Source organism: Pseudoruminococcus sp., assembly GCF_047012705.1.
GTDB lineage: Bacteria > Bacillota > Clostridia > Oscillospirales > Acutalibacteraceae > Pseudoruminococcus.
The window spans coordinates 9,666-59,772 of the sequence record NZ_JBKXNW010000006.1; the positions used below are offsets into that span (position 1 = coordinate 9,666).

The 50,107-nt window shown below is 33.5% G+C and carries 45 protein-coding genes and 1 tRNA gene; 14 read left to right on the forward strand and 32 right to left on the reverse strand.

What is annotated here, in order from left to right:
• The 5 genes from ACLU24_RS06950 to ACLU24_RS06970 form a co-directional block, all read right to left on the reverse strand.
• Window positions 1-1,132: hypothetical protein (locus tag ACLU24_RS06950; RefSeq protein ID WP_412611351.1), on the reverse strand; the 1,132-nt coding region annotated here is incomplete at its 3' end.
• Window positions 1,133-1,144: 12 nt separating this feature from the next.
• Window positions 1,145-1,912: a 23S rRNA (guanosine(2251)-2'-O)-methyltransferase RlmB gene (gene rlmB, locus ACLU24_RS06955; RefSeq protein WP_412611354.1), complete on the reverse strand. Its 768-nt coding sequence runs from the start codon at window positions 1,910-1,912 to the stop codon at window positions 1,145-1,147.
• Between the two features lie 460 nt (window positions 1,913-2,372).
• Window positions 2,373-3,566, reverse strand: a complete 1,194-nt coding sequence (locus ACLU24_RS06960) for a ComEC/Rec2 family competence protein (RefSeq protein WP_412611357.1) — start codon at window positions 3,564-3,566, stop codon at window positions 2,373-2,375.
• A gap of 4 nt (window positions 3,567-3,570) precedes the next feature.
• Window positions 3,571-5,100, reverse strand: coding sequence for a phosphohexomutase domain-containing protein (locus tag ACLU24_RS06965; RefSeq protein ID WP_412611358.1), 1,530 nt, complete (start codon window positions 5,098-5,100; stop codon window positions 3,571-3,573).
• A gap of 22 nt (window positions 5,101-5,122) precedes the next feature.
• Entirely contained in the window at window positions 5,123-6,088 is a 966-nt protein-coding gene (locus tag ACLU24_RS06970; protein WP_412611360.1) for a hypothetical protein, read from the reverse strand.
• 189 nt (window positions 6,089-6,277) lie between these two features.
• Here ACLU24_RS06970 and ACLU24_RS06975 point away from each other — a divergent pair, with 189 nt between their 5' ends.
• Window positions 6,278-6,754: a DUF4830 domain-containing protein gene (locus ACLU24_RS06975; RefSeq protein WP_412611362.1), complete on the forward strand. Its 477-nt coding sequence runs from the start codon at window positions 6,278-6,280 to the stop codon at window positions 6,752-6,754.
• 52 nt (window positions 6,755-6,806) lie between these two features.
• Here ACLU24_RS06975 and gatB read toward each other — a convergent pair whose 3' ends face one another.
• The 12 genes from gatB to ACLU24_RS07035 form a co-directional block, all read right to left on the reverse strand.
• Window positions 6,807-8,225 carry an Asp-tRNA(Asn)/Glu-tRNA(Gln) amidotransferase subunit GatB gene (gene gatB / locus ACLU24_RS06980; protein WP_412611364.1) on the reverse strand — a complete coding sequence of 473 codons (1,419 nt, stop codon included), beginning with the start codon at window positions 8,223-8,225 and terminating at the stop codon, window positions 6,807-6,809.
• Window positions 8,226-8,240: 15 nt separating this feature from the next.
• Window positions 8,241-9,671 (reverse strand): Asp-tRNA(Asn)/Glu-tRNA(Gln) amidotransferase subunit GatA, encoded by a 1,431-nt coding sequence (gene gatA, locus ACLU24_RS06985; protein ID WP_412611630.1) that lies wholly within the window; start codon window positions 9,669-9,671, stop codon window positions 8,241-8,243.
• 56 nt (window positions 9,672-9,727) lie between these two features.
• A complete protein-coding gene (gene gatC / locus ACLU24_RS06990) occupies window positions 9,728-10,012 on the reverse strand; it encodes an Asp-tRNA(Asn)/Glu-tRNA(Gln) amidotransferase subunit GatC (protein WP_242972097.1) in 285 nt (94 codons plus the stop codon).
• Between the two features lie 32 nt (window positions 10,013-10,044).
• Window positions 10,045-11,793: an aspartate--tRNA ligase gene (gene aspS / locus ACLU24_RS06995; RefSeq protein WP_412611367.1), complete on the reverse strand. Its 1,749-nt coding sequence runs from the start codon at window positions 11,791-11,793 to the stop codon at window positions 10,045-10,047.
• A gap of 287 nt (window positions 11,794-12,080) precedes the next feature.
• Window positions 12,081-13,742 (reverse strand): hypothetical protein, encoded by a 1,662-nt coding sequence (locus tag ACLU24_RS07000; RefSeq protein WP_412611370.1) that lies wholly within the window; start codon window positions 13,740-13,742, stop codon window positions 12,081-12,083.
• A gap of 23 nt (window positions 13,743-13,765) precedes the next feature.
• Entirely contained in the window at window positions 13,766-14,485 is a 720-nt protein-coding gene (locus ACLU24_RS07005) for an ABC transporter ATP-binding protein (protein WP_412611373.1), read from the reverse strand.
• A gap of 401 nt (window positions 14,486-14,886) precedes the next feature.
• On the reverse strand, window positions 14,887-16,209 hold the full coding sequence (locus ACLU24_RS07010; protein ID WP_412611375.1) for a CdaR family protein: 1,323 nt from the start codon (window positions 16,207-16,209) through the stop codon (window positions 14,887-14,889).
• Window positions 16,175-17,086 carry a diadenylate cyclase CdaA gene (gene cdaA / locus ACLU24_RS07015; RefSeq protein WP_412611377.1) on the reverse strand — a complete coding sequence of 304 codons (912 nt, stop codon included), beginning with the start codon at window positions 17,084-17,086 and terminating at the stop codon, window positions 16,175-16,177. Before cdaA ends, ACLU24_RS07010 begins: the two co-directional genes overlap by 35 nt.
• Before the next feature lie 95 nt (window positions 17,087-17,181).
• A complete protein-coding gene (locus ACLU24_RS07020) occupies window positions 17,182-18,336 on the reverse strand; it encodes an aminotransferase class V-fold PLP-dependent enzyme (protein ID WP_412611379.1) in 1,155 nt (384 codons plus the stop codon).
• Entirely contained in the window at window positions 18,333-18,563 is a 231-nt protein-coding gene (locus tag ACLU24_RS07025; protein WP_412611381.1) for a putative Se/S carrier protein, read from the reverse strand. Before ACLU24_RS07025 ends, ACLU24_RS07020 begins: the two co-directional genes overlap by 4 nt.
• 95 nt (window positions 18,564-18,658) lie before the next feature.
• A complete protein-coding gene (locus ACLU24_RS07030) occupies window positions 18,659-19,069 on the reverse strand; it encodes a PH domain-containing protein (RefSeq protein WP_412611382.1) in 411 nt (136 codons plus the stop codon).
• Window positions 19,070-19,399: 330 nt separating this feature from the next.
• Complete coding sequence (locus tag ACLU24_RS07035; RefSeq protein ID WP_412611385.1) at window positions 19,400-20,482, reverse strand: 6-phosphofructokinase; 1,083 nt, start codon at window positions 20,480-20,482, stop codon at window positions 19,400-19,402.
• 296 nt (window positions 20,483-20,778) lie between these two features.
• On the opposite strand from ACLU24_RS07035, the gene ACLU24_RS07040 reads away from it, so the two are divergent.
• Both ACLU24_RS07040 and ACLU24_RS07045 read left to right on the forward strand, forming a co-directional pair.
• Complete coding sequence (locus ACLU24_RS07040; protein ID WP_412611388.1) at window positions 20,779-21,117, forward strand: hypothetical protein; 339 nt, start codon at window positions 20,779-20,781, stop codon at window positions 21,115-21,117.
• A 322-nt stretch (window positions 21,118-21,439) separates the two neighbouring features.
• Window positions 21,440-22,159, forward strand: a complete 720-nt coding sequence (locus tag ACLU24_RS07045) for a YdcF family protein (protein ID WP_412611390.1) — start codon at window positions 21,440-21,442, stop codon at window positions 22,157-22,159.
• Between the two features lie 114 nt (window positions 22,160-22,273).
• Here the strand turns inward: ACLU24_RS07045 and prfB are convergent, their stop codons facing one another.
• The gene (gene prfB / locus ACLU24_RS07050) at window positions 22,274-23,395 is read right to left on the reverse strand and encodes a peptide chain release factor 2 (RefSeq protein WP_412611391.1); all 1,122 of its coding nucleotides are present in this window, start codon (window positions 23,393-23,395) and stop codon (window positions 22,274-22,276) included.
• A gap of 165 nt (window positions 23,396-23,560) precedes the next feature.
• On the opposite strand from prfB, the gene ACLU24_RS07055 reads away from it, so the two are divergent.
• From ACLU24_RS07055 to ACLU24_RS07070, 4 genes are all read left to right on the forward strand, one after another.
• Window positions 23,561-24,112, forward strand: coding sequence for a prolyl-tRNA synthetase associated domain-containing protein (locus ACLU24_RS07055; protein WP_412611393.1), 552 nt, complete (start codon window positions 23,561-23,563; stop codon window positions 24,110-24,112).
• 71 nt (window positions 24,113-24,183) lie between these two features.
• A complete protein-coding gene (locus tag ACLU24_RS07060; RefSeq protein ID WP_412611394.1) occupies window positions 24,184-24,624 on the forward strand; it encodes an Rrf2 family transcriptional regulator in 441 nt (146 codons plus the stop codon).
• Window positions 24,625-24,766: 142 nt separating this feature from the next.
• Window positions 24,767-25,567, forward strand: a complete 801-nt coding sequence (locus ACLU24_RS07065; protein ID WP_412611396.1) for a hypothetical protein — start codon at window positions 24,767-24,769, stop codon at window positions 25,565-25,567.
• A gap of 308 nt (window positions 25,568-25,875) precedes the next feature.
• Complete coding sequence (locus ACLU24_RS07070) at window positions 25,876-26,163, forward strand: hypothetical protein (RefSeq protein WP_412611399.1); 288 nt, start codon at window positions 25,876-25,878, stop codon at window positions 26,161-26,163.
• Between the two features lie 147 nt (window positions 26,164-26,310).
• Here ACLU24_RS07070 and ACLU24_RS07075 read toward each other — a convergent pair whose 3' ends face one another.
• From ACLU24_RS07075 to ACLU24_RS07110, 8 genes are all read right to left on the reverse strand, one after another.
• Window positions 26,311-26,829, reverse strand: a complete 519-nt coding sequence (locus ACLU24_RS07075) for a peptidylprolyl isomerase (protein ID WP_412611401.1) — start codon at window positions 26,827-26,829, stop codon at window positions 26,311-26,313.
• 323 nt (window positions 26,830-27,152) lie between these two features.
• A complete protein-coding gene (locus ACLU24_RS07080) occupies window positions 27,153-28,373 on the reverse strand; it encodes a tyrosine-type recombinase/integrase (RefSeq protein ID WP_412611404.1) in 1,221 nt (406 codons plus the stop codon).
• 128 nt (window positions 28,374-28,501) lie between these two features.
• Window positions 28,502-29,158, reverse strand: a complete 657-nt coding sequence (locus ACLU24_RS07085; RefSeq protein WP_412611406.1) for a hypothetical protein — start codon at window positions 29,156-29,158, stop codon at window positions 28,502-28,504.
• A 132-nt stretch (window positions 29,159-29,290) separates the two neighbouring features.
• Window positions 29,291-29,605, reverse strand: coding sequence for a MerR family transcriptional regulator (locus tag ACLU24_RS07090; protein ID WP_412611409.1), 315 nt, complete (start codon window positions 29,603-29,605; stop codon window positions 29,291-29,293).
• Between the two features lie 940 nt (window positions 29,606-30,545).
• Entirely contained in the window at window positions 30,546-31,751 is a 1,206-nt protein-coding gene (locus ACLU24_RS07095; RefSeq protein ID WP_412611411.1) for a deoxyguanosinetriphosphate triphosphohydrolase family protein, read from the reverse strand.
• Window positions 31,752-31,761: 10 nt separating this feature from the next.
• On the reverse strand, window positions 31,762-33,216 hold the full coding sequence (locus ACLU24_RS07100; protein WP_412611414.1) for an AlwI family type II restriction endonuclease: 1,455 nt from the start codon (window positions 33,214-33,216) through the stop codon (window positions 31,762-31,764).
• A 91-nt stretch (window positions 33,217-33,307) separates the two neighbouring features.
• Window positions 33,308-34,216 carry a Dam family site-specific DNA-(adenine-N6)-methyltransferase gene (locus tag ACLU24_RS07105; RefSeq protein WP_412611416.1) on the reverse strand — a complete coding sequence of 303 codons (909 nt, stop codon included), beginning with the start codon at window positions 34,214-34,216 and terminating at the stop codon, window positions 33,308-33,310.
• Window positions 34,216-35,232 (reverse strand): DNA adenine methylase, encoded by a 1,017-nt coding sequence (locus ACLU24_RS07110; protein ID WP_412611419.1) that lies wholly within the window; start codon window positions 35,230-35,232, stop codon window positions 34,216-34,218. The genes ACLU24_RS07105 and ACLU24_RS07110 overlap by 1 nt, the downstream gene beginning before the upstream one ends.
• A gap of 1,004 nt (window positions 35,233-36,236) precedes the next feature.
• On the opposite strand from ACLU24_RS07110, the gene ACLU24_RS07115 reads away from it, so the two are divergent.
• The 4 genes from ACLU24_RS07115 (at window position 36,237) to ACLU24_RS07130 (ending at window position 39,709) form a co-directional block, all read left to right on the forward strand.
• A complete protein-coding gene (locus ACLU24_RS07115; RefSeq protein ID WP_412611421.1) occupies window positions 36,237-36,440 on the forward strand; it encodes a hypothetical protein in 204 nt (67 codons plus the stop codon).
• A gap of 32 nt (window positions 36,441-36,472) precedes the next feature.
• The gene (locus ACLU24_RS07120; protein ID WP_412611423.1) at window positions 36,473-37,018 is read left to right on the forward strand and encodes a Uma2 family endonuclease; all 546 of its coding nucleotides are present in this window, start codon (window positions 36,473-36,475) and stop codon (window positions 37,016-37,018) included.
• Window positions 37,019-37,057: 39 nt separating this feature from the next.
• A complete protein-coding gene (locus ACLU24_RS07125; RefSeq protein ID WP_412611424.1) occupies window positions 37,058-37,621 on the forward strand; it encodes a hypothetical protein in 564 nt (187 codons plus the stop codon).
• A gap of 1,452 nt (window positions 37,622-39,073) precedes the next feature.
• Complete coding sequence (locus ACLU24_RS07130) at window positions 39,074-39,709, forward strand: recombinase family protein (protein ID WP_412611425.1); 636 nt, start codon at window positions 39,074-39,076, stop codon at window positions 39,707-39,709.
• Window positions 39,710-40,342: 633 nt separating this feature from the next.
• On the opposite strand, the gene ACLU24_RS07135 is transcribed toward ACLU24_RS07130, so the two are convergent.
• From ACLU24_RS07135 to ACLU24_RS07145, 3 genes are all read right to left on the reverse strand, one after another.
• The gene (locus ACLU24_RS07135) at window positions 40,343-41,746 is read right to left on the reverse strand and encodes a spore germination protein (RefSeq protein ID WP_412611427.1); all 1,404 of its coding nucleotides are present in this window, start codon (window positions 41,744-41,746) and stop codon (window positions 40,343-40,345) included.
• A gap of 135 nt (window positions 41,747-41,881) precedes the next feature.
• Window positions 41,882-42,304, reverse strand: coding sequence for a CBS domain-containing protein (locus ACLU24_RS07140; protein WP_412611429.1), 423 nt, complete (start codon window positions 42,302-42,304; stop codon window positions 41,882-41,884).
• A gap of 880 nt (window positions 42,305-43,184) precedes the next feature.
• A tRNA-Pro gene (locus ACLU24_RS07145) sits at window positions 43,185-43,261 on the reverse strand.
• Between the two features lie 200 nt (window positions 43,262-43,461).
• Between ACLU24_RS07145 and ACLU24_RS07150 the strand changes: the two genes are divergently transcribed.
• A complete protein-coding gene (locus tag ACLU24_RS07150) occupies window positions 43,462-44,004 on the forward strand; it encodes a stage V sporulation T C-terminal domain-containing protein (protein WP_412611430.1) in 543 nt (180 codons plus the stop codon).
• A 296-nt stretch (window positions 44,005-44,300) separates the two neighbouring features.
• On the opposite strand, the gene ACLU24_RS07155 is transcribed toward ACLU24_RS07150, so the two are convergent.
• Together ACLU24_RS07155 and ACLU24_RS07160 are read right to left on the reverse strand one after the other, a co-directional pair.
• Complete coding sequence (locus ACLU24_RS07155) at window positions 44,301-44,822, reverse strand: spore maturation protein (protein ID WP_412611432.1); 522 nt, start codon at window positions 44,820-44,822, stop codon at window positions 44,301-44,303.
• The gene (locus ACLU24_RS07160; RefSeq protein WP_412611433.1) at window positions 44,806-45,432 is read right to left on the reverse strand and encodes a nucleoside recognition domain-containing protein; all 627 of its coding nucleotides are present in this window, start codon (window positions 45,430-45,432) and stop codon (window positions 44,806-44,808) included. Before ACLU24_RS07160 ends, ACLU24_RS07155 begins: the two co-directional genes overlap by 17 nt.
• Before the next feature lie 176 nt (window positions 45,433-45,608).
• Between ACLU24_RS07160 and ACLU24_RS07165 the strand changes: the two genes are divergently transcribed.
• Both ACLU24_RS07165 and ACLU24_RS07170 read left to right on the forward strand, forming a co-directional pair.
• A complete protein-coding gene (locus tag ACLU24_RS07165) occupies window positions 45,609-45,872 on the forward strand; it encodes an AbrB/MazE/SpoVT family DNA-binding domain-containing protein (protein ID WP_412611435.1) in 264 nt (87 codons plus the stop codon).
• A gap of 75 nt (window positions 45,873-45,947) precedes the next feature.
• Window positions 45,948-47,729 carry a bifunctional homocysteine S-methyltransferase/methylenetetrahydrofolate reductase gene (locus ACLU24_RS07170; protein WP_412611436.1) on the forward strand — a complete coding sequence of 594 codons (1,782 nt, stop codon included), beginning with the start codon at window positions 45,948-45,950 and terminating at the stop codon, window positions 47,727-47,729.
• A gap of 513 nt (window positions 47,730-48,242) precedes the next feature.
• Here the strand turns inward: ACLU24_RS07170 and ACLU24_RS07175 are convergent.
• Entirely contained in the window at window positions 48,243-49,883 is a 1,641-nt protein-coding gene (locus ACLU24_RS07175; RefSeq protein WP_412611437.1) for an alanine/glycine:cation symporter family protein, read from the reverse strand.
• Window positions 49,884-50,107: the final 224 nt, after the last annotated feature.

The following is a 50,107-nucleotide window of genomic DNA, read 5'->3' on the forward strand; positions in this document are numbered from 1 at the left end:
GCTTTTCATCAGATTCTGTTTTAATTTCCACTACAACAGACTTTTCATCAGATTCTGTTTTATTTTCCGCTGCAACAGGCTTCTCATCAGATTCTGTTTTAGTTTCCGCTACAACAGGCTTTTCATCAGATTCTGTTTTAATTTCCACTACAACAGACTTTTCATCAGATTCCGTTTTAGTTTCCGCTACAATAGACTTTTTATCAGCTTCCGCATTATCCTGACTATTATTTTCTTTTGTCTTATCTTCCGTCAAAGCAAAATCTGTATTTATAGTTGTATTCTGTGCAGCAACTTTTAATAAATCTGGTTTGTCATCTTTTTTCTCATCATCTGATGCTTGATAAACAATATTTTCCTTATATTCCTCATCAAAATCAAGCGGATTAGCATTTTTTGAACGCTCTACTCCACTACTTGTACTGAATATAACATCGTCATCATAATTCTCATCATCTTCAAACCCGAGATAATATAACGCTTTTTCTTTTGCAGTAGAAAGGAACTTAGAGAATTTTGACTTAAAGCTTGGTTTTTCATCTATATCTTGAGAAAAATCTTCTGAAATTTTTTCTTCCTGTTCGTCAGATTCGTTTTTTTCAATTTTCTGTTCAGTTTGCTTTTGGATATCAGCAGTATTATCTACTTCATTATTGGAATCTTGATTTTTAATTTCAGACTTTTTTTCCTCATTTTGGGATTTTTTTTCTGGTATATCAGCTTGATTTTTTTCTTCTGTAATTTCAGCAAGTTTTTCATCAGTAAGCTTAGGAATTTTCATAGTAATAGTTGTAACACCCTTTGATTCTTCTTCAGCCTTAACTATAACTACTGCTTCTTTTTTAGCACTCTCTGTAACTTTTTTGCTAAGGTCAAGAATTTCCTGGCTATCGCTAAGCTTCATAGAGGAAGTTTTCTTTTCAGTTTCAGATACGGAATTTTGCTGATTACTGTTTTTCTTTTTTATGCGTCCGAAAATTCCACGAATTGCAGATTCTTCCTCCAACTGATTTTCTTTCGATTCAACATCGCTTTTATCTTTAATTTCACTAAAAACATCACCGAAATCATCAGTCATATCATTAAGAGCTTTATCTTCCAATTTGTCTGGAGTTCTTTTTTCCTCTGACATTGAAATTCCCCCTTATTTAGCTTTTATTTCAAGTCGCTGGCGCGTAAATTCATACATAAGAACACCAGCAGCAACAGATGCATTAAGAGAATTAATTTTTCCGAGCATAGGTAAGGATAATATCACATCACATTTTTCCTTAACAAGCCGCTGCAAGCCCTTACCTTCAGAACCTATTACCAAAGCACACGCACCTCTGAGGTCGCTAGTGCAATAGGTTTCACCGTCCATATCAGCACCGTATACCCAGAGTCCTTTTTCCTTAAGTTCATCAATAGTTGCAGGAATATTTGTAACTCTTGCAACCGGCATATATTCATATGCGCCTGCAGATGCCTTACCAACAGAAAATGTCAGGCCTGCGGCTCTGCGCTTTGGTATTATAACACCATGAGCGCCTGCACATTCAGCAGTACGGATAATAGCACCGAGATTATGTGGGTCTTCTATATTATCAAGTATAATTATAAAAGGTTTCTCACCTTTTTCTTCTGCTATTTTAAGAATTTCATCGACACTAACATACTCTTTTACCGCTGCCACAGCAATTATTCCCTGATGATTAGCATTACCACACATAAAATCGAGCTTTCTGCTATCAACCTCTTTAATCGGAATACCCTTTTCCTTAGCTTTAGCAACAATAACTTTAACCGAACCGCTCATTTCACCATGAGCAACAAGTAGTCTTTCGATAGAACGCCCGGATTTAAGTGCTTCTGAAACAGGATTTCTGCCCGCTATAATATCCTCGCCTTTTTCAAAATTATCATTTTTCAAACTACATTCACCCTTCTATATGAAAAATATCTCGAAAAAATAAAAAATACACCATTAAAAGTCATTCCATAAAATTATATCATAAATAAACTCAAATTTAAAGTAACTTTGCAAATACTTTTACATTTTCTTGCAAATAAATACATAGTACATATCTGTTTTAAAATGCTATAAATAATTTTTTGAATCATACCAAATAAGCTTTTCTAATCAAATAACACTCATTGTCAATAAAGGCTTGAAAATTTTGGAACTTATGCTATACTATAATTATTAAATGAAAGGATAATTACTATGAATAACAATAAAAAACGAAAGCTTATCATAAGAATTGTTGCACTTGTTCTTGCAGGGCTTATGGTTGTAAGTATCTTCAGTATACTCCTTTCAACCATACATTTCTAAAATAAGCACAAAATCAAAACCGAGGTCAGCACCTTTGCTAACCTCGGTTTTTTACTTAAGCTGCACTTGCAATTGATTCTTCTGTTGTTTCCTTGGAAGTCTCATTTTCTGTGTTGCTTTCTGTTTTACTATCTGATGATTCAGACTCTGTACTTGACTTAGTTACAGATTCATCAGTCGCTGAACTTTCTATTGATGAAGCAGTTTCCTTATTAACTTGTTTTTCAGGCGTCAATTTAAGCTCATTCATACCATCAGATTTAAGAGTAATTGTACCATTTAAATCTGTACGGAAAACTTTAGTTTCATTTTGCTCAAGAGTTTTAAGTGTTTCCTGATGAGGATAACCCTCACTATTATTCGCACCACAAGAGATAACCGCATATTTCGGAGCAACAGCCTTTATAAATGATTTTCCAGAGGCTGCCGAACTTCCATGATTGCCAATCATAATAACATCTGAAGTTATATCAATACCATTATCAATGATTTCCTGCTCAGAATAATTTTCTGCATCACTCATAAATATAAATTTCTGCTGACCATATTTTAAAAGTACGGCTGTTGAATAGTTATTCAAGTCGCTATATGCACTATCGTTCGGTGAAATTATATCTACTGTAAGAGAGAGAGAAAAATAAACATGTGTTCCGCTACTTGCATCAAGCTTAACCAGCTTTTTGGCTGAAAGTGCTTCTGTGAAGCTTTTATATACTTCTGATACATTTTTCTCTGTTTCATATGCATCAATAATATCCTCTATATTTGGTGCATAAACCCTGCCTATATCAAAATTTTCTATGACACTTGGCATACCGCCTATATCGTTAACATCAGCATTAGTTGCAATAAGATAATCTATTTTTTCAATTTTCTCATTTTTCAGATAGCTCACAAGCTTATCGCCATTTTCCTTAGAACCTGCGTCAATAAGAAGATTTTTACCATCAGGAAGCATAACCAAAGTAGAATTACCTTGCCCAACATCAATATACTTTATCTCAAGACCGTTTCTCTTGACAGCTTCCACTTTTTTTTCAGAATCTTCGCTTGATTCTACTTTTGAAACTGTGCTAACAACTGATGAATCCTGAGATGAAGTTTGTGCAACAGGTTTCTGTTCCTGATTTCTATTTGTTTGTGATGATACTATCAACGCAATAACCGCAGCAATAACTGCAAGAGATAAACCTACAATAAGTGATGGAGTACCTGCTCTTCGGTTATAGTTCTTATTACTGCTACTCAATTAATCAACCCCTTCCTAAAGCTTTAGAAATGCCTGAAGAATCAAGCTCGGTAAATTCCTTAAAGAAACCCTCTAATTTTTTAAGAATTGTTTCAACGCCACCAACGCTGTTACTTTCAATATTCATAGGCATAATTGGGTCATGTACACTCAATCTAAGTAAGAACCAACCATCTCCATTATTTTTATCAAATGATACTCGAATACCTTCATGATTATCAGGTGCTATAATAAATTCAGGCTGTTTCTCAGCATATTTTGTAAGGTTTTCAATAACATTTTCTCCATACGCTCTGAAATCATCTGTAAGAATATTCATTCTTATTTCCTTGCTTTCTACTGGTTCAGCAAGATTTTCAAGAAGCGATTCAAGAGTTTTTCCTTCTTTTCTGAGCTGTGCAAGCTTAATAATAATTTTTGTGCAAAGATACGCACCGTCATCGAGGAAATAATTTTCTCTCATAGCTGCATGACCTGAAGTTTCAATCGCAAGTGGGCAGTTTACACCCATTTCGTTTTGTCTGAGAGCCTCATTGATTACATTTTTATATCCACGCTTAAAGCGGAGATGCTTTCCACCAAGCTCATTCTCAATAAAGTCTTTAAGTCCGCTTGAAGTAATGGAATCTGTTACAATAAGACCGCCCTCGTTGCCCTCAAGTGCTATAGCTGCTGCGATTGCAACAAGTCTGTTTCTGTTGATTTCATTTCCGCTTGAATCAACAGCACCGCCTCTGTCAACATCTGTATCAAATATAACGCCCAAATCAGCGTTAGCCTTCTTAACCGCCAAACAGATTGAAGCCATAGCCTCTTCGTTTTCAGGGTTAGGTATATGATTAGGGAACATACCGTCCGGTTCAAGGTAAACACTACCTTCTGTGTCTGCGCCAAGTGGCTCTAAAACATCAGAAGCATAGAATCCGCCTGCGCCATTTCCAGCGTCAACGACAATCTTAAAGCCCTTAAGGGGCTTGTCATAATCTTCCGCATTAACAGCTTTTTTGATTATGTCACGAAGTCCGGCGGCATAATCTTTCATATAATTATATTTAGTAATAGTTCCGCCTGAAACTCTTTCAGATGTTTTGCCGTCTTGTGCGAATTGAAGAATTTCTTCTATATCTTCAGCCTCAAGACCACCATCTCTCGTAAAGAATTTAAGTCCGTTGCGGTAGAACGGGTGGTGGCTTGCTGTAATCTGCAAAGCACCGTCACAAGCTAAATCAACTGTAGTCATAAACATAGCCGGCGTACTTGAAAGACCGCAGTCGATAACCTCTGCACCACTTTCCTTCATAACATCAGCACAAAGACCAAGTATATGTTCACCGGAAATTCTTGAATCTCGTCCAACAGAGATTTTAAGTTCAGTTGGCTTTTTATTGACCTTATTACTAAGCCAAAGCACAAAACCACCTGCCATAGCACGAACAGCTTCATCTGTCAAATTGACCTTATTTTCTTTATATTCAACTGCAACTCCTCTTATGTCTGTACCACTTTTAAATTGCTTCCATTCACGATTAAGCATTATATTTTCCCCCGATAAATTATTATTCAGCCTTTTTAGTAAGGTCAACCTCATAGCCATTGAAAGTTAAGGTCATCTTATCGCCCTTTAAAAGATAGGGAATAGTAACTGTATTAACCTCTCCGTTATACATATACTTAACTATTATAGCATCGTAACCGTCATCGCTTTCTCCGAAATTATAAGTACCCTCGATTTTTGAATCTCCAGTATCTTCAGAGAATCTTCCGTCCTTAGTAAATGTATAAATTATACCATTCGCATCCCACTTACCAACAACGCCAGTATTAGGTTTAAAATCATCATCAGGATTTAAGGCATAACTATTATCGGATTGTGTAAATTCCATAACCTCATCGCCATTAGTAAGCTTTAGTGTCCTGCCATTAAATATATTACCGGAAACCTCGTAATTATAAGAATAAACACTTTGATATGCGGAGAAATAAAGTTGTAAGATATTTTCATTAGCCTCAGAAGTTGTCTTATTATACCAACCGGACCAACTTCTTCCACCATTTATCATTTTTGCAGACGGAGAGTTAGATTCTTTATCAGAAAAATAAGACTTTTCATTTTCAAAAAAGCTCATTCTTTCTGTATTTTCAAAATCAAATTTCATAGTTGCAGTTTTGGTTTTACCTTCACTGTCAGTAATCTTAACATCTGTTGCCCAAACGCCAGAAATATCTTTATTAAAAAAAGTATACCAAGCACCAAAAGATAATGCTGTCACCACAAAAATAGACGCTGCAACCACAAGCGTTCTATTTTTGTGTTTTTTAGCTTTTGGACTTTCTTCATCAATATCTGCATTGCTATCTTCAATATCTTCAAGTTCAGTAGCTGTTTCATCAGCTGAAATTATTTCAGAATTATCCTGACTATCCTCTATATTGTTTTCAGCTTCAGACGATACTGTGTTTTCATTAACTTCTTGAGTTTCTTCGCTTTCAAATTGATTTTCTATATTATCATTTAGACTCATAATCTACCTCCGACTATTCGTGAGTATATTTATCTCTATTATATTTATATAGATTATATTTTACATTAAAATCGTACTAAATACAATAGCTACACAGAAAATTATAAAAAATGTAACCATTAGTGATATTTTTAGAAATATTTTCGTTTGGAATTTCATATTATTTTATAAATAAAGGAGCGTGTTTTTATGTTCATAGTTTCAGTAAAGCCTAAGAAAAAAACGGTAATAATCGTAAGTGCTATTGTCGCAGCAGTAATTATGCTTATAATCGGAATCACCATATTGTCAACCGCTCCCTCAAGTGCTAATGGAGAAAAAGGTTCATACAGCCTTGAGGCTGATGGGAATGCCGGAAGAATCGAATTTTTAGAACAATTCGGCTGGAAAACTTCAGGCAAAGCAACTAAAACCGAAAAAATTACAATCCCATCAGAATTTAATGAAGTTTACACAAGCTATAATGAACTTCAAAAACAACAGGGCTTAGACCTTACGAAATATAGTGGCGAGGAATGTACTAAATATACATATAAAATTCTTAACTACGATAGTAAGAGTAAAATCGTTGCAAATCTTCTTGTGCTTGATAATAAAGTTATCGGCGGTGACATAAGCGAAACAAAAAAAGATGGTTTTATGCAAACCTTCTATAAAAACAAATAGCAACAAAAATACCGTCACAGGCTTATCTTTCTGTGACGGTATTTTTAAGGCTTTAAGCCTTAGCAATAAGCTCTTTTATTTTAGCCTCAGCGGCAACAGCGTCTGCCTTGCCTCTTGAATTTTTCATAACAAAACCAACAAGTGATTTAATTGCCTTTTCTTTGCCGTTTTTATAATCGTTGACAGCATTAGGATTAGATTCAACAGCCTGTTCGCAAAGCGAAATCATAGTTGCCTCATCAAGACCACCCATATCGCTTTCTGAAATAAATTCAGTTGCCTTTTTGCCTGTATCAAGCATTTTTTCGAGTGTACTCTTAGCGAGGTTCATCTTAATCTTGCCATCATCAATAAGCTTAATAAGCTCACGCAAATCCTCTGCACTAACTTTAATATCAAAAGCTTCCTTATCACTTTCTGTATCAAGTCTGCGGAAAATCTGACCGATAATGAAATTTGCGGCAGTTTTCGGATTTTTTGTACCCTTACTTGCTTCCTCGTAAAATTCAGCAATCTTGCGATACTTTGTAAGAAGTGCTGCATCTGTTTCGGAAAGTCCAAGCTCGCTGACATATCTTTCAGCTTTCTGTACAGGAAGTTCAGGAAGAAGATTTCTAAGTTCCTCAACTTCTTCTCTTGAAACACTTATAGTAACAAGGTCAGGGTCACGGAAGTAGCGATAATCGTTAGCGTCTTCCTTGCCACGCATACTTGAAGTAGTATTTGTAACATCATCATAGCGAAGTGTTTCCTGAATAACCTTACCACCATTTTCAAGAATATCAACCTGACGCTCAAACTCATATTCCATAGCTTTTGCAATAAAGTTGATTGAGTTCATATTCTTAATTTCTGTTCTTGTGCCAAGCTTATCACTGCCAACCTCACGAACAGAAATATTAACATCGCATCTCATAGAGCCTTCCTGCATCTTGCAGTCAGAAACTCCGATATATCTCATAATAAGCTGAAGCTTTTCAACATATTCTCTTGCTTCCTCAATAGACCTTATATCAGGCTCGGAAACAATCTCAATAAGTGGAACTCCACCTCTGTTATAGTCAACAAGAGTATCTCCGTGACGATGAATAAGCTTACCTGCGTCCTCTTCAATATGGATTCTTGTAAGACGAATCTTTCTGCCGTTTGAGAGCGGAATATATCCGCCTACGCACAATGGCATATCAAACTGTGAAATCTGATAAGCCTTTGGGAGGTCAGGATAGCAGTAGTTCTTTCTGTCCATCTTTGCAATTTCAGGAATAGTGCAGTTTGTTGCAAGACCTGCCATAACTGCATAACGGACAACCTGACGATTAAGCTTAGGAAGTGTACCTGGTAAGCCTATACAAATCGGACAGCAGTGAGTATTAGGGTCACCGCCGAATTGAGTTGTACAACCACAGAAAATTTTTGTCTTTGTTGAAAGCTCAACATGGGTTTCAAAACCCGCAACCATCTCATATTTCATTATTTGCAAACCTCCTTATAGCTTTACGCCAAAATCAGAAGCCCTAAATGCCTCTGGAACAGCTGTTTCATACTGATGTGCCACATTAAGTATAGTAGCCTCGGAGAAGCTGTCACCGATAAGCTGCATACCGATAGGCATACCCTTTGCGTTAAATCCGCATGGAACAGAAACAGCAGGAAGTCCGCAAATATTTACAGGAACTGTGCAAATATCAGTAAGATAGGTTTCGACAGGGTCGCTTATAGCATTACCATTCTCAAAAGCTGTCATAGGAACAGTTGGTGCAAGAATTACATTGCACTTTGTAAATGCCTCTTTGAAAGCATTTACAATAGTACCTCTGAGGTTCTGAGCCTTTTTATAGTAAGCGTCATAATAGCCTGAACTCAAAACATATGTGCCAAGAAGTATTCTGCGTTTAACTTCATCGCCGAAACCTTCACTTCTTGTTTTCTTAACCATATCGTTTACATCGTCATAATGCTCTGCCTTAAATCCATAACGAATACCGTCATATCTGCCAAGGTTAGAAGATGCCTCTGCACAAGCAAGAATATAGTAAACCGGAAGTGCATACTTCAAAACCGGTAAATCAAAGTAAACAATCTCCGCACCAAGTGACTCATAAACCTTTGCTGCATTCATAACAGCTTCACTAACATCGTCACGAACGCCTTCAATATACTCCTTTGCGATACCAATTTTCATACCCTTGATAGAATTGTTAAGAGTATCAACAGTAGCTGCACCCTGTCTGCCACGAGAAGTTGAGTCCATTTTGTCATATGCAGAAATTGCATCAAAAACAATAGCTGCGTCCTCAACAGAAGTTGTTATAGGTCCAATCTGGTCAAGACTTGAAGCATAAGCAATCAAGCCATATCTTGAAACCGCACCATAGGTTGGCTTTAAACCTACAACACCGCAAAAGCTTGCAGGCTGACGGATAGAACCACCTGTATCAGAACCCAAGCCATATACAGCAATATTTCCACCAACAGCAGAAGCTGCACCGCCTGAACTTCCTCCGGCAACATGATTTATGTTGTGAGGGTTCTTAGCTCCGCCAAAGCAAGAAGTTTCGCAAGATGAACCCATTGCAAATTCGTCCATATTGGTTTTGCCAAGGAGAACTGCGTTTTGCTTTTTAAGAATATTCCAGACTGTTGCATCGTAAATCGGAACATAGCCCTTGAGGATTTTTGAACAACAGGTTGTTTCAATTCCGTCTGTTGAAATATTATCCTTGAGAGTCATAGGAATACCCTCAAGTGGGGAAAGCTTTTCGCCCTTAGAGATTTTCTCGTCGACCTTTTTCGCAGTGTCCAAAGCAATCTCAGGAGTTTTCTTAACATAGGCGTTAAGTTCGCCGTTGCTCTTTTCTATTTCGTCAATATATGATTGTGTAAGCTCTGTGCAAGAAATTTTCTTGCTCTCTAACATATCAGCTAATTTTTTTATGTTTCCTCTTGAACTCAATTACTTCACCACCTAAAAATTTATGCACGCTTTTTAACAAGGAAATGACCATCATCAATATCCTTAGCGTTTCCGAGAATTTTATCTCTATCAAGAGACGGAACAACCTCATCTTCTCTGAGCACATTGCAAAGATTGTTGATATTATCAAAATCCGTACTTGCGTCCTCTGCATTATTGATAGTATCCGCAAATGCTATCATCTGTTCCATATCGGTTGTAAGCTTTGGTAATTCTTCCTCAGAAACAAAAAGCTTACTTAGTGTAGCAATCTTCAAAATTTCCTCGCGGTCAACCATTTTCATTCTCCCTTCTTATGAACTCATAATCTCCAATATTATCTAATCTTTATATGAATTTCTCTGAGTTGCTGTTCTGTAACCTCGTTTGGTGCTCCGAGAAGTACATCTTGTGCATTGCTGTTCATAGGGAACGCAATAACCTCTCTAATGTTTTCTTCATCAGTAAGAAGCATAAGCATTCTGTCGATTCCAGGTGCCATACCAGCGTGTGGTGGTGCGCCATACTTGAATGCTCTGTAAAGTGAGGAGAATTTCTGTTGTAAATCTTCTTCTGTATATCCTGCAATTTCAAATGCCTTAACCATAATATCGAGGTCGTGGTTTCTTACAGCACCAGATGAAAGCTCTATACCGTTGCAAACTATATCATACTGATATGCAAGAACATCGCAAGGGTCTTTTGTAAGAAGTGCTTCCATACCGCCCTGTGGCATTGAGAATGGGTTATGTGTAAAGATAACTGCTCCAGTATCCTCGTCATGCTCATACATTGGGAAGTCTGTTATGAAGCAAAGGTCAAAACGGCTCTTGTCGATAAGTGAAAGACGCTCTGCAACCTCTGTTCTGATTTGTCCTGCAAGCTTTGGTGCAAGCTCTTTGCTGTCAGCAATAAAGTAGATTACATCTCCAGCCTTAGAGCCATTGATTTCGATAAGCTTTTCTCTGTCGCCTTCTTTGAGGAACTTATCAATAGGACCATCAAATGTAAAATCTTCACGAACCTTAACATAGCCAAGTCCCTTCATACCAATAGAAAGTGCAAACTCTTCCATTTTCTTGAACCAGCTCTTTGACTGTGAAGCCGCGTTAGGAACATTTATACTGCGAACAGTCTTGCCTCTGAATGGTGCAAAATCTGTTTCAACAAACATATCGCTTATATCTTTAATGAGAAGTGGGTTTCTGAGGTCAGGCTTATCTGTACCGTAAGTTACCATAGCCTCTGCATATGGAATTCTGCGGAAAGGTGGCTTAGAAACCTCTTTATCTGAAAACTTAGAGAATGTTTCATAAAGAACTTCTTCTGCTACTGCAAAAACATCGTCCTGTTCTGCAAAAGCCATTTCAAAATCGAGCTGGTAGAATTCACCTGGTGAACGATCTGCTCTTGCGTCCTCATCTCTGAAGCAAGGTGCAACCTGGAAATACTTATCAAAGCCAGAAACCATCAAAAGCTGCTTGAAAATCTGAGGAGCTTGTGGAAGTGCATAGAACATTCCCTTGTGCTTACGGCTTGGAATGAGATAATCTCTTGCACCCTCTGGTGAAGATGCAGAAAGAATAGGTGTCTGCAGCTCAAGGAAGCCAAGCTCTGTCATCTTATTTCTAAGGAATGAAATAACCTGTGAACGAAGTACGATATTATCGTGAACCTTCTTATTTCTAAGGTCAAGGAAACGATACTTCAAACGAACTTCTTCCTTTGTTTCCTTAGATGTAGCAATTTCAAAAGGAAGTGCAACAGGAGCTTTTCCAAGAACAGTCAATGTGTCTGCGACTATTTCAACAGTACCCGTTGCAATTTTTGGATTATAGGTTTCCTCATCACGCTTAACAACTGAACCGCTTACTGTAAGCGAGCATTCCTTATTAAGTCCCTTGAGCATACTCTCATCGTGAATAACAACCTGAACAACACCATATTGGTCACGGATATCAAGGAACATAACGCCGCCGTGGTCACGAATATTTTCAAGCCAGCCGGCAACACGGACAGTTTGCCCTATATGACTCTCTCTCAGGTCACCGCAGTATAAAGTTCTGTAACAGTTCTCTCTTAACATAGATAAAAATTCCTTTCGTACTCATAAATACCGTCAAGAAAAATCTTAACAGTTCAATCACAAAATTAGGTTAGATTAAACAAATATAATATATTATATCATTATTGGCAGATTCTTTCAATATATTTTTTGCGTTGACTTTTTATTTATTAATAAAAAAGAAAAAAGTCTGTAAAACCAAATTTTAAAAGGTTTACAGACTTTTCAAATAATCATATTACTATATTTTAGAAAGCTTAACGCAAGCTTTTTAACTTTTATCGAACTTACGCTAAATAAAAATTCAATTACGCAGCAGTTTCATAGATATTCTTAGTTGCTCTTGTTTTACAAAGCAAATAGCTTATTCCACAAAATACAACCAAAGCAATCATTAAACCAATCTCTAACACAATTTCGCTTACTCCGACAAAGCTAAAAAGCAAATACGCAATAACACATAAAACCGCTACAAGTAATATTGAAAGTGCCATATTATAGAAAATATTATAATTTCCTCTCAAGGCATTAACTTCATCGTCCCATACAAGCTTAGGGTTAATAGAATCCATATAAACTCCGAAATATGATGCAAATATAACTGAAAATAAGCTTATAAGACAAGTGAAAAGTACAAACATACCATTCAATGAAAATAGTATTCCTGCAATTATAACATATATAATCATTCCTAAACCACTGATTAAAATTGCTACACTCGCCTTAATATTTATCTGCGTCATAAAATCTATGGGAATATATTTCATAAACGCAAAGTGACTTCCCTCTCTTGTAATTGAGCTTGAGGCTATGCTGTTTGCAGAGGTTATAAGCACTGAAATTCCTGATGCACAGAAAATAAATATAAGCCCGGCAGTAGCATTTCCGTTACTTAAATCTTTAAAGAATTTCCCCAAGAAATTATCAGGACCTTGTAATGCATAAACAAGATAAAGCAAAATCGGCCATACAAGATTTATCACAACGCAATTCATAAAATATGCTGGGGTTCTTACAAGAATAAGAATTTCTTTTTTGAAGTAACTTAATGAAACCGCCCTTGTTTTCAAGCCCTTTACAGTTTTACTGAAATCAACAGAGCGTTGCTTTTTAGAACCTGCACCGCTAATCCCTATAACGCCTTTAAAATACATAAGTTCTGCAAGAAGTAAAAATACAACAACTGCAACAATATTTATTGCAAGATAGATAACTATACCAAGAATATCTCCCGAAACACCTGAAACTATAAATCTTATATGTGGCAAAATAATATTCATAACATTCAAAAGTGAATTATCACTTGCAATAGCCTGTGTAATTGAATCTGTGCTGAAATCGCTCATATTTCCGCAAAAAAGCACAATTCCAAGAATTATAAACAATGTCAATACACCGGTTAGCTTGTTTACTCTGTCCTTGTTTTTAATAAAGTGAGTAAAGTACATAGTAACAAGAGCTATTATACCGCAATAAACCATAGGTATTATTGGAAGCGTCAGCATACATAATACAGCCACAAGCCACGACCATATCGGCAATCCCATAGCAAAAATATATCCCGCCATAGCCGCAAGAACTATCATAAACTGCATCATGTTTTCGCTTATCAATGCTGCTGTAAATTTTGCAGAAACTATCTGATAAGGTTTTAACGGCAACGGTAATATAGATTCCACATCAGCAGAAAAATAAAAAACATTATAAATTACATTCAGTCCAAATACAAATGAAAAAGCCGAAATCAAATGTAAAAATAGTGCTATTCCCTCTTCTTGACCTCCAAGCTGTGTAAGACCGCCAGTTATTGCATAAACAACAATTCCCACAAAAAATGATACAGGAAGCATTATGCCCAATAAGACTATAAGTGCCATAGCTGTATTAAAAATTTTCTTTCGCTTTTTCTCATCGTCGCTGAATTCCACCGATTTAATAAGTATATGTACAAATTTAAGATATAGTCGCATATAAATTCATTCCTTTCGATAATTTAATTTTCCGTCATCTCTAAGAAAATATTTTCGAGAGTTTGATTAAGATGCTGACTTTCAAGATTTTCAAGAGTACCATCATATAACAGATTACCCTTTTTAATAATGATAACCTTATCACAAAGCTTTTCCGCAACTTCAAGGACATGAGTTGAAAAGAAAACCGCATTACCCTTTTTAGCGTGTTCTCTCATCATTTCTTTAAGCTCATATGAAGACTTAGGGTCTAAGCCTGTCATAGGCTCATCAAGAATCCAAACAGGAGGATTATGCACCAAAGCCGCAATAACCATAAGCTTCTGACGCATACCATGAGAATAAGACATCATAGGCGAAGATAAAGCGTCAGTAAGCTCAAAGCGTTCCGCCAACTCACTTACACGCTTTTTTCTGTCATCGTCAGAAACTTTATAAACATCTGCAATAAAATTAAGAAATTCAATTCCCTTTAATCTTAAAAACATATCCGGACTATCAGCGATATATCCAATAGAACTTTTCGCCTGAATCATATTTTTCTTAATATCGAAACCGTTTATTTTTATTTTTCCGCTATCAGGCGGCAAAATTCCTGTAAGCATTTTTATAGTTGTAGTCTTACCAGAACCATTTGGACCGGTAAAACCAACTATTTCACCGCCACGAACCTCAAAACTAACATTATTAACCGCTTTTATAGTCTTATTATAAACCTTTGTAACATTTTTAAATTTTATCATACCCACATCACCTTATTTGTAAATTTGCACTATTTTAATAGCTTTTACAAATAAATTATATACTACTTAAACATACAAGTCAATGATAAATGAAAGCATATGCTTTATACTAGCAAGCCATATTTTTAAAATTAAAAGTTTCGCTCAAGGCGGAGTGACTCCGCAGTCAAAACGCAGAATCGCTCGGCTTTGCCTCGCTCGTAGTGAATTAGGGAAGATAGTTGACGCGGTCGAGGAAATTCCCAATTAACTACTGATTAGCTAACAAATTTTCCTAAGACCCTTAACATTCCTTTGTTACTAAAGAGGTGGACTTATCCACCTCTTAATTTTCTTGTGTTAGCAACATTAAAAAGAAGCCACAGCAGTTTATAATTCTGCTGTGGCTTCTAAAATTAGCCTTAATGATTTGAAGCTGACGAACTTGTATTTGATTTATTCGTAAGTGTAAAGGTTGCGTGATTTTCACCATCGGAATAATTCCACCAACAAGATTTATAGCCTTCTATACTGATTTGCAAAGGTTTGGTAATAAACGCCGCTGTAGATTCTGATTCCGTCAAGGTTGCGTAAAGTGTAATATCGCTCGCCTTCATAGCATTAACCTCGCTCTCAGGTCCTACTATCGTCACATTAAAGCTATCTCCCGAAAGCTTGCCCGTAACCCCCGAAACATTAGATCTAAGCTCCACATTACTTACAGTAAAGTTTTTAGAGGTAAATTTATCTGTATTAAATTTAAGTGTAACCTTTTCAATTCTATCAACATTCGTACACGATGTCGGAATCTCAATAGAAACGCTCATTGTTTTCCTTGTTGCCGAAATCTGCGAAAGGTCAACCGGTTCAGTTTTTATCTCAGTAATACTATCAATAACCTCGTCAGAAGCCGCAAGTTGAATATATCCGCTTTCAGGACTTGTAACAGAAACCCAATTATCAGGCATCTCCCAAGAGTCGGGAATATTTGTAAATTCAATCTTAATTGGAACTCGCTTAACTTTAAGAACAGGAACAGTAACCTGAACACTATTAAATTCAGCAGTTACATAATCGCTGGATACCTCCGCCCCATCTTCATCATAAAATCTCAGCGGAACATCAAAAGTCTTAGTTTCTGTAAGAGTTTCATTTGAAGTATACTCAGCTTTTACTGTTGCAATCCTTTTTATATCAGTTTCAGCACCAGAAAGTTTGACCGAATCAACCGAAAGCTGATTTTGCTGTTTAAGATATTCACTTCCCGCCTGAACCTGAACTTTCTCCTCTATCTTTAGAGTTTTTTCTGCTTTCCTATCAACATAAGCTGTAATTGTCGATGGAGTAACTGTTGAATCAAATTCATAGTCGCTAAGTATGCCCTGTTTTTTTGCACTAAGCTTCAATTTATATTCACCGGGCTTATTGACCTCTGAAACATCTGCCGAAACAAGAATATCACTGCTCTGAACAGAACCAATAACGAGCTTATTTCCCTTTATTCTAATTTCAGCTTTTATATCTTCAGCCTTCATAACCTCAAGCCCGTCTGAAAGATTTGGGATACTTATTGAAATATCTGTTATAGTCTTAACATCAGGGTCTGATGAGGTTGACGAAACAATTATCCAGATAACAAAAGCCATACAGATTGAAAAAATCAATATGTATTTATCATTATATAGGAAGTTATGAAAACTAAAATTTCTTTTAATCGTCCTCAGACTTCTTTTCCGATTTTTCATTTTTTCGTCCCCTTCTTAAACCCGAAATAATCGGAATTTTTTCTTCTGTGCTCTTAGGCTGTGGAAGTAATAAAGCTTCCAATTCGCCTTTTAGGGTTTCCTTAGTATAATCTCTTGTAAGTACACCATTAACGGCTATAGATATTGTACCAGTTTCTTCTGAAACTATAACAATAACCGCATCAGAATATTCACTTATACCAAGAGCCGCTCTGTGTCTTGTGCCAAGGTCTATACTAACTTGGTCATTTTGGGTCAACGGCAGAATACAGCCTGCAGCATAAACCATGCCGTCCCTTACAACCATAGCACCATCGTGAAGCGGAGCTTTATTAAAGAAAATATTTCCTATAATCGGCGTAGACGGTATCGCATTAAGAACTGTACCTGTATTTACAATTTCGCCCAATTTGGTCTGCCGCTCAAAAACAATCAAAGCACCTGTCTTTGTCTTATGAAACATATCGCATACATCTACAACACTATCTATGCAAGCTCTTGTATGCTGTACTGCTTCTTCTTCCGCAGGAGTTGATGCAAGACTTGTCCAATACTTTCCAAGCTTACTTCTTCCCATCTGCTCTAAAGCTCTTCTTAATTCGGGCTGAAATAAAATAAGAACCGCAAGAACTGAAAATTGGAAAAAGCTGCTGAAAAGTGAGCTTAACATTTTAAGATTAAATTGGAATGAAAGCGCAAACGCAATAATCAGAATAATTATACCCTTAACAAGCTGTTCCGCTCTCGTTTCACGAACCAGTTTTATCACGCTGTAAATTATAAATGAAACTGCGGCAATGTCAAGTACATCAGTAAGTCTAAAGGTATTCATAAGAGCAATAAAGCCGTTGAATGCCGACTGAACCCATTCCCACATATATTTCACTTCCTTAAAAAATAGACTGTATAATCCCGCAGGCAAATCGTCTGCGGGTATACTAACACTATCATATAATCTTTGGTAGGCATTTGTCAATGCTTTCTTAAATTATGAATAATTTTTAAAATAGCATTAACAAGATAATTCATATCGTTTCTTGTTGTAAACATAGATGGAGATACCCTTACAGCACCACCATCAATAGTTCCGAAAAACTCGTGTGCAAATGGCGCGCAATGCAAACCTGCCCTTACTGCAATTCCATATTTATCAAGCATAGCCGAAACAGTTTCACTATCCATACCCTCTATATTAAAAGACAAAAGCGGAACATAATGTTCGCTTTCAGGTCTATCAGTATAGAGCTTAACTTCCTTTATCTTAGAAAGCCTGTCATATAGATATTGTATAAGACGCATTTCGGAATTTGCTATATTAGTAATTCCACGCCTCATAATAAATTCTGTTGATGCCTTTAGCCCAACAATCCCTGGCAAATTCTGCGTTCCGCTCTCAAATCTATCCGGCAATATTTCCGGCTGTTCAAGAGAATATGAGTTACTTCCTGTACCCCCCTCAATAATTGTATCAAGGGTAATATCAGTATTAAATATAAGCATACCTGTTCCCATAGGACCATATAAACCTTTATGGCCGGCACAGCATAGGAAATCAATACCACTTTCTTTTAAATCTATTGGAACGATACCAGCCGCCTGAGCCGCATCAACTGCTATCGGAATACCGTAAAGATGTGCAAGAGCTGTAATCCTCTCAACAGGCAATTTTATTCCCCATACATTAGATGCATATATGCAAAATATCAGCTTAGTATCTTGATTTATTGCCTTACGGAATGAATCAAGCGTTTTATCATTATCATTAGGATAAACTCTTGCAACTGTATAGCTTATACCATTTTCAGAAAGCTTTTGCAAAGGACGCATAACGGCGTTATGCTCAAGACATGAAACAACAACATGATCTCCCGATTTCAAAAGACCTTTCAGAACCATATTACAAGCTATTGTACAACTGCCGGTAAAAACAATACTATTCTCATCAGGTGCATTAAAAAAACGCATAAGCGTATTTCTTGAATCAAACATTATCTGCGAAGATTTAATCGCAAGTTTATGTCCTCCTCTGCCCGGATTTGCACCATAGTTCGTAAATGAATTATTAACTGAGTTTATAACTACTCTCGGCTTTGGGAAAGTTGTCGCAGAATTATCAAGATAAATCACGGCACATTCTCCCTCTCCATTCTTCCGGCAACCCTTATGCCTGCCGCTTCAAGAATCTTTTGTGCCTCATCAGTCTTTTTAGGAACATATAAACTATATCCGCATGAGCTTCCACGAATGTGGCTCGGAGTACGCACTATATCGCTTCGTATACCATATCTCGAAAGAAGCTGTCGCCCTTTCATAGCATAGGTAACAGATGATACCATAATTAAAGGCTTGCCCACAAAATCACCTCACTGTTCTTTTATAACAGTTTATGCGGCAAGCCTTTATATTGCAACCTGATAAACAGATTTTCGCAAATATTATTCAATATGGATTAAAAACCGTCATCAAAATTATCATCAGGTTCAGCAACGCTCTGAGGGTCATATACCTCACCTTGACGAACTTTCATTCTGAGTCTTTCATTTTCAACAGCCTCTGCAAGACTATCTCTGAACGCTCTCGAATTTTTAATATTCTTAATCTCAAGAATAGGGTGAGAAGCGTCCTTAGATTTCACTGTAACAGTACCAAGCTTAAACATCTTCTGAAAAAGTGTCCTCGAAAGCTCCATATCTATAATACGATATAACAAAATCTCATTTTCTGTTGAACGCAAAAGTCCTTCATTAAGTATAATTCTCTTTGGAGTAAGTGTATATTTAGTAAATGTCCAAGGTATTCCAAAGAATAACCAACGCTTTCTTTCTTGCATTATTACATCTTTTGCATATTCTTCTGCCACGATACTTCTCCTCTTCTAAAAAATATAAAGCGGCGAGCCGCCGCTCCCAAGACGCGTAATCGGTTTTGCGAGCAAAACCTCGACATTCTTAATCACCTTATATTGCCGCGATTTAAAGTAATTACCAATGAACTACCGTAGCGGCGAGCCGCCGCTCCCAAGACGTGTAATCGGTTTTGCAAGCAAAAAACTCGACATTCTTAATCAACTTATATTGCCGCGGTTAAAGTAATTACCAATTAGCTATCATAAGGGACGGTGTCCCTCGAACCTGCAAGCTTTTAAAAAAGCTTGAGCAAAACTTTTCAGTGTCTTAAGAAAGTTTGTCAACTAATCACCAAAGCTTATGCCTGTGAGTCTTGCTGTTTTGATAATTTCACAATCAGTAGGTACAGTCTTTAACTTTCCTGCAATATCAGCAAGCGGAACAGGAACAACTCTTCCATTTATAAGCGAAACCATACAGCCATAATGCTCATTTATAATACATTCTCCGGCAGCCGCACCAAAACGAGTTGCAATAAGCTTATCATAAGGCACAGGACTTCCACCTCTCTGAAAATGTCCCGGAACAGTAACTCTGGTTTCTTGACCTGTTGCCTTCTCTATCTGAGCGGCAATCTCATAAGAAATTGACGGATACATAAGGTTTGCAAGAGCTTCTTTCTTTTGCTTTTTAGGAAGTGCAGCTCTCTCCTTTGATATAGCGCCCTCAGCAACAGCGAGAATTGAGAAATTCTTTCCGGATTTAGTTCTTTGTTTGATACATTTAATAACCTTATTTATATCATATGGAATTTCAGGAATCAAAATTACATCAGCGCCACCAGCAATGCCTGCATAAAGTGTAAGCCAACCGGCCTTGTGTCCCATAAGTTCAACTATAAATACACGGCTGTGCGAAGTAGCTGTTGTGTGTATGCAGTCAATAACCTGTGTTGCAATATCAACAGCACTCTGAAAACCAAAAGTCATATCAGTTCCCCAAAGGTCATTATCTATCGTTTTAGGCAAGGAAACAACATTTAATCCCTCTTGAGAAAGCATATTTGCAGATTTTTGGGTACCATTTCCGCCGAGAATAACAAGGCAATCAAGCTTCATCTTCTTATAATTTGCCTTCATAGCAGCAACCTTATCTACATTATTTTCTTCATCAATAACACGCATAAGCTTAAATGGCTGACGAGAAGTTCCGAGAATAGTTCCTCCACGAGTAAGGATACCAGAAAAATCTTCAGGCTTCATAAGTCGATATTCACCCGTAATCAAGCCTCTGTATCCATCTATAATACCATAAATCTCTATTTCATCTTTCTTATAGTGATTATAAAGAGTCTTGCAAACTCCACGAATTGCGGCATTAAGACCTTGACAATCTCCTCCACTTGTTAAAATACCGATTCTTTTCATAAATAAACGCCCCTTTACCTTTATATAGTAGAGTGAATTTTTGTACAATTCTGCTACTCATTATAATACACCAAAGTATATGTGTATAGCAAGAGTTTTTTATGATATATATGCAAAAATGAGGTAAAAAGTTTATAATATTATTTCTAAAAATAAAATCTTTTCTCTATAGTAGTTTTACAAAAACACACAATAATTTCATTGAATTAATAAAAACTGAATGTTATAATATAGCATACTTATTTTAGGGAGATTTTTTAATAAAAAAGACATTTGCTCTTGTTGCAGTATTATTTGTGTTGTTTTTGACAGCTTCTGCTATAACACCATTTTTTACAGGTCATACATATACTGTTATATTATATGATTTTTATAATATATCAGATATTAAGGTTAATATTGATGATGAAAGTGTAGTTAAATTAAAAGAGATTGATAATAAAAATGACTTTTTTAAGATTACCTTTGAGGCATTAAAAGAAGGTGATACAGATATTGAAATAAAATATCATCCAGATGATGTTGTAGAATCATCTATTCCTGAATACTTTTATTTACCATTATCATTTCATGTAAATCAATTCAATATACTTTTTGCTAATTACAATGTCTATAATTATTTTCAGCTTAGTTAAATCAATGAAAAAGACAATCTATAATTATAGAAACATTATTTGCTTTGGATTATTACTCTTTTTCATAAATATTTTATATAGTTCTTTCCAAGTTTTATTACATTATTTCACTTATCAAGAAAGTGGACTTTTAATAAATTTATGGATTAATATACTATATAGTACTCAATATCTTAGGACATACCTTATTATACCACTTACATTGGTATTCTTGTTAATCTCCATAAGTAATGTTTCACTAATTATTCACGAAGGAAAAACATGGAAAAATCTGCTTGGCGTAATACTTGGCATTGTATTTTTTATAGGTTCTATAATTTTTATGCCATTTTCAATGTCAACAGATGAAAGCCTTGAAACAATCAGGTTAAGACTTTTCAGCACAGATTCTATTAACTATTGTCTATCCGCTGTTATAAGCTATTTTGATTGTATGTTACTTGGTGCAATAATTTGTGCATTGATAGCTGTATTTAAGAAGCCAAAGTATGATAAAGATTTCGTTATTATACTTTGCTGTGGAATAAAAAAAGATGGCACTCTACTTCCTCTCTTAAAAGGTCGAGTAGATAGAGCAATTACTTTTGCAAGAAAACAAAAAGAAGCTACTGGCAAAGATATATACTTTGTTCCATCAGGCGGTCAAGGCAGCGATGAAATAATCTCCGAATCGCAGGCAATGAAAAATTACCTTTTAAGTCAAGAAATTGCCGAAGACCATATTATTATGGAAGATAAATCATCAACAACTCTCGAAAATATGAAATTCTCGAAAAAAATCATACACAAAATCAATCCAGATGCAAAAATAATTTTTTCAACCACCAACTATCATATTTTCCGAAGTGGTATGCTTTCGCAAGCCGCAGAACTCAATGCAGAAGGAATTGGAAGTAAAACAAAATGGTACTTCTGGCCTAATGCATTTTTAAGAGAGTTTGTAGGAATAATCTGTGCCAAAATTAAATTTTATATTTTTGCAATAAGCGTAATACTACTTTCAGTTTTATCCATGCTTACACTATATTATTTTGTATTCTAATAAATAAGCATAAAATAAAATCTCCTATGAAAAATGTACCGACTTTTCAATAGTTAGTTTTCAATCTAACTTTATTAAAGTCATTACAAAATAATAGGAGATTTTTTATTCATATTATTGATTATCAAGCTCACCAAGACTTGATGCCTTGAGATATGCGTTAATAAAGCCATCAAGGTCGCCGTCCATAACACCGTTGATGTTACCTGTTTCAAAATTCGTGCGATGGTCTTTAACCATTGTATAAGGCATAAAGACATATGAACGAATCTGAGAACCCCAAGCTATTTCTTTCTGAACGCCCTTAATATCTTCAATCTTATCAAGATGTTCACGCTCTTTGATTTCAATAAGCTTAGATTTAAGCATTGTCATACAAACTTCTCTGTTCTGGTGCTGGCTTCTTTCAACCTGACAAGAAACAACAATGCCCGTCGGAATATGAGTAAGACGAACAGCCGAAGAAGTCTTATTAACTTTCTGACCACCCGCACCACTTGCTCTGTAAACATCCATCTTAATATCTTCAGGACTAATTTCGATGTCGATAGTATCGTCTATTTCAGGCATAACTTCAAGTGATGCAAAAGAAGTATGGCGTCTGCCAGAACTATCAAAAGGAGAAACTCTGACAAGACGATGAACGCCAGCCTCACTTTTGAGATAGCCATAAGCGTTCTCGCCCTCTATCATAATAACTGCACTCTTTAAGCCCGCCTCATCACCATCAAGATAATCAACAGTTTTAACCTTAAAGTTATGGCGTTCCGCCCAACGATTATACATTCTATAAAGCATTTCTGCCCAGTCTTGAGCCTCTGTTCCGCCTGCACCTGCGTGGAAAGTAAGAATTGCATTATTCTTATCATATTCACCGGTAAGAAGAGTAGAAAGACGCTGCTCCTCAAGACTGCTCTTTACTTTCTCATATTCAGCAGTTGCTTCATCAAGTAGAGATAAATCCTCTTCCTCATTAGCAAGCTCTATCAATGCGTGAGTATCTTCATAGCTTGCAACAAGTCTGTCATACTGCTCAACCTTATTTTTAAGGGAACCTGTCTTTTGCAAAATCTTCTGTGAATTTTCCATATCGTCCCAGAAACCGGGTTCGGCGGCTCTGCGTTCAAGCTGTTCGATTTCTGACTTTATAGCACCCATTCCAAGCGCTTCAGATAAATCCTTAATATCAGGCCAAAGCTCCTCTAAAGCAAGCCTTAGTTCATCAAACTGTACCATAAATTATCTCCGTTCTGCTGTTATTTTTCTTATTAATTATAGCTTAAATTTTTCTAAATGTAAAGTATATTATAATACGGTATTATTATAGGTAAAATAGCTTATTTGACATATAAAGTCTCAAGTAGTATCATTCATTATAGATTTTAAATGGAGGTTTAAAATATGCTTATACTTCAAAACGGACGACCTAACGACGAAATGAACCGTTTATCAAAAGAAATCCGAACCTATGATTTTCTTGATAAGCTAAATATTGAATATCAGAGAATAGACCACGAACCAGCAATGACTATGGAAGTTTGTGCTGAAATAGATAAAACTCTCAAAGCTATGATTTGTAAGAATTTATTTCTTTGCAATCGTCAGGAAACAAACTTCTATTTGCTTATGATTCCTGCAGATAAAAAGTTCAAAACTAAAGATTTATCCGCACAGCTTGGTGTATCAAGACTTTCCTTTGGCAAAGAGAAATATATGGAAAACTTCCTTGATATTACACCAGGTTCTGTCAGCGTTATGGGACTTATGAACGATACAGAAAATAATGTCCGCCTTATAATTGATGAAGATGTTTTTAAAGACGAATATTTCGGTTGTCACCCTTGCATAAATACTTCAAGTATACGCCTTCGTATGAGTGACCTGACAGATACCATACTCCCTGCTATGAATCATACTCCAACAATAGTACATCTTCCAACACCAATTGATTAAGTTTGTTTAAATTGACACCTTTGTTTTTGAGTGATATAATTACTTCAAAAAATTTGACAAGGAGATTTTTTATGCAAATTTCAAGCAGACTTACAATAGCTGTACATATTTTAGATTGTATAGATACATTTAAAGACAGCTATAAACTAACAAGTGATTTCCTTGCAGGGAGTGTTAATGTAAATCCTGTTATAATAAGAAGAATATTACAACAGCTTAAAGCCGCAGGAATTGTTAATGTCGCTCGTGGAAGTGGTGGTGCAGAAATTGCAAAGCCTCTTGATAAAATAACTTTGCTTGATATTTATAATGCTGTTGAATGTATAGATAATGGTGAGCTTTTTCATTTTCACGAAAATCCGAATCCGAACTGCCCTGTTGGAAGAAATATTCATAACGCTCTTGATAAAAAGCTTGAACTAGTACAGAAAGCTATGGAAGAAGAAATGAAAAGTATCACCTTAGCTGAAATAATTTCTGATACACAAAAACTTATAAGAGAAGAAAATTAAATGATTTCCGTATCCAAGAAGATACGGAAATTTTTTTGAAAGAATTCAGTTGTAACTATTGACATTACAACTATAATATGATATATTCTAATTGTAACAAAGATAGTTACAACACAAATAACTATTACGGAGGTAATTTAATATGAAAAAGGAAAATTGTAAAACAACTGCTTTAAACAAAGGTGTCATTAGCGAATATGATTTTGATGCAGTTAAACTTTATGCATATAAAACAAACGACTTTATAGATGATGAAGTCTTTATTCTTGTTAAAAATGAAAAGGGCGTTTGTATAGAACTTCCTTGCTTCTATGATAACATTGAGGAGCTTACTGCTTTTATCAAAGAAAATAACATTGAGCTTGTCGGAAAGATGGTTGCTTATCACGCCGCCGGTGCAAGCTTTATGCCTGAAGTCACTGCTTATGGTACTAAGTCATCATTAGAGTATAATAGTGTTGGTGGCGGAGCAGGCCTTATCAAAAACTTTACAAATACCTTTGGTGAGATATTTGATTCATCTGTTTGCAAAGCAGAACTTATCCAAGATGGAGAATTTGAGATTGCTGATATTAATCTAAATGTTAAATCTAATGCCGAGGCATATGATATAGAGATTCCTGAAATTAACTGTGTTTATACTCATATGCTTGGCCATGACTGCCACTCTATTGTAGCAGGTTGCCCACACGCAGACGGAATCATATCTCAGCTTAATTACTACATTTGCAAGGGTTTCGACCTTGTCCTAACTTCTCACTATACGCCAGAAGATTTGAAAGATGTCAGAACTAAGGTTGATTACCTTAATACCATAAAGGAAATTGCTCTTACATGTGATAATGCTGATGAAATGAAGAAAAAGATTAACGAGAAATATCCTGAATATAGCGGCCTCAACTATCTCGATATGACTGTAAATTTCTTTTTCCCAACAAAATAATTTGCTTTGTAATTTAAAATAAATCTATAAAATTTATAGGCTTTTAAAAATTTCGGCATAGAAAACAAAAATAACTTCCTTCAATTAACTAAATCACTGAAAAAATTTATCTTTATACAAATTAGCAATTATAATTTTGTACAAACTCAATAAATTCATATTATCTCTGAATTTGAAATATTAAACAAAAGAATATTATGTATGATGCTTTGTGATTGACAAGTATAATTTTTATGCTATAATATATTTGTAACAGAAAAAGTGTTACATTTAAATTAAGCTAATAATTTTAGAGGAGGAATTCTATTATGGCACCTATGCTCGAATTACACAATATTGATGTTCAGTCCTTCCTTTCGGTTCTCGATACTTGTGAGGGAGATGTTTTCCTCGTAACTCGTGATGGAGACCACCTTAACTTGAAGAGTAAGCTTTGCCAACTCGTTGGTCTTACTAAGCTTATTGAAGGTGGAAAAATAAGCGATGCTTACATCATCTGCTCTAAGCCGGAAGATGAAACAAGACTTTTCCGCTTTAACCTTCTTGGCGATATGGGCGATGCAAAGAAGCCTGAAGATAAAAAAGAAGAAAAGTAATAAGTTTTTAATAACTTATTATCATACTGAATTATCATAAAATGATAGCAAGAGTTTTTATAACTCTTGCTATTTTTATATATCATCAAAAAAACTCCTTTTGCTAACTAATATCAGCAAGAGGAGTTTTAAGTTATAAATTTAGAATTAGCAAATTTCAGGTTCAGCGTAGTCGACACCCATTGTATCAACTGTTACGCTCTTCATAACCTGTGGAACAAGTGGCTTATCAGTAAAATCTGTATCACATTCAGCAATTTTATTTACTATATCCATTCCCTCAATTACCTTGCCAAATGATGCGTACTGACCGTCAAGATGAGGAGCATTCTTGTGCATAATAAAGAACTGTGAACCGGCAGAATTAGGGTTGTTTGAACGAGCCATAGATAGAACTCCCTCAGTATGTTTTAGATTGTTATTAAATCCATTCATAGTAAATTCGCCCTTGATTCCGTATCCAGGACCGCCAAAGCCTGTTCCCTCTGGACAACCTCCCTGAATCATAAAGCCATTGATTACACGATGAAATATAAGTCCGTTATAATATCCCTTTTTGACAAGAGAGATAAAGTTATTTACTGTATTTGGTGCGATTTCAGGATAAAGTTCTGCCTTAATAACATCACCGTTTTCCATAGTAAAAGTAATAATAGGATTGCTCATAAAAATATCCTTTCTGATTTTTAAAAAATTCACAAGATGTATAATTGAATAATCTTGAGTTACCATATGATTTTATATTATTTTTTCTAAAAAAGCAACCCCCTAATTTTATAACTTATTAAATCCCTTTAAACGCTGATAAATACTGTACTTATATTTTTTAATATACTAATCTGTTAGTATAAATTTTTATATTTTTTCGGAAATTTGGTGTCAAATAGGTGTCAAAATGCAAAATAACCATATACATTGGATATATAATATTTATTTGCACAATTTATGTCACATAACATTAGGTGAATATAATTATAATAATACTTAGTTTATGATATTTTTATTTTGCCTTGAATTTCTTTTATAGCTTCTTGTTTTTTGTCAATAGAAACATCTGTGTAAATATTCATAGTTGTTGATATGTTGCTATGTCCTAAAAGTTCAGATATAGTTTTTATATTAGTTTCGTTCTCAAATAAACGAGTAGCGAATGAGTGCCTTGCTATATGACAAGAAAAATGTGGTAGTAATTCAGGTTCTCTATTCTCTGATTTTGCTATTTCAGTTTCACGCTTATTATAAGAATTAACTATGTTGTTTATTGCATTGTTAATATTATTCTTATAATATAAATTGCCATTTTTATTTGTGAAAATAAAACCTGTATATCCATCAACTTTTAAAGTATTCAATGTTGTGTTAAGCTGAAATTCTCTTATATTCAGTAAAGCCTTTCTAACTTCATCAAGCATTGGTATAAGTCTAACACTTGTTTTAGTTTTTGGTGTGTTTATACTTATCTTATATTTTTCATTTGGAACTCTTATGTATTCTAATGTATGATTGATAGATATAAGATTATTTTTAAAATCTATATCATTCCAAGTTAAGCCTAATATTTCACCTATACGGCAACCTGTACCAAATAAAACTGTAAATAATGGCAACCAACCTCGATACCTTGAAGATTTTATATATTCAAAGAATATTGATTGTTGCTTAATGGTTAAAGCTTGTTTTTTCTCTGTTGGTTTAGCGAACTTTTTAACTCCATCTAAAGCACCATCACAAGGGTTTTTATCTATTAAATTATCTTTAACTGCTAAATCAATTATAGAATGAAGTAAGTTATGTATATCTCTAACACTACCTAATTTTAAACCATTAGATAACAAATTCTTATAAATAATAGCTATCAAGGAATATCTTATATCTTTAATTTTTAAGTCACCTAAAGTATTCCTGATATGCTTATTATACATAGCAATATAATTTGACATTGTAGAAGGCTTGACTTGATGAATTTCAGACCAACACTCAAACACATAATTTAAATTAACATCATTAGCTTCCAAGCCTTTCATAAGAGATTTTTGTAATTGATTTTCTTTTTCTCTTAATTCATTTAAGATATTAGCATAAATATAATTTGTTTTGCTTCTATAATCTTTATATTTATAGCAATATCTACCATCCTTTCTTTGAAACTCACCATCTTTTAAAACAGTGCCTTTATTATCTTTTCTCTTAATAGCTTTCTTTGCTGTCATAGTATCAATTCCTTTCATAACAAGAAAAGAAAGCCTTTAATGTGACAAATAAATAATAGCACTAAAGGCTTTACAATTCAACTTAGTACCTTAATAAATTTATTATTTTTATATACTATCTTCTTTCATTAGAATTGATTGCACTTATCTTCTATATAATCATTGATAATAGAATATTTATACTCAATATCTTCAGCATAGTTACATATATAATCTTGTATATCTTCAATACTTACTCTTTTATTAAGTGGTGCAGTATCTTCTTTTACCATTCCTAAATTAAATAACTCATCTATATAGTTCTTGTTATCATATATGTTGTTAAATTCAGGTATAATATTACCGCTCTCATCAACTACAAGAGTACCACCATATTCAAGAGCTAACTTATTAGCTACATTTTCGTTATAGGTTTCTTTAACTATACAATATGTAGGAGAAAAACCTAAATTTCTTATAAACTCTCTAAATGCCTTATTAGGTAACTTAGGCATTTCTGATAGAATGAATAAGCATACAAAGGCTAAACTAAGGTTTTCAATCTCATCTTCAATAAGCATTGGGAAATTCTCTGATATTATAATTTCAAAATCATCATAAATTTGGTCTAAAAAATTACTGCTTAGTTTATTCTCTTGTAGGTTATGATTGTAAAGGTACATATTCTTAAAATCAACCATTTCATTTATATAGTCATAGTAGAGATTGTAAATATCTTCTGCGTTCACTTTGGTTTCCTCGATTCTTACATACTTAATGCCATTAACAGTAATAATATTTTTCATTATTTTAAATCCTTTCTTTGTTAAGAGAGAGGTGCATTGATGAACTTGCTTTCTTTTCAATTTATTGCATAGCTACAAGCATATTTTTTGTTCAATGCACCTTTCGATTTACACTAAGAACAAATGTTTTTGTTATATAGAATGTTTATTGTCTAAAAAAACTTCAAATTTCTTTCGGCTTATTAAACACTTATTGCCATTAAATAACACAAAGGGGCAATTTTTCTCTTGTGTAAGATTTCTTATTTTGGTTATTCCTATATTAAACAGTAGAGAAGTTTCTTTTATGGTTAAGTACACTTTTTTGTCAATAGATATTGTGTTGCTTTCTATATTACTTTCTGTGTTATTGTGTTTGGATATTTCTTTTAATTCTGTATTTTTTGCCTTATTGCCTGATATATTCAAGTAGTTTTCAATTTCGTTAATCTCATAGCGGTTATTCATATAAATACCTTACCTTTCTAAGTCCTATAATTTCAATCTGCGATACTAAGCTATGCCACTTCATAGGTTTAACTACAAAGCAAGCATAATAACATATGTAAAATAGCCCTGTTTACTGTGAGTTTATGATGTTCAATAATATCAAATATAATCACTTCTTTCTATTGTATCGTTATAATTGACCAAATAGCAAGCCTGCCCCTGCCGAGGTTCAAAATTACGGTATTCTCCCCGAACGAGAGAATCATTAACTTTTTGCACGAAAAAAATCGTACACTATATATATCTGTTTTTTGATACCTAAATTATTACTCAAATATAAAAATATAATAAAAAAATTCATATTATATTGAATTTAGAATATTCACAAGCATTTATGTATCCGCTCTCAGTGACTACTGTCATTGTTTTGCCTGCATTCTTGCCTGCACCAAACTGGCGACGAATTTCGTCGTTAGTTAATTTTGTTCGACATTTTTGTCGGATAGGATTTTGAAGCTATGAATACTATATCTTCTCTAACATTAGGAGATATATTCATTATGTTGGGGGTTAGACCGTTTTTCGGACAAACCTCTTTTGCTAATAATAGCCACTGTAAGCCTACACTGAATTTAGCATTAAAAAAATTATCTTGATTATTATATAAAACCGCTCTCAAGCCAATTATGAGTGAAATAAGGCTATTCTGTAAGTTAATAGAATAATTTGTCGCTTTCCAAATTTGGAGAGTAAGATTATACCAAGCGAGTGTTTTTTCGGACGGCTGGTTGATTATTAGTGTTGAGAGAATGCGTTGTAAAGGTATCACTGTTTTAATGACTCCTACAAGATGTTATTAAGCGACAATTAAAGACACTTTCCAAAACAGCTATATTCAATAAACGAAAAAATCGCAAGCAAACCACTTGATATAGTGAGTTCACTTGCGATTTTGTATTTAATATTTTATTAGTTCGTTAAACGTTGATACAGCATATCTATCTGTCATTCCAGAAATATAGTCGATTATTGCCTGAACATAAATATCTTTTGTCTCTAATTGCCCATATATCTTGGTGTTATAGTATTTATCTTCTGATGCAATCAAGTACTGTTTGAGATAATTCGAAAAATCCTTGGCTAATTTAGGATAAAACTTTGATAAGTGTTTCAACTTTTTAAGAGTATTCATTCCTGAATATACTTGCAGAAGCGTTTCATAAATACTCCTAATAATCAATCCCGCATATTTGCGATATGTATCGAATTTCTTATTCGTATAGATATAGTCATAATTGAAATTCTTGATTTCTTTCAACATCTCATTATGCTTATCATCTAATCTAATTCCGTCTTTCGGAGAACTATTTTCACAGATATTTATGATAAAATTATGCATAATTACTGTTGTGTTCATTGTAGATTCACCATATTTTTTAGATATGTTTCTTAATTTTACTAAATCTCTTTGCTCAATAAAATTCATCCTTATGGCATATTCAATATCTCTGCCTAAATATGCGATTTTGTCCGCAATTTTTACAACGCAGCCTTCCCAAGTATATGATTGATATTGTCCTGATGTTTTAAATTCAGCCAAATCTATAGCTTCTTCTCTTGGATGTATGCCATTATCATCTACTTCACCACAATGCGAAATTATGCCATCTCTAACAGCATACGTTAAATCCAAGTTTCTGTAATGCCCTTGTGTATCTGCGAGCAGTTCTACATTGTCTATGATGCGTAAGCTATTTCTTTCGTGCCAAAATTTATCAAGACCATTTTCTTCTCTTATTTTCGTAAGTTCTACTTCACCTTCGTGACCGAATGGAGCGTGACCTAAATCGTGTCCCATAGCTATCGCACGAGTTAAATCTAAATTTAATCCAAGAAATTTTGCTATGGTACAGCTTACAGATTCAACATGTTGAACATGTTCCATTCTTGTACATATATGGTCATTATCAATATTGAAGAAAACTTGTGTTTTATGTTTTAATCTACGATAAGCCAATGAGTGCAGTATACGAGTATAGTCACGTTCATAAGGAGAACGGATGTCGTTTTCTCTTGAATACAGCACATCTTTTCTTGAAATATGTTTTTCCCAATTTGGATTGTTTTCATTTGAAGATACTTCTAAAAACAAATTTTTTTTCATATTCTTACTCCTATACATTAAGTAGTTCGGATGCTTTTGACTTTTGGCAGATAGCATTGATAAATTCTTCAATTGAGAATGTGAGTATATCTATCTTGTATTTAAACTTCTGCCAATCAGCTGCTTCCTTAGTATCTTCGTGTATTATCGGAGCAATGAATACCGAGAAAGAATCTTCCCTACGGCTTTTTTTTACCTCTCGTAGGTGTCTGCTTATGGGAATTATTTCGTTATTGACTTGGTCTTGACGACCACGCATTAACGTAACTTCAAAATAACTATCATAGTCATTGTCAAAACATTCAATATCAGCTATTCCACCTGATGCCGTAAATGTAGGCAATCCCTCATCATCTACAGCATAGTTAGGTTTGACATCTAATCCCTTGAAATGCTGAACTAATGCGATACTTGTAAGAAACTCTAATCTTGTAGGGGCAGAGATATACTTTAAAACGTCATCTTTACTCTCTTTCTTGTTACAAACTGTCCTAAGTTCTTGTATAACGTTGTCTTTTGACATTGTTTCTGCGTATTTGTAAAGTGTATTTTTTCTAACATCAGAGAAATCAACTTCAACAGCGTTTTCTAATTGTAGTATATTAGTATCTATCTCACCCATATAATCAATATATGAGTTTTCATCATCAAATTTAGGATATTTCATATACTGTTGCATTACATACAAAGCAGTATCACTTTCAAAGCTGTTAATATCCAAAAATCTGCCATTTCCTCTTAAAGACAGTAAACCAGACATTCTCATTTTTCTAATGTACTCATCAACTGATTCACCACATATTTTTTCAATTTTCAGATATTTCTTGTTTGTACTTTCAAGTAATTCCAAACATTTCGTGTAAATAACTTCATCTGAACAAGTGAATCCGTATTGCTTTCTGATGCCCTTAATGAATTTATATGCTTGTAATGAATCATTGTTTCTCCAACAAATCAAAATGGGTAATTCGTGACGTGCCAATCCTGCATCGTTCTCTTCTTTGTCTTCGTGAAAATGCTTTATTACATTCAAAAGAAGTGGTAAAGGTGCATTTTCATTTAAATTCTTACGCAACGGATTATTGGTCTGATACTTCATAAGTGCATTTAAGAAAATCTGCTGAATCTTTTTTTCATTGCTTGGAGTTTCCATATAAGCATCTACAATCATATGCCCTGTTTTGGTTATTTCTATCGGATTGTTCATTGAATACTTGATAAATCCGAATTCTTTTATCATCTTATACCAAGTATCAAATCTTGAATCCCAGCCATAATCAAATCCTGCCTCTTTATGCTGTTGTGGAGAGTTTAAAATTATATCCTCTAATTGTGTATCTGTGAACGTTGAATCCTCACTTTTGGATATTGCTTTTAACTTAGGAATGCGTGAAACATAAGTAGGTGTATACTCTTTTTCTCTAATTACATTTTTTATAACTTTGTGTATTATTTTTGATGTCAATAACATTCCCTCATAAGGTAGTATGCAATGCAAAAAAGCAGGAATTCTTGCAGGATTTCTTATTGTTGTCGAAAATGACAACGGTTTCGCTTTACTTACCATAATTAGTTACAAAAACCTCCTTTGAGTTTTCTTTTATAGTGTTATCGTTGAAACTTATGTAGTTACTGTCAATAGCATATACTCTGTACTTTTTTGACCACTGCATAAATATATTGTTGTGTTTTCCTTTGTGATTTACTAAATTTGTAATTCCAAAATGTATGCCCATTTTATCTAACTTATCTATACAATCACAAAGTTCAATTTCTTTACTTTCGTTCCACAGTTTATTATATTCGGAATCTGATATAAGGTAAGGTGGGTCAAAATAAACATAGTCTGTTTCTAAAATATCAAGTTGATTAAGGAAATCAATATAGTCCATATTATAAAAATCAACACTTGATTTTTTCATAAAAGCCATATAATTACATATAGCGTTATAAACGTTCTTATTGAAATCTACATTGCCTACAGGCAAATTAAAGATACCTGATGTGTTGAATCTTATCATATGATTGAATCCATAAATCAGCAATAGATAAAGTTTTAGCAAATCGCCATCTTTGTTGTAATCATTGCGAAGATTTATGTAAGCATCTTTGTTGTAATGCGAATAATATGTTTTGATATATTTCTTTTTTAATTCTTCCGATACTGTTATTCCACGATAAGAACAGGATAAGCCATATTCATCAATTAACTTGTATAAAAAATTGATAAATGAATCTGTATCGTTGGAAAATGATGATAGTTTCTTGTGCAATTTAATTACATAAGAATCGATATCATTTACGATGTATTTTTTCGCTTTAGTGTTCAAAAAAGAACTACCACCACCTGCAAAAGGTTCAATATATGATTCAATATCATCAGGAAACAGTTTTTGAAGTTGCGGCATAAGTTTATATTTATCTCCAACGTAGAAAAATGGAGAACGGATTGCATTGTTTTTCATTAGTTATTTTTCACCTCAGTAATAAATAAAAGTTCCTTATGTTCAGCCACATCCGTCTTTCCTGCATTAAATCTATGATACTCTTTTTCAAAGATTTGTGTATGACCTTTACTATCAAGTATAGCTTTTATTTGTTCTAGGGAAATCTTATTTCTTGAAGAAGAACTCTTTGAATCGTAAGTATTGTTGTAAGTTACAACAATATACTTTACATCTAAATCATCTATGAGCTTTTTTAAAACTGTAGCAGCTTTGGAACGACAATAGTCCGACATATTTTCTTCTGGTGGTTTCATTGCTACACCTTTTAAAACAGGTTTGTCCCATTTAGTAATAGTTTCAAGTACATGATAAAAGCGAGAATACTGTCTGCTATTATACGGTGGGTCTATAAATGCAACATCAGCGGATATTCTTTTAGCTAATTCATTAGCATCTTCTCTATGAATTTCAATTACTGTATCGGTCTTTATTGGTCTGATTAATTCGAATCTAAATGTAGACATAATATCTTTTCTTTTGATATAAGCCTCATAATGTCCGACAGTATTGGCACATCTATCGAAAGAATAAATTAACGAGGCAATCAAAATATCGTATTCTTGCTCAGATATATTTCCATTTAAAAATTCGCTTTCAATGACTTCTCTAATATAACCAATTAGTTTTGCATCATCATAATTAAAATATTTACCACCATAATTAATTGAAACATAATTATCACTCAAGGTAGCTTTGTCAACAGAGTTAAGTTTACTACAAATATTTTTAAGCTTATCTGAATTATCTACGCTTTGTGCAAAAAAAGCTTTGTATATGATTTCATTGGAGAAAAGAAAATCATTTATTATTATTTTTTTTGATATATCTAACAGTGATGCTGTTACTACTCCTGTTCCTCCAAAGACATCAAAAAAAGTTGAGCGTTCATTGCAATGTTCTATAATCAATTGCTTTATCCAAGGCATAAGTTTATACTTACTACCTGTATATCTTCTATTCCATATATCAAACATAAATTTTTCCTTTTCTCAAATGCTTAATTATAATATTATAGCATAAACAAACAAAAAAAATCAATTCGCAATAAATACAAACATCTTGAAATATTGTATAATCACAAAATAAAAAATATATGAAAATTCAACAAAGCTTTTTAAAAAATAAGTGTGTCTCACCGTCATATAAGGTGAGCAAAGAAATAAGCATCTAATGTATATCGAAGAGTGTGGATAAAGTATAATAGAATCAGAAATAGTAGTAATAGTAATTGTGAGTGCAAATGTGAAATTTGCACCCATAATCAAAAGGGTTAGTTTGTTAGGGAAAAATCTCCTAAGACCTCTGAATATCTTTGAAAACGGAAAACCGTAATCAAGAATAGAAAAACAAAATGAAAAACAAGAACAGAAACAGAATCATCAAGTTTCGAGTCAATGAGGAGGAATATTCCGTCGTAAAAAATAGAATAATTTGCAGGGAGTTGTGGTAATGATTCGTTACTCCAGCGGAATACAAAAGACACTTTATCATCGAGAGCGGTCTTTAAGTCTTATTCTTTTAAATACGCTAACTAATAAGCCAATTTCAAAGAAAAGTAGAGCAAAAAAATAAAAGCTATAACTTGAAAGTTATAGCCCTTGAGTTAAGATATTAAGTTTTTCGTCACTCATTTTTGAGTAGGTTAGATTAAATATCTCTAACGAATATACGATTAACTATTATACATTCTCTTTAAAATTTCATCATCTTCTATCTTATCAAGTAACATCATTATCCACTTTTTGTATTCCATTATGTTCACTTCCTTTCAATTTCTGAAAAAAGTTAGGTAATAGCTTGCGTTGGTTTTCTTAACTGTCTATATTATACTACACTGTTTAATTGTATGCAATGAGCATATTATACAATGTTTAAGTACATATCTTGTACATATTTACACTTGTTAAGTGTACAGATTTATGATAAAATAATAGTAAAATAGGATAGGTATTTCTAAAAATAAAAAGGTGGTTATAATATGCCAAATAACAGTAAAGCACGCATTGAAGCAAATAACAGATATAACGCAAAGGCTTATGACCGTATAAATATAGCTATTAAAAAAGGCTCTAAAGCAAAAATTCAAGCCCACGCTGAAAGCAAAGGTGAAAGTTTAAACGGTTTTATCAAGAGAGCCATAAAAGAAACTATAAGCCGAGATAAGGAAATGATGGGAAAGTAAGAAATAAAATAAATGAAAGTGAGGCAAACAGTATGCAGGCAAAGGATATTAAATACACAATAAAAGATTTTTATGCACTTCCCGAAGGAACTCGTGCAGAACTGATTGAAGGTGTTATTTACGATATGGCACCGTCACCACTTAGAATACATCAAAAAATATCAATGGAATTGTCAGCTACAATATTCAACTATATCAAAAAGAACAAGGGTAAATGCGAAGTATATACCGCTCCTTTTGATGTAAAGCTATCTGAAAATACCGTTGTTATTCCTGATATATCCGTAATATGTGATTCAAGTAAACTAACCGATAAGGGCTGTTCAGGTGCTCCTGATTGGATAATTGAAATTGTTTCAAGTAATGCTATACACGATTATTTAGTAAAATTAAATCTCTATCAATCTTATGGTGTAAAAGAATATTGGATAGTAGATCCTAAAAAGCAAAGTGTAACCGTTTACCACTTTGATGAAGATTTTGATATGGAAAAGTATGATTTTACCGAAATAATTCCTGTTTGGATTTATAAAGATAAAGCTACACCACTTGAAATAAATATATCTGAGTTACTTTAAAAGCAATAAACATATTGACAAATGAATGAGGTGTTAATTATGTTAGATTTTTTACTTGGACTTGTTATAGGAAGAAGTAATCCTAATCAATGTTTTACCGATAAAAAATATAATAAATATCTGGAAAATCAAAGACGAATTAAAGAGGAAGCTTTTAGACAGCGTGAAGAAAAAGAGCGAAAAGAAAGGGAGGAAGCTCTTAAAAGAACTTGTAAAGTACCTTCTTTTTATCGTGATGAAAATATATATACAATTATTGACTCATTAGCTTTTAATCCTAATCTTGTATATACATTAAAAAATTCTATAAAAAAGGGTTATGGATATATGTTTTTTATTGAGGTTGGAGAAAGTGATGAAAGTGGGCGTTATTTACGCAATGAAAAGAGGGTTTTTGAAAGTCGTTCACTTGATAAAACTGTGGAAAAATTCACTGAATTATGTAATAGTAATGAACATTATTTTAAAGTTAAAATAAGTTTTGAATTAAAGTATAAAGGAATAAAAACAAGCACTTGGGTTATAGTTTGGAATGAAAAAGATAGGAAAGTTGTATTAAATTATACACCAACTTTGCTTTATGCTTTAAACACTGACGAATAATTGAAGGAGGAAATGAAAATGATGGCTGTAGTTGATAATAATAAGATAAGTAAATAGAGATTTAGCAATATAGCTTGTAGACCAAATATCAAATAATAAATTTTATAAAGGTCTTTCAGATTTTATAAATAATTTATCAGTGGGAGCGGAATTATACCGCTCTCATTTTTTGTTTATAGACATTCAATTTCTACTCAAGCTTCACCTTTTAATCCCCAATTCAAACTCATCAACTTTTTCCCATATATATAAGTAAATGAATATACTTTCCTCACAAATTTATGCACGCTTTTAATACCCTATTTCGTGCATAGACTATATTCCTTAAATATATAAAATAAGATTATATAAATATTATAACGGTTTGAAAATGAAAAATTGAGATTGGAGGGTGAAATTGAGGGGTAAAATAAGAAGATTTTTAACGAATAAATAGAGCTGATTTAGATTGAAATTTAAGTATTTAATTTAAATTGAATATCTGGTATTTATTTAAATTCTCTTACTAAGAAGATTAACTATTCCTAAAAAGAATAAACTCTTTATAGAGATTAAACCCTTTCTTGAGGATTGATATTATCTTTGGTTAGATTCTTTTCTGTGGTTAGATTAAATTCTTAATTAGGTCTGTTATTCTTGAGTGATTATTTATGCTTATTTAGGTTTCTGATTAGATAATATTTAAAATCGTTTCTTTTCTAAAAAACCCTATGCTACGCTATATATTTTTTGATTGTAGCACTTAGGTAGTATAACTATACTGTTTAGGTTTAAATCGTTTAAAAATGCTTAGATAGCTTAGTAATAAATATAAAATTCATATTTTATTTTTTATAATAAGAATTAAGATATATTATTACCGCTCTCAAAGATTTAATAGTGTTTCAAGATAAGAGAGATTAGATATACTTGTTAAGCTATGAGAGCGGTATTAAGTTAGTATATTTAAGCATTGCAAAGAGGGTGACAGTATAGTTTGTACCATCATTTAATAGCTTTATAGTATAAGCTTAGCTAATATTGATTAGATTGGGTAATTACTTGTTACTGCATAAGAAAATTAAAGATGAGGTACGCCAAGCGTCTATCATAATAATTTAAAACTAAATTCTAAATTAAGATTGAGATAGATATATTGAATATTGAGTGTCCTCCAGGTGGATTTCCAATGACAATTAAAACTCGATAACAAATTGTTATTGATATAAGATATTTTGATTTACTATTCAAAAGTACGAAATTCGTTCTTTTGAAATTTAAATTATCATTTTAAAAGCTGAAATTATTATAAGTGTTTATAAAAGTATACTTTATTAAATATCAAAAAAGAGGTGTATTTTATGTTTATAAAACTTTATGTGCTAATATTTATAAATGTTTGTAAATCTCATTAACTTATACAAACACTCTTGATATAATTATTTCAAATGAATTTTAGGAGTGTTATTTGTTATGAGTAAAATTGTAGGTTATGCAAGAGTATCAACTAAAGAGCAAAGTCTTGCAAGGCAAATTCAAGCTTTAAGTGAATATGTTTCGGAAGATATGATTATCGTAGATAAGGCGAGTGGTAAAGATTTTAACCGAGATGGCTACAAATCATTAAAATGTGGAATTGGTAAACTTATAAAAGGCGATACATTATATGTAACTTCACTTGATAGATTAGGGAGAAATAAAGAACAGTTAAAAGAGGAATTAAGATATTTTCAATCAATAGGTGTAAAGGTAAAAATATTAGATATACCAAGTACATTAAATAATGTAGAAGGTAATGAGTGGATTTTTGATATGGTTAATAATATCATCATTGAAGTTCTCACATCAATAGCTGAAGATGAGCGAAAACGCATTAAAAAAAGACAATCTGAAGGGATTGCTTCAATGAAAATTATTGACGGAAAAAGAGTAGGCAAAAAAGGAAATGCAATAGGCAGACCACCTAAAACATTTCCTGAAAATTGGGTAGAAATATATAACCAATGGAAGAGTAAGAAAATCACTGCAACTTATGCAATGGAAATATTAAATTTAAAAAGAAATACATTTTATAATCTGGTTAAAAAATATGAAAACAAGTTGCAATAACTATAAGGTATGGCTTTATGCTGTACCTTTTTTACATATAAGAACATATTACCACATATTTACATTTTAAAGATAGATGTTGCTTAATAGTGTAATATTAAGTGGTTAATCTACACATCACACTTTAAATCTTTTAGCTCTAAAAAATTATTATATTTTTAAGATAAAATCACTATTAAAGGCTTTCTTAAACTTTGGTGTCAAATAGGTGTCAAAATTAAAATTCTTAGAACTCAAAGTGTTTATAAATAGCTTGGTTATGCGGTTTTTATGAATTCAAGTTGTTGAAAAGGTAGTTTTTTCTAAAAAGCAACCCCTAATTTTATAACTTATTAAATCCCTTTAAACGCTGATAAATACTGTACTTATATTTTTTAATATACTAATCTGTTAGTATAAATTTTTATATTTTTTAGATTTTAACATAAATTCGGTGTAGAATAAAAAACACACTTATATTGGATTAATATGACGGAATTAGTTTATCAATTTTCCCTAAAATAATTAAAAGCTTCAGTAACGACCTCCACTGTCAATAGTTGTAATTAGTTCAACTAAGGAAACAGCATTGCCTCACTCACTATGAGCGAGACATACTTAGTGGCTTTGCGTTTTGACTGCATAGAATAGCTGCTATTTTTTTGTTCTACCATTGGCTGCAGCTCTTGTTCTTACTACCTTTCTATAAAACTCCTTTCTGTTAAATGGTATCAATGGATATAAATAGCTTTTCCCAGAAATAGTCTTAGTACATACCATTATGACAAATGTAAGAACTATTCCTGCAATAAAACCGTATATTCCGAGAATCTCCGTTAAAACAAGTATCATTATTCGCATAAACTTTACTGCATAGCCTAATTCGTAGCTTGGCTGCGAATAGTTAGCAATAGCTACAAAAGCCATATAAAGCATAGCTTCGCTGATAAACCAACCCGATTGTACAGCAAAATCACTTAGAACTATTGCACCAATTATACTTAAAGGTGTTGAAAGCATATTTGGTGTATTTATTGCTGCAAGCCTTAAACCATCTATTGCAAGTTCAAGCATCATAAGTTGCCAAAATACCGGAATATTTACAGGGTCTGATGGAACTATAAAAGCAAATACCGATGGAATATAGCTTGGATATTTTAGAGCAAGCAGCCATATAGGCGTTATAAAAAGAGAGGCAATAGTCACGATATAGCGAGAAAGTCTTATATAAGTTCCTGTGAGCGGTGGAAAATAATAGTCGTCCGCCTCCTCTAAAATATCAAAAATAGAAGTTGGAATAATCAGAGCAGATGGAGCATTGTCAATTAGTATAGCTATATTGCCATCAAGTACAGCTGATGCAGTTACATCAGGACGCTCTGTATTTTTTACTTTAGGGAAAGGCGAATACCATTTGTGTCTGTAAACAGCTTCCGAAAGACTTTGTATAGTCATTGTTAATGCTTCAACAGAAGCATTTTCAATTTTTCGTGTGATTTCTGCAAGAAGTTTTTTATCAACTTTATTATTCATATAGCAAATAACAATATCTGTTTTTGTTTCACTTCCTGCGGAAAGATATTTCATACGTAGATTTCTGTCTCTTATTCTTCGGCGTACAAGTGCTGTATTTGCCACTAAAGTTTCTACAAATCCGTCACGAGAACCACGCAATACTTTATCTTTCTCTGGTTCGGAAGAATCCCTTTGTGGATATAAGCGTACATCGAGCATAATAGCTCCGTCCAAACCATCAATAGCAAGAGCCATAATTCCGGAAAGAATACCAGTATAAATTCTATCCAAATCTGTTTCAGCGGACACCTCAACATAAGGTACACTTTTTTTGCAAAAAGTTTTTAAATCAGAAAGCTGACTTTCGTCATTTATAGAATAGAAAAATTCCATAATTTTTTCCATTACTTCATCTTTAATGAGTCCATCAACAAAAAACAGACAAGAATCCCTATTGCAAATAATAATTTTTCTTTCTATAATATCAAAACTTTCTTTTGCAAAAATTCCATTGCTGATTTTATCTATAATATTCTTGCTCAAAGTATAACGCCCCTTTGTTCGCAGATATATTGTTATTATCTGCAAAAAAGGGGGCGTATATTCATTAACTTGGAATATCAAAATTACACAAATAGAATTTTTATATTTAGATTAGTTTTTTCAAAACCATAATTTTTAGTTTTCTGAGATTTTCTTTTCTTTATCATAAAAATATTTTATAATATCTTTTCTTGTAATAATACCTATAAACATCCCCCTATCATCAACTACAGGTACAAAATTTTGTTCCATAACCATATTAAGAAGGTTATCCATAGTTTCGCTTACCCTTACAGCCTTATCACGCTTATTTCTGATAATATCTTTTATATGATATTCCTCTAATGATTTGAGATTTTGTTCTTGAGTTTTTTTCAGAATAATATACCAAAGAAAATCACCCTCGCTTACTGTGCCTATATATTTACCATCACGAGTTATAACAGGAATTGCTGTGTAACCGTGGGCATGCATTTTCTCAAGCCCTTGTCTGATAGAGTAATCGTCATAAAGATAGGCAACAGTTGCTTTATGCTTAAGAAAGAATAAGATATTCATATATAATCTCCTTATTATGCAAAATACATACAATTTAAATTTAAAGTTTATAGTTTAGTCATTCATAAATATTTAAATTGGATATAATTTCATTTAATTCTTTATAGTAATAAAAATTTGGTTGATATTTATATCTTCAAGTTTATAATAAGAAGATTCTATTATATAATTTAGTTTAATAAACATAATTCTTATCATTTAACTATATATAGTTGTTATCATATAATGAAGTTATAAAAATTACAAAATGATAATCATTATCAATGAAGTAATTTTCAAGATATGCTAAGTTATATATTTCAGAAATGCAGTTTCTTTTAGTAAATCAAATAAATTATTATTAATACTCATTAAATTTCAGATATTTTAATTTTAGTGTTGAATTAATAATTTTATCAGGAAACAGTTTGATATAAGTAGAAAAATTAAAAATATTGTTATTAATTTCATTATATATGTCTGATTCTTTTATTGTTTGAGTGAATATTAAAAATTGTTTATATTTCCTATAATTATAACTTACTCTTTATAAAATAATATCCAAGTACAAAAATATTGTGTTTATAACAAATGCCTTTGTATAAAACATTTGTTATTTACGAACTAAACTATTTTATTATCATAATATCATATTAAATTATATAAAGCAATACATTTTGAATAAAAAGTATAAATTTGTCATTTTAACTAAGTTTTTATTGTTTATTTTTAAGAATAAGTTTATATAAGTTTTGTTAAAAGCCATTTAAGTAAAATAATATCTACACATACAATGGAGAAAAATGATATAAAATTTTCCCTTACTCTATTAAACATAAAATTGCTCTTGAATAAAAAAACACATTGTATGCTTTTATTCAAGAGCAAAAAATTTCATAATTGGTCCGAGTGACTGGAGTCGAACCAGCGGCCTCTTGAACCCCATTCAAGCGCGCTACCAAACTGCGCCACACCCGGAAATATCACAGCGATTATTATATCATAGCAAAAAGTGTTTTGCAAGCCATTTTTTAAAATATGTTAATAAAATAACAAACCTCCAAAAACAATGCTTTTTTGTTAATAAATGTGAATAGCAAAAAAACTATGGTGAATAATAACTAATAAGTTCACAAAACTTACTAAAATAAATATAAAATTACTCGGAGGTTAAGTATATGAAAGCAACAGGAATTGTGCGAAGAATAGATGACCTTGGGCGTGTAGTTATACCTAAGGAAATTAGACGAACTTTAAGAATAAGAGAGGGCGACCCACTTGAAATCTATACAGATACTAATGGGGAAGTTATTTTTAAGAAATATTCGCCCGTAGGAGAGCTTTCTGATTTTGCAGCACAGTATGCAGAGGTTATATCTAAGGTTGTGAACAGACCTGTGATAATAAGCGATAGAGACCATATTATTGCAGCAGCAGGAGTTTCTAAAAAAGAGTATTTAGAAAGAAGAATCTCATCTGTAATAGAGGAACTCATGGAGATGAGAAAAAACTATTTTTCTAAAGAAGGCGGCGTGGGTGAACTTTTGCCGATAGAGGGTATCGAGAAAGCGGCTTTAGTAATGTATCCGATTATTTCAGCAGGTGATGTAACAGGTTCTGTTGTTATGCTTCAAGGGGAATCAAATCAAGTTCCAAATGAAACAGAAATTAAACTTACACAGACAGCGGCAGCTTTTTTAGGTAAACAGATGGAAGAATAAAGCGAAATTCATTACTGATATTGCATATTTTATAAAAGTTTTTAAAAAAATCAAGAAAAAGTATTGAAAAAAATAAAAATATGTGCTATATTATAGTTAGTCCAAAGATAAAAGGACTTCCTAAAATAAAAAGATTCCATATTTTTGTTTTTCATTATCCCTCCCTTTTTGCATCTAGCGAGATCATTTGATCTCGCTTTTTGCTTTTTATAATAATTTTAAAAGATTTAACAAATTGAGTCTATAGAAACTATATAATTAAACCGTACAGTTCTCAAAGATAGATTCTTTTGTGGTTACTTTATCAATATTCTTATTACCAAAGGAGCTAATACCATACCTGCAAAATCTGACATTAACGCCGCCGGTATAGTATATCCTGTTTTTTGTATGCCAATCGAACCATAATAAACTGCTATTGCATAAAATGTAGTTTCTGTTGAACCTGCTATAACAGATGCTGTTCTTCCAATAAAGCTATCAGGAGAAAAATTCTTGAATAAATCATTTAACAGGGCAAATGAACCACTTCCAGACACAGGTCTCATAAGTGCAAGTGGTAAAATCTCGCTTGGAAATCCTAATGCACTGGTAATTGGCGACAACAAATCTGTCAATATTTCAAAAAAGCCTGATGCCCTTAACATAGACACTGCTGTTATCAAACCTATTAATGAGGGTGCTATCGAAAACATAGAAACTATCCCCTCTTTTGCACCGTCTGTAAATGCTTCAAAAAGTGGCACTTTTCTACAAAGTCCAAAAATGACTATTAAAGCTATGGAAATAGGAACTACAAAATTACCTATTATTTCCATTTCTACCACCTCTATTCGAGCGTAATCTCCGTCTTTCGACAGGAGCTTCAAAGCATTTTGCTGTTATTATTCCTACAAAAAGCGACAAAAAAGAAACTATCCATACAGCGACTATAATGTCAAAAGGCTGTTTTGAACCGGCAGATGCTCGCATAGCGGCGATTGTTGTCGGAATTAGTTGAATCGACGCGGTATTTAATACGACAAACATAACCATACTTCTATTTGCAACTTCGGGCGTTTTGTTTTCCTTTTGCATCTCTTTCATTGCGGCAATTCCAAAGGGTGTTGCAGCATTTCCAAGTCCAAGAAGATTTGCTGCCATATTCGCACAAATTGCCTTTAATGCTGGGCTTTTGGGTTTATAATCCGGAAAAAGAATACGCAAAACAGGCGAAAATATTCTTGCAAGAATAGCTGTTATTCCACCTTTATCGGCAATTTTCATAAGCCCTGACCAAAGCGCCATTACTCCCAAAAGTGAGAGTGTGAGTTCAACAGCCTGAGCAGCTCCATTCAGGGCAGCCGAGGAAAGCTCCTCCATTTTGCCAGTATATATAGAACATATAAGGCTTATTATCAACATAGCACCCCATATATAGCCAAGCACAAAACCTCAACCTCATTTCGGATTTTATTACTATTTTTATGCTTCGACAATGTGAATTTATGAAATAAATTTATCGACAATCTATTGACAAAATTGGAAAAAAATAGTAGAATTAAGTAAAGTTTGGAAATAATCGTCTGAATATTGACTAAATCCACGCAAAGGAAGTTATGATTATGAAAAATTCAGGTTATGTAAGACAAGTTGATTCACTCGGCCGTCTTGTTCTGCCTATTGATTTGAGAAAAGCCCTCGGTGTTCAATCGGGTGACTCCGTAGAAATTTTTCTCGATGGCGACAACAAAAGAGTTATTCTGCAAAAATACAATCTGCCAATTCCTACTTGTATTTTTTGCGGTTCTCAAAAAGATGTTATCAGCTTTAAAAATCAGAATGTCTGCAAGGCTTGTATGGACGAAATTACTGCCAATAAAAATTAAAAATTTCTGAAATACACCTAACAAAATTTGCAAACATATTCTTGCGGTTTTGTTATAGCGAAAGGTCTGAAAAATATGAAACTATCTGAATTACTTGCAGATAATAAAACCGTACTCTGTGACGGTGCTTTTGCAACATTCTATTCTAAACTTACCGGCAATTCTGAAAAACGCTGTGAGCTTGAAAACATCAATAATCCCGATGTCGTTAAGCGTATACACACAGAATATGTTAACGCAGGTGCTAAAATTATACGCACAAATACTTTTTCCGCAAATACTGCTATTCTTAATATCAGCCAAGATGAGCTTATTAAGGTTATCAAACAAGGATATATGCTTGCAAAGGAATGTGCGAGTGAAAACGCTGTTGTTTGTGCTGATATAAGTGCAATTTATACCAATGATGACCATGATAAAAATCCTGACGCTGAATATCGTGCTATCATTGATGCATTTATTGAATGTGGTGCGGATTCGTTTATACTTGAAACTCTTCCAAGTATAGATGTCGTTGCCTACCCTATCGAATATATTAAATCTAAAAAGCCCGATGCTGATATTTATTTATCTTTTGCAGTTATGCCAGACGGTTTTACTCGTTCGGGTGTTTCACTTAATTCAATACTTGACGGCATAGCAAAATATAAGGATAAATTATGCGTAGTCGGCTTGAACTGTGGTTGTGGTCCGACTCAAATTCAGCGTCACGCAGTAATCTTAAATGATTTTGTGAAAAGCAATACAAAACTTTATACCGCTGTTTTACCAAACAGTGGCTATCCATATCTTGAAAGAAGGCGTATTGCCTTTTCGCCGAATACTAAGCATTTTGTTAATGAAATTGCAAGGCTTATTCCAAACGGAATAAATATTCTTGGCGGTTGCTGCGGTACTGAGCCTAAACACATCAAGCTTCTTTCTGAAAAACTTAACGGAAACATCGGCTTTAAAAAAATTGAAATTAAAGAAAACAAAAAATCTTCTCCCGCACCATTCTCATCTCGAATTGCAAACAGTGATTTTGTAATTGCGGCAGAGCTTGACCCTCCATATGGTACAGATTTAAGTAAACTTATAAATGGTGCAAATCTCCTTAGAGAGGCCGGAGCGGATATTGTTACTATCTCTGATTCTCCACTCGGACAGGTAAAAATGGAACCTGTTCTCTGTTCTGCGAGAATACATCGTGAATGTGGAATTGATACTCTGCCACATATCTGTTGTCGTGATAGAAATATCAATGCTTTGCGTTCAGTTCTACTTGGAGCACATAGCGAAGGAATTCGTGCTGTTCTTGCAGTTACAGGTGACCATATCGCCGAAAGTGACCGAGGAGTTGTAAAACCTGTTTTCAATATAAGCTCTACGCAGTTTATGACAATAATCTCTGAAATGAATAAGGAAGTTTTTGCAGATTCACCTATACTTATCGGTGGAGCATTTAATCCTGATTTGAAATATGCAAAGAGCCAACTTAAACGCCTTGAAAAGAAAATGGAATGTGGTGCAACATTTTTCCTAACACAACCTGTATATTCTGCTGAAAATATTGATGTCATTGAGGAGGCTCGTTCTCTTGGGGCAAAAATGCTTGTTGGAATTATGCCACTTGTAAGTTATCGAAATGCTTCATTCTTGAATAACGAAGTTCCAGGAATAAACATTCCACAGGATATTATTGAGAGATTTTCTCCGACTATGACAAGAGATGAAGGTTCTGCGGTGGGAACGGAAATTGCAATTGAGCTTGCAAAAACATATATGCCACACGCAGATGGTTTCTACTTTATGACACCATTCAATCGTGCCGAAATAGTCTGCGATGTCATAAAAGCTTTACCATTAAAAAATTAAGATTTTTACAAACTAAAATCCGTCACAGCGAATAATAAGCTGTGACGGATTTATTTTTAAGCTAATAACCTTACCCAAAACACTCAAAAGTTTTGGAAAAAGATTATGGATTCCAAAGAAAGAACCTTTGGTAGGTTTTAAGAGCAAAGTTCTTATATTTTCTTTTTCTCTAAAAAGAGACGGACTTCGTTCATATTTTTAAATTCTTTTGTTTGCAACATTAGTCAAAAAGGGCGGACAAAGTCCGCCCTTAGAAAGCAAAGAATGTTAAGGACGTTGCCTTGCCCTTAAAACCTATGAGGGACTCCGTCCCTCAATCCTGCGAGCCTTTTTAAAGGCTCGAGCGAAACTTTTAGCTGTCTCATGGAAATCTGTCAGCTCATCGACCGCAGCAATAAACTCCTCTAATCAACTGAGAGCGAGGCAAAACCAAGCGATTACACGTCTTGACTGCGAAGGCACTCCGCCTCGAATAAAACCTTTTAAGAGTGTCTTATATAAGTCCGCAAAGCTCTATTTATTTTGTAATTCTGCCTCTGTAACATGCTTTAATATCTCTTCTTGTTCCTTCTGTATCTCCGGGTCATTAGAGAGCATTGGCTTTATATCCTTATGTTTAAAAACTCTATCTTTGTAATTTTTAGTAATTCTATATACAACCGGTGAAAGTACAAGAACTCCTATGAGGTTAGGTATCATCATCATTCCATTAAATGTATCAGATATATCCCAAGCAAGTGATGACGTCATAACTGCACCGAAGATAATTATAAGAACAAAAAATATCTTATATGCAAAAGTTGATTTTACTCCGAAAAGAAATTCCCATGCCTTTGTACCATAATGCGACCAACCAAGAACGGTCGTAAATGCAAAAAGAAAAATTGCAATCGCAATAAACATACTTCCGATATTTATACCGCCTATTGAGAAAACGCTATCAAATGCTTTTGCAACAAGTGTGGCATCACCAGATGCTCCCTCTGCGAGCTTACCTGTATTAAGGTCGATTACTCCAGATGTTAAAATTACAAGTGCTGTCATCGTACATACGATAATTGTATCAACAAAAACCTCAAATATTCCCCAAAAACCTTGTCTTGCAGGTTCTTGAACATTAGAATTTGAATTAACCATAACAGATGAGCCAAGACCTGCTTCGTTTGAGAAAACACCACGCTTAAATCCAAGTGTGATAACCTGAGAAATAGTCAAACCGACAGCTCCACCCCACGCTGCATTAGGACTAAATGCAGATTCAAATATGGCAACAAAAGCATTTCCTATATGTGAGTAATTAACTCCTATAACTATAAGTGAAGCAACTATGAAGAAACAAACCATAAATGGAACTACTTTTTCAGCAAAAACTGCAATACGCTTAATTCCACCTATAACAATCAAACCTGCAATAATCATTATAAACAAACCTATAATAATTTTATATAGGTCAGTACCTAAAATACTTATATTTGAGAGAGCTTCAATCTTAAACGCACCCTCAAGATTGGCGACTATCTTATTGACCTGCCCCATATTTCCTATTCCAAATGAAGCTAAAATTGTGAATATTGCAAAAAGTATAGCAAGAACTTTTCCTAAGGTTTTACAATTTTTTTTAGCACCAAGTCCGTCACGAAGATAATACATTGCTCCGCCAGACCATTCACCGTCGGCATTTTTCTTTCTATAGTAAATTCCAAGTACATTTTCAGAATAACTGGTCATCATACCTACGATTGCTGCTATCCACATCCAAAATACTGCGCCAGGACCACCAGAAACTATTGCCGATGCAACACCTGCAATATTACCTACTCCTACAGTTGCCGCAAGAGCTGTGCATAGTGCCTGAAACTGTGTGATTGAAGACTTATCATGATGAGAGTGTCCTTTTACGCTCTTATGAAACATCTTTCCAATGGTCATTTTCATCCAATGCTTTAAATGTGTAACCTGAAAAAATTTATTAACAAAGGTCATTATAATACCTGTTCCTAAAAGCAAATAAAGCCCTATCTTCATCCAAACAAAATCATTAATTACATTATTAATTTCTGAAACATTATCAAAAAAATTTTTTTCTTGGCTACAACCGCCTAATGTAATTAAAAGCAGGCTCACTACTGTCAATAAACCGATTTTCTTTTTCATAGTTCTCTCCCTATCTTAAATTTATGAAAAGCCTGTCATAAATTTTAAAAATACAATAAAATTCTAACATAAATCAGCAGAAAAAACAATATTTCTAAAAAAAGAACTCCCCGATTATTCAGATTAAATCTGATAATCGAGGAGTATTTTAACTTGTCTTTAAGTTATTTTTAAATTATTTTACAGTAACATTAAATGTTTTTGTAAGACTCTTACCTGTTGAA

Excerpts from the sequence above, each read along its gene's own strand:
- ACLU24_RS06965 (WP_412611358.1), bottom strand. The coding sequence starts at position 5,100 with ATGCTTAATCGTGAATGGAAGCAATTTAAAAGTGGTACAGACATAAGA.
- ACLU24_RS06970 (WP_412611360.1), bottom strand. The coding sequence starts at position 6,088 with ATGAGTCTAAATGATAATATAGAAAATCAATTTGAAAGCGAAGAAACT.
- ACLU24_RS06975 (WP_412611362.1), top strand. The coding sequence starts at position 6,278 with ATGTTCATAGTTTCAGTAAAGCCTAAGAAAAAAACGGTAATAATCGTA.
- gatB (WP_412611364.1), bottom strand. The coding sequence starts at position 8,225 with ATGAAATATGAGATGGTTGCGGGTTTTGAAACCCATGTTGAGCTTTCA.
- gatA (WP_412611630.1), bottom strand. The coding sequence starts at position 9,671 with ATGTTAGAGAGCAAGAAAATTTCTTGCACAGAGCTTACACAATCATAT.
- gatC (WP_242972097.1), bottom strand. The coding sequence starts at position 10,012 with ATGAAAATGGTTGACCGCGAGGAAATTTTGAAGATTGCTACACTAAGT.
- aspS (WP_412611367.1), bottom strand. The coding sequence starts at position 11,793 with ATGTTAAGAGAGAACTGTTACAGAACTTTATACTGCGGTGACCTGAGA.
- ACLU24_RS07000 (WP_412611370.1), bottom strand. The coding sequence starts at position 13,742 with ATGCGACTATATCTTAAATTTGTACATATACTTATTAAATCGGTGGAA.
- ACLU24_RS07005 (WP_412611373.1), bottom strand. The coding sequence starts at position 14,485 with ATGATAAAATTTAAAAATGTTACAAAGGTTTATAATAAGACTATAAAA.
- ACLU24_RS07010 (WP_412611375.1), bottom strand. The coding sequence starts at position 16,209 with ATGAAAAATCGGAAAAGAAGTCTGAGGACGATTAAAAGAAATTTTAGT.
- cdaA (WP_412611377.1), bottom strand. The coding sequence starts at position 17,086 with ATGTGGGAATGGGTTCAGTCGGCATTCAACGGCTTTATTGCTCTTATG.
- ACLU24_RS07035 (WP_412611385.1), bottom strand. The coding sequence starts at position 20,482 with ATGAAAAGAATCGGTATTTTAACAAGTGGAGGAGATTGTCAAGGTCTT.
- ACLU24_RS07045 (WP_412611390.1), top strand. The coding sequence starts at position 21,440 with ATGCCATTTTCAATGTCAACAGATGAAAGCCTTGAAACAATCAGGTTA.
- prfB (WP_412611391.1), bottom strand. The coding sequence starts at position 23,395 with ATGGTACAGTTTGATGAACTAAGGCTTGCTTTAGAGGAGCTTTGGCCT.
- ACLU24_RS07055 (WP_412611393.1), top strand. The coding sequence starts at position 23,561 with ATGCTTATACTTCAAAACGGACGACCTAACGACGAAATGAACCGTTTA.
- ACLU24_RS07060 (WP_412611394.1), top strand. The coding sequence starts at position 24,184 with ATGCAAATTTCAAGCAGACTTACAATAGCTGTACATATTTTAGATTGT.
- ACLU24_RS07065 (WP_412611396.1), top strand. The coding sequence starts at position 24,767 with ATGAAAAAGGAAAATTGTAAAACAACTGCTTTAAACAAAGGTGTCATT.
- ACLU24_RS07070 (WP_412611399.1), top strand. The coding sequence starts at position 25,876 with ATGGCACCTATGCTCGAATTACACAATATTGATGTTCAGTCCTTCCTT.
- ACLU24_RS07075 (WP_412611401.1), bottom strand. The coding sequence starts at position 26,829 with ATGAGCAATCCTATTATTACTTTTACTATGGAAAACGGTGATGTTATT.
- ACLU24_RS07080 (WP_412611404.1), bottom strand. The coding sequence starts at position 28,373 with ATGACAGCAAAGAAAGCTATTAAGAGAAAAGATAATAAAGGCACTGTT.
- ACLU24_RS07085 (WP_412611406.1), bottom strand. The coding sequence starts at position 29,158 with ATGAAAAATATTATTACTGTTAATGGCATTAAGTATGTAAGAATCGAG.
- ACLU24_RS07090 (WP_412611409.1), bottom strand. The coding sequence starts at position 29,605 with ATGAATAACCGCTATGAGATTAACGAAATTGAAAACTACTTGAATATA.
- ACLU24_RS07095 (WP_412611411.1), bottom strand. The coding sequence starts at position 31,751 with ATGAAAAAAAATTTGTTTTTAGAAGTATCTTCAAATGAAAACAATCCA.
- ACLU24_RS07105 (WP_412611416.1), bottom strand. The coding sequence starts at position 34,216 with ATGAAAAACAATGCAATCCGTTCTCCATTTTTCTACGTTGGAGATAAA.
- ACLU24_RS07110 (WP_412611419.1), bottom strand. The coding sequence starts at position 35,232 with ATGTTTGATATATGGAATAGAAGATATACAGGTAGTAAGTATAAACTT.
- ACLU24_RS07115 (WP_412611421.1), top strand. The coding sequence starts at position 36,237 with ATGCCAAATAACAGTAAAGCACGCATTGAAGCAAATAACAGATATAAC.
- ACLU24_RS07120 (WP_412611423.1), top strand. The coding sequence starts at position 36,473 with ATGCAGGCAAAGGATATTAAATACACAATAAAAGATTTTTATGCACTT.
- ACLU24_RS07125 (WP_412611424.1), top strand. The coding sequence starts at position 37,058 with ATGTTAGATTTTTTACTTGGACTTGTTATAGGAAGAAGTAATCCTAAT.
- ACLU24_RS07130 (WP_412611425.1), top strand. The coding sequence starts at position 39,074 with ATGAGTAAAATTGTAGGTTATGCAAGAGTATCAACTAAAGAGCAAAGT.
- ACLU24_RS07140 (WP_412611429.1), bottom strand. The coding sequence starts at position 42,304 with ATGAATATCTTATTCTTTCTTAAGCATAAAGCAACTGTTGCCTATCTT.
- ACLU24_RS07150 (WP_412611430.1), top strand. The coding sequence starts at position 43,462 with ATGAAAGCAACAGGAATTGTGCGAAGAATAGATGACCTTGGGCGTGTA.
- ACLU24_RS07155 (WP_412611432.1), bottom strand. The coding sequence starts at position 44,822 with ATGGAAATAATAGGTAATTTTGTAGTTCCTATTTCCATAGCTTTAATA.
- ACLU24_RS07165 (WP_412611435.1), top strand. The coding sequence starts at position 45,609 with ATGAAAAATTCAGGTTATGTAAGACAAGTTGATTCACTCGGCCGTCTT.
- ACLU24_RS07170 (WP_412611436.1), top strand. The coding sequence starts at position 45,948 with ATGAAACTATCTGAATTACTTGCAGATAATAAAACCGTACTCTGTGAC.
- ACLU24_RS07175 (WP_412611437.1), bottom strand. The coding sequence starts at position 49,883 with ATGAAAAAGAAAATCGGTTTATTGACAGTAGTGAGCCTGCTTTTAATT.